Source organism: Streptomyces sp. W16, assembly GCF_033194735.1.
GTDB lineage: Bacteria > Actinomycetota > Actinomycetes > Streptomycetales > Streptomycetaceae > Streptomyces.
The window spans coordinates 1-45530 of sequence record NZ_JAWOAI010000011.1 but is presented as its reverse complement, the minus strand read 5'-3'; the positions used below and the strand labels follow the sequence as shown (position 1 = coordinate 45530).

At 70.7% G+C, this 45530-nt stretch carries 43 protein-coding genes and 1 pseudogene; 32 read left to right on the top strand and 12 right to left on the bottom strand.

Going from position 1 to position 45530, the window contains the following annotated elements; all coding sequences use genetic code 11:
- Both R6V09_RS02900 and R6V09_RS02895 read right to left on the bottom strand, forming a co-directional pair.
- A partial coding sequence (locus R6V09_RS02900) for an AMP-binding protein (RefSeq protein WP_317879735.1) occupies window positions 1-297 on the bottom strand: 297 nt, incomplete at its 3' end.
- The gene (locus R6V09_RS02895; RefSeq protein ID WP_317879734.1) at window positions 294-740 is read right to left on the bottom strand and encodes an ester cyclase; all 447 of its coding nucleotides are present in this window, start codon (window positions 738-740) and stop codon (window positions 294-296) included. The genes R6V09_RS02900 and R6V09_RS02895, both read right to left, overlap by 4 nt.
- 229 nt (window positions 741-969) lie before the next feature.
- Between R6V09_RS02895 and R6V09_RS02890 the strand changes: the two genes are divergently transcribed.
- The 6 genes from R6V09_RS02890 (at window position 970) to R6V09_RS02865 (ending at window position 8455) form a co-directional block, all read left to right on the top strand.
- Window positions 970-2331, top strand: coding sequence for a salicylate synthase (locus R6V09_RS02890; protein WP_317879733.1), 1362 nt, complete (start codon window positions 970-972; stop codon window positions 2329-2331).
- A gap of 83 nt (window positions 2332-2414) precedes the next feature.
- Entirely contained in the window at window positions 2415-3956 is a 1542-nt protein-coding gene (locus R6V09_RS02885; protein ID WP_317879732.1) for a DHA2 family efflux MFS transporter permease subunit, read from the top strand.
- Window positions 3953-4981: a ketoacyl-ACP synthase III family protein gene (locus R6V09_RS02880; RefSeq protein ID WP_317879731.1), complete on the top strand. Its 1029-nt coding sequence runs from the start codon at window positions 3953-3955 to the stop codon at window positions 4979-4981. The genes R6V09_RS02885 and R6V09_RS02880 overlap by 4 nt, the downstream gene beginning before the upstream one ends.
- A 44-nt stretch (window positions 4982-5025) precedes the next feature.
- On the top strand, window positions 5026-6654 hold the full coding sequence (locus R6V09_RS02875) for a (2,3-dihydroxybenzoyl)adenylate synthase (RefSeq protein WP_317879730.1): 1629 nt from the start codon (window positions 5026-5028) through the stop codon (window positions 6652-6654).
- Window positions 6651-6905, top strand: a complete 255-nt coding sequence (locus R6V09_RS02870; protein ID WP_317879729.1) for a phosphopantetheine-binding protein — start codon at window positions 6651-6653, stop codon at window positions 6903-6905. Before R6V09_RS02875 ends, R6V09_RS02870 begins: the two co-directional genes overlap by 4 nt.
- Window positions 6902-8455, top strand: a complete 1554-nt coding sequence (locus tag R6V09_RS02865) for an amidohydrolase family protein (protein WP_317879728.1) — start codon at window positions 6902-6904, stop codon at window positions 8453-8455. The genes R6V09_RS02870 and R6V09_RS02865 overlap by 4 nt, the downstream gene beginning before the upstream one ends.
- Before the next feature lie 2 nt (window positions 8456-8457).
- Here R6V09_RS02865 and R6V09_RS02860 read toward each other — a convergent pair whose 3' ends face one another.
- Window positions 8458-9048, bottom strand: coding sequence for a TetR/AcrR family transcriptional regulator (locus tag R6V09_RS02860; protein ID WP_317879727.1), 591 nt, complete (start codon window positions 9046-9048; stop codon window positions 8458-8460).
- 136 nt (window positions 9049-9184) lie between these two features.
- Here R6V09_RS02860 and R6V09_RS02855 point away from each other — a divergent pair, with 136 nt between their 5' ends.
- From R6V09_RS02855 to R6V09_RS02825, 7 genes are all read left to right on the top strand, one after another.
- A complete protein-coding gene (locus R6V09_RS02855) occupies window positions 9185-10684 on the top strand; it encodes an MFS transporter (protein ID WP_317879726.1) in 1500 nt (499 codons plus the stop codon).
- Window positions 10685-10911: 227 nt separating this feature from the next.
- Entirely contained in the window at window positions 10912-12138 is a 1227-nt protein-coding gene (locus R6V09_RS02850; protein ID WP_442809956.1) for a 3-deoxy-7-phosphoheptulonate synthase, read from the top strand.
- Window positions 12139-12157: 19 nt separating this feature from the next.
- The gene (locus tag R6V09_RS02845) at window positions 12158-12928 is read left to right on the top strand and encodes a 2,3-dihydro-2,3-dihydroxybenzoate dehydrogenase (RefSeq protein ID WP_317879724.1); all 771 of its coding nucleotides are present in this window, start codon (window positions 12158-12160) and stop codon (window positions 12926-12928) included.
- Window positions 12929-12971: 43 nt separating this feature from the next.
- Window positions 12972-13628, top strand: a complete 657-nt coding sequence (locus R6V09_RS02840; RefSeq protein ID WP_317879723.1) for an isochorismatase family protein — start codon at window positions 12972-12974, stop codon at window positions 13626-13628.
- Window positions 13625-15526: an anthranilate synthase family protein gene (locus R6V09_RS02835; RefSeq protein WP_317879722.1), complete on the top strand. Its 1902-nt coding sequence runs from the start codon at window positions 13625-13627 to the stop codon at window positions 15524-15526. Before R6V09_RS02840 ends, R6V09_RS02835 begins: the two co-directional genes overlap by 4 nt.
- 8 nt (window positions 15527-15534) lie before the next feature.
- Window positions 15535-15993, top strand: a complete 459-nt coding sequence (locus R6V09_RS02830) for a shikimate kinase (protein WP_317879721.1) — start codon at window positions 15535-15537, stop codon at window positions 15991-15993.
- A gap of 248 nt (window positions 15994-16241) precedes the next feature.
- Window positions 16242-17465 carry an IS701 family transposase gene (locus R6V09_RS02825; RefSeq protein WP_317879720.1) on the top strand — a complete coding sequence of 408 codons (1224 nt, stop codon included), beginning with the start codon at window positions 16242-16244 and terminating at the stop codon, window positions 17463-17465.
- Between the two features lie 13 nt (window positions 17466-17478).
- Here the strand turns inward: R6V09_RS02825 and R6V09_RS02820 are convergent, their stop codons facing one another.
- Window positions 17479-19398, bottom strand: a complete 1920-nt coding sequence (locus tag R6V09_RS02820) for a helix-turn-helix domain-containing protein (RefSeq protein WP_317879719.1) — start codon at window positions 19396-19398, stop codon at window positions 17479-17481.
- A gap of 355 nt (window positions 19399-19753) precedes the next feature.
- On the opposite strand from R6V09_RS02820, the gene R6V09_RS02815 reads away from it, so the two are divergent.
- Both R6V09_RS02815 and pabB read left to right on the top strand, forming a co-directional pair.
- Window positions 19754-20485 (top strand): methyltransferase, encoded by a 732-nt coding sequence (locus tag R6V09_RS02815; protein ID WP_317879718.1) that lies wholly within the window; start codon window positions 19754-19756, stop codon window positions 20483-20485.
- Between the two features lie 49 nt (window positions 20486-20534).
- Complete coding sequence (gene pabB, locus R6V09_RS02810) at window positions 20535-22667, top strand: aminodeoxychorismate synthase component I (protein ID WP_317879717.1); 2133 nt, start codon at window positions 20535-20537, stop codon at window positions 22665-22667.
- 29 nt (window positions 22668-22696) lie between these two features.
- On the opposite strand, the gene R6V09_RS02805 is transcribed toward pabB, so the two are convergent.
- Window positions 22697-23533 carry a shikimate dehydrogenase family protein gene (locus R6V09_RS02805; protein ID WP_317879716.1) on the bottom strand — a complete coding sequence of 279 codons (837 nt, stop codon included), beginning with the start codon at window positions 23531-23533 and terminating at the stop codon, window positions 22697-22699.
- 272 nt (window positions 23534-23805) lie between these two features.
- On the opposite strand from R6V09_RS02805, the gene R6V09_RS02800 reads away from it, so the two are divergent.
- The 9 genes from R6V09_RS02800 to R6V09_RS02760 all read left to right on the top strand — a co-directional run bounded on the left by R6V09_RS02800 (window position 23806) and on the right by R6V09_RS02760 (window position 31719).
- The gene (locus tag R6V09_RS02800) at window positions 23806-24624 is read left to right on the top strand and encodes an SDR family NAD(P)-dependent oxidoreductase (RefSeq protein WP_317879715.1); all 819 of its coding nucleotides are present in this window, start codon (window positions 23806-23808) and stop codon (window positions 24622-24624) included.
- A 5-nt stretch (window positions 24625-24629) separates the two neighbouring features.
- On the top strand, window positions 24630-25814 hold the full coding sequence (locus R6V09_RS02795; protein WP_317879714.1) for a 3-hydroxybenzoate 6-monooxygenase: 1185 nt from the start codon (window positions 24630-24632) through the stop codon (window positions 25812-25814).
- A 3-nt stretch (window positions 25815-25817) separates the two neighbouring features.
- Window positions 25818-27008, top strand: a complete 1191-nt coding sequence (gene aroC / locus R6V09_RS02790; RefSeq protein ID WP_317879713.1) for a chorismate synthase — start codon at window positions 25818-25820, stop codon at window positions 27006-27008.
- A complete protein-coding gene (locus R6V09_RS02785; RefSeq protein ID WP_442809955.1) occupies window positions 27005-27220 on the top strand; it encodes a helix-turn-helix domain-containing protein in 216 nt (71 codons plus the stop codon). Before aroC ends, R6V09_RS02785 begins: the two co-directional genes overlap by 4 nt.
- A gap of 320 nt (window positions 27221-27540) precedes the next feature.
- The gene (locus R6V09_RS02780; RefSeq protein WP_317879712.1) at window positions 27541-28506 is read left to right on the top strand and encodes an ABC transporter substrate-binding protein; all 966 of its coding nucleotides are present in this window, start codon (window positions 27541-27543) and stop codon (window positions 28504-28506) included.
- Complete coding sequence (locus tag R6V09_RS02775; RefSeq protein WP_317879711.1) at window positions 28503-29276, top strand: ABC transporter permease; 774 nt, start codon at window positions 28503-28505, stop codon at window positions 29274-29276. Before R6V09_RS02780 ends, R6V09_RS02775 begins: the two co-directional genes overlap by 4 nt.
- Window positions 29273-30049, top strand: a complete 777-nt coding sequence (locus R6V09_RS02770; protein WP_317879710.1) for an ABC transporter permease — start codon at window positions 29273-29275, stop codon at window positions 30047-30049. Before R6V09_RS02775 ends, R6V09_RS02770 begins: the two co-directional genes overlap by 4 nt.
- Before the next feature lie 24 nt (window positions 30050-30073).
- Window positions 30074-30901: an ABC transporter ATP-binding protein gene (locus R6V09_RS02765; protein WP_317879709.1), complete on the top strand. Its 828-nt coding sequence runs from the start codon at window positions 30074-30076 to the stop codon at window positions 30899-30901.
- Window positions 30902-30975: 74 nt separating this feature from the next.
- On the top strand, window positions 30976-31719 hold the full coding sequence (locus R6V09_RS02760) for a response regulator transcription factor (RefSeq protein ID WP_317879708.1): 744 nt from the start codon (window positions 30976-30978) through the stop codon (window positions 31717-31719).
- Here R6V09_RS02760 and R6V09_RS02755 read toward each other — a convergent pair.
- Window positions 31676-32839, bottom strand: a complete 1164-nt coding sequence (locus R6V09_RS02755; protein WP_317879707.1) for a sensor histidine kinase — start codon at window positions 32837-32839, stop codon at window positions 31676-31678. The two genes, R6V09_RS02760 and R6V09_RS02755, sit on opposite strands and share 44 nt — an antisense overlap.
- A 228-nt stretch (window positions 32840-33067) precedes the next feature.
- Between R6V09_RS02755 and R6V09_RS02750 the strand changes: the two genes are divergently transcribed.
- Window positions 33068-34600: a subtype B tannase gene (locus R6V09_RS02750; protein WP_317879706.1), complete on the top strand. Its 1533-nt coding sequence runs from the start codon at window positions 33068-33070 to the stop codon at window positions 34598-34600.
- Window positions 34601-34676: 76 nt separating this feature from the next.
- Here R6V09_RS02750 and R6V09_RS02745 read toward each other — a convergent pair whose 3' ends face one another.
- From R6V09_RS02745 to R6V09_RS02720, 6 genes are all read right to left on the bottom strand, one after another.
- Window positions 34677-35306 carry a hypothetical protein gene (locus tag R6V09_RS02745; protein WP_317879705.1) on the bottom strand — a complete coding sequence of 210 codons (630 nt, stop codon included), beginning with the start codon at window positions 35304-35306 and terminating at the stop codon, window positions 34677-34679.
- Window positions 35303-35878: an RNA polymerase sigma factor gene (locus R6V09_RS02740; protein ID WP_317879736.1), complete on the bottom strand. Its 576-nt coding sequence runs from the start codon at window positions 35876-35878 to the stop codon at window positions 35303-35305. Before R6V09_RS02740 ends, R6V09_RS02745 begins: the two co-directional genes overlap by 4 nt.
- Window positions 35879-36016: 138 nt before the next feature.
- Entirely contained in the window at window positions 36017-36424 is a 408-nt protein-coding gene (gene msrB / locus R6V09_RS02735) for a peptide-methionine (R)-S-oxide reductase MsrB (protein WP_317879704.1), read from the bottom strand.
- Between the two features lie 13 nt (window positions 36425-36437).
- The gene (gene murC / locus R6V09_RS02730; RefSeq protein ID WP_317879703.1) at window positions 36438-37826 is read right to left on the bottom strand and encodes a UDP-N-acetylmuramate--L-alanine ligase; all 1389 of its coding nucleotides are present in this window, start codon (window positions 37824-37826) and stop codon (window positions 36438-36440) included.
- Window positions 37827-37935: 109 nt separating this feature from the next.
- Window positions 37936-38409: an indole-3-glycerol phosphate synthase gene (locus R6V09_RS02725; RefSeq protein WP_317879702.1), complete on the bottom strand. Its 474-nt coding sequence runs from the start codon at window positions 38407-38409 to the stop codon at window positions 37936-37938.
- Between the two features lie 154 nt (window positions 38410-38563).
- Window positions 38564-39358: a pyrimidine reductase family protein gene (locus R6V09_RS02720; RefSeq protein ID WP_317879701.1), complete on the bottom strand. Its 795-nt coding sequence runs from the start codon at window positions 39356-39358 to the stop codon at window positions 38564-38566.
- A gap of 37 nt (window positions 39359-39395) precedes the next feature.
- On the opposite strand from R6V09_RS02720, the gene zapE reads away from it, so the two are divergent.
- The 7 genes and pseudogenes from zapE to R6V09_RS02685 all read left to right on the top strand — a co-directional run bounded on the left by zapE (window position 39396) and on the right by R6V09_RS02685 (window position 45366).
- The gene (gene zapE / locus R6V09_RS02715; RefSeq protein WP_317879700.1) at window positions 39396-40502 is read left to right on the top strand and encodes a cell division protein ZapE; all 1107 of its coding nucleotides are present in this window, start codon (window positions 39396-39398) and stop codon (window positions 40500-40502) included.
- 154 nt (window positions 40503-40656) lie between these two features.
- A complete protein-coding gene (locus R6V09_RS02710; RefSeq protein WP_317879699.1) occupies window positions 40657-41055 on the top strand; it encodes a hypothetical protein in 399 nt (132 codons plus the stop codon).
- A gap of 87 nt (window positions 41056-41142) precedes the next feature.
- Window positions 41143-41721 (top strand): carbonic anhydrase, encoded by a 579-nt coding sequence (locus tag R6V09_RS02705; RefSeq protein WP_317879698.1) that lies wholly within the window; start codon window positions 41143-41145, stop codon window positions 41719-41721.
- A gap of 8 nt (window positions 41722-41729) precedes the next feature.
- A complete protein-coding gene (locus R6V09_RS02700; protein WP_317879697.1) occupies window positions 41730-43187 on the top strand; it encodes a SulP family inorganic anion transporter in 1458 nt (485 codons plus the stop codon).
- Window positions 43188-43291: 104 nt separating this feature from the next.
- Window positions 43292-44092 (top strand): slipin family protein, encoded by an 801-nt coding sequence (locus R6V09_RS02695; RefSeq protein ID WP_317879696.1) that lies wholly within the window; start codon window positions 43292-43294, stop codon window positions 44090-44092.
- Between the two features lie 9 nt (window positions 44093-44101).
- Window positions 44102-44320, top strand: coding sequence for a hypothetical protein (locus R6V09_RS02690; protein ID WP_317879695.1), 219 nt, complete (start codon window positions 44102-44104; stop codon window positions 44318-44320).
- Window positions 44321-44440: 120 nt separating this feature from the next.
- Window positions 44441-45366: pseudogene (locus R6V09_RS02685) on the top strand (PPK2 family polyphosphate kinase).
- Window positions 45367-45530 lie beyond the last annotated feature (164 nt).

The following is a 45530-nucleotide window of genomic DNA, read 5'->3' as shown; positions in this document are numbered from 1 at the left end:
GAGCGGGACGTAGGCGCCGCCTGCCAGCAGGATGCCCAGCATGGCGACCACGGCCTCGGCGGAACGCTCGAAGGCCGTCGCCACCGGCGTCTCACGGCCCACACCCCGCGCGACCAGGCCCCGCGCCACCGCCACGGCCCGCTCGTGGAGTTCGCCGTACGTGATCCACCGGTCGCCGTCGACGACTGCCGTCGCGTCGGGGAACAGCCGGGCCTGCTCCCGGAAACAGTCGTCGATGCGGCGTTCGCCGTCGGACGGACGGACGGCACGGACCACGGCCCGGCTCGGGCTGCTCATGTCCCCATGGGGGGAAGGATGCCCAGCTGGGTGAGCACGTCCGACAGGTTCCAGTACAGCGTCTCGTGCCGGACGAGACCGGCGGCGGAGAACCCGTAGACGGTGGCACCGCGCACCGAGAAGGACTTCCCTTTCGCCAGTTCGATGATCTCGTCCGGCATTCCGCCAATGGGCCCCGAGATCGTCCCGGAAAGCGTCCACTGGGCGAATCCGGATTCGCTGTCCGCGAAGAGGAATTCCGGCTCCGCGTGAACGTCCGGCATGGCGGAAATCCACTCCCGCACACCGGCATCGAGTTCCTCGGTGCCCCGCCACACTGATTTGAGGGCGATGTCCTCGGAACGGGCGTCGGCGGTGTAGCAGCCGACCCACGCCTCCGTGTCACCTCGGTTGACGGCGTCGAACCAGCTCCGTATGCGCTTCTCGTTGTCCGTGCGCGGCATCCCGGTCTCCCTTGCCTGCGGGCCTGTTGTCCGCTCGGAGTCTGGATACCGGTGGCGTCCGGAACAACCGTGTCCGGGTTACTTCGTCACGCCCGGAAGGACAATCCCGTTCCCCGGCACGGAAAGTGACGAAGAGCCGGGATCCGCGTTGACCGCGTCCGGCCGGCGCCGGACGGTGAACGCCGTATCGACCGCATTTCCCGGTATCCGAGAAGGGATGGACGAGGATATGACGTCCGCGAAACCGCAGCACTATTTCGAGACGCGGGTTCCGCTGTCCGAGGAGCCTCTCGTCGCGGCTTCCCGGCTGGCCCGTTCGGGACTCCACGACGACTACGTGGTGTACGAGAACTCGGGCCGCTGGTCCTTCGCCGGCGGCGCTCTCGCCGAGCTGTCGCTCGACCGCGAGGGCGCCCGGCTGCGGCAGGTCCACGCGCCGGAGGTCCTGCTGCCCTGGGACGGACAGCCGCTGCGGCAGGTCCAGCGGCTGCTGGACGGTGTGACGATCAGGGACTGGCGCGCCTACGGATGGGCGGCCTTCGAGCTGTCGTACGCCAAGGACGGCGACCTGGAACACGTCGGTGACCAGCGGCTGTTGCATCTGATCGTGCCGCGGACCGAGGTCCGGTTCGAGGACGGCGAGGCCCTGCTGCGCTCCGCCGACCAGGACACCCTGGCGGCGGCCATGGAGATCCTCTCGGACACCTCGACGTTCGCCGGCTTCCGGCCCAGTCCGGTGGATGTGCGCACGGCGGGCGCGGAGCAGTACCGGAAGGCGGTCGGGCTCGCGGTCGACGCCATCAACGGCCGGCAGCTGCAGAAGGTGATCTTCTCCCGGGTCGTCCCGGTCGAGCAGGAGGTCGACTTCGTCGGCACATACGTCACCGGCCGCCGGGGCAACAGCCCGGCCCGCTCCTTCCTGGTGCGGCTGGGCGGTGTCGAGGCGGCGGGCTTCAGCCCGGAGATCGTGGTCCAGGTCGACGGCGAGGGCCGGGTGGTCAGCCAGCCGCTGGCCGGGACCCGGGCGCTCACCGAGGACCCGGTCCAGAACGCGCGGCTGCGCGCCGACCTGCTCTCGGACCCCAAGGAGGTCTACGAGCACGCCATCTCGGTGAAGATCGCGTGGGACGAACTGCTGGACGTCAGCGAGCCGGGCTCGGTGGACGTCGAGGAGTTCATGGTCGTCAAGGAGCGCGGAACCGTGCAGCACCTGGCGTCCCAGGTGGCGGGCCGGCTCGCCGCGGGCCGGAGCGCGTGGGACGCCTTCGGCGCGGTGTTCCCCGCGGTCACGGCCTCGGGCGTGCCCAAGGACGCCGCGTACGACAACATCCGCCACCACGAGCCCGAGGCCCGCGGTCTGTACAGCGGCGCCGTGCTGACGGTGGACCAGGGCGGCGCGATGGATGCCGCCCTGGTGCTGCGCACCGTCTACCGCAAGGACGGCAGGACGTGGCTGCGGGCGGGCGCCGGCATCGTCGGCCAGTCGCGTCCCGAGCGGGAGCTGGAGGAGACGGTCGAGAAGCTCGGCAGTGTCGCCCGCTTCCTCGTGCCGACGTCCACCGGGACGCCGACCACACCCCATGGAATATGAACAGAGCTGTTTGAGTTATGCGCTCACCTGCCTTACCTTAACTTGAACAGCACTGTTTGAGTTACAACGGATCCGAGGGAGCCATGGACCTCACCACCTCACCCACCCGCACGACGGGAGCCCCGTCCGCCCCACCGGCCGGCAAGCGATGGCTGATCCTCGCGGTCCTCTGCATCAGCCTGCTGATCGTCGGCCTGGACACCACCGTCCTCAACATCGCGCTGCCCACCCTGGTCGGCGATCTGAACGCCACGACGAGCCAGCTCCAGTGGATCGTCGACATCTACAGCCTGATGGCGGCGGCCCTCATGCTGCTCGGCGGCAGCCTCGCCGACCGGCTCGGCCGCCGTTCGACCTTCCTGGCCGGGCTGGTCCTGTTCGGCGGTGGCTCCGCCGCGGCCGCCTGGGCGGGCTCGCCGGACGCGCTGATCACGGCACGAGCGGCGATGGGCATGGGCGAGGCGCTCATCATGCCGTCCACCCTGGCCATCATCGGCAACGTCTTCGCCGACCGCGCCGAGCGCGCCAAGGCGATCGCCGCCTGGTCCGGCGTCGTCGGTCTCGGCATCGCGATCGGCCCACTGCTCGGAGGCTGGCTGCTCGGCCACTTCTGGTGGGGCTCGGTCTTCCTGATCAACCTGCCCATCGCCGCCGTCGCCGTGATCGCGGCCCTGGCCCTGGTGCCCGACTCCCGCAGCAGCGAGCGACGCCGGCTCGACCTGGCGGGCGCGCTGCTGTCCGTCCTCGGTCTGAGCTCACTGCTGTGGGCCATCATCGAGGGACCGGTCAAGGGCTGGACCAGCGGGCAGGTCGCCGGCGCCTTCGCCGCGGCGGCGGTCCTGCTGACCGCGTTCGTCGTCCGGCAACTGCGCAGCGACCACCCCATGCTGCCGCTGCGCATCTTCGCCAACCGCAGTCTGGCGATCGGCAACATCCTCGTGCTGCTGGGCCTGTTCGCCCTGCTCGGCACACTCTTCGTGCTCGTCCAGTACCTGCAGTTCGTCCTCGGCTACCCGGCCAAGGACGTGGGTCTGCGCATCGCCCCCACCGCGCTGATCATCCTCCTCGCCGCGCCCGTCGCCTCCCTGGTCGGCCAGAAGGTCGGCACGCGCATCGCCGCCTCCGTAGGTCTCGCCTTCGCGTGCACCAGCCTCGTCGTCCTGGCCACGACCAGCAGCGACGACGGCTACGGCCACGCCCTGCTCGCCATGCTCTTCCTGGGCGCCGGCGCGGGATTCATCATCGGTCCGACCAGCGACGCCATCGTCGGCTCCCTCACGGAGAACGACCTCGGCGTGGGCTCGGCCACCAACAGCTCCTCGGTGCAGCTCGGTGCGGCACTCGGCGTCGCGGTCATCGGCAGCCTGCTGTCCGGCACCTACCGCTCCGAGCTCTCCGACAAGCTGGGCAGCGCCGTACCCGGCCCGGCCGGCGAGTCCGTGGGCAGCGCGCTGCAGGTCGCCCAACAGCTGCCGGGCAGTGCGGGAACCAAGCTCGCCGAGGCCGCCAGGGAAGCGTTCGTGTCCGGCATGCACCCTGCCATGTTCACCGGCGCGGGCGTGGCGGCGGCCGGCATCCTCGTCGCCCTGGCCCTGTTCCCCCGCAAGGGCGGAGAGCCGTCATGAGGGTCGACGGGCTGTACCTGGCGGGCATCGCCACCCACGTCCCGGAGCGTTACGACACCGAACGCGCCGTCAAGGAAGGCCTGTACGACGCGCTGGACCGGGAGGACTCCGGGATCCTCTCGGTCCCGGTGGCCGGGGACACCCCGGGCCCCGATCTGGCGGTCGACGCCGCGCGGGAGGCCGTTCGCCGCTCCGGTCACGCCCCGGACGACTTCGCCGCCGTGCTGCACAGCAGCGTCCACTTCCAGGGGCCCGACGGCTGGTCCGCCCAGCACTACGTCCTCCGCCGCACCCTCGACCGGCCGATCACGGCCGTCGAGGTCCGGCAGGGCTGTCTGGGCATGCTCGCCGGACTCGAACTCGCAGCCTGCCGCCTGTCCGCCGTCCCCGACCGTACGGCCGTGCTGCTGACCACCGGCGACAACTTCGGGACGCGGCTGGCCGACCGCTGGCGGGCGTCCCGGCTGTTCCTGCTGGGCGACGCGGGCGCGGCGGCCGTCGTGTCGAGGCGTGGCGGCTTCGCCCGGCTGCTGGCCGTCGGATCGGTATCGGACCCGGGTATGGAGGAGCTGCACCGCGGCGGCGAGGTGCTCTTCCCCCCGGGCCCGTCCGTCGGACGCGGCCTCAACTTGGAGCAGCGCAGGGAGTACTGGCGTCAGCAGTGGGCGCGGGGAGTCTCCCCGCCCATGGGGCACTTCGGGGACACCATCGCCGAAACGGCCCGCCGGACCCTCGACGAGGCCGGTGTCGCCATGGACGCGATCAAGCGGGTCGCGCACCTCGGCTTCTCCCGGTTCCCCCTCCAGGACATGTTCCTCGACTCCCTGGGCATCGACGAGGCGCGCGGCACCTGGGAGTTCACCCGCACGACCGGCCACCTGGGCGCGGCCGACCCGATCGCGGGGCTCGAACACCTGTGGACCACCGGCCAGGTCGTCCCGGGCGACCACGTGATGCTGATCGGCGCCGCCCCTGGCATGGAAGCGGGCTGCGCGGTCGTCGAGATCACCGCGTCACCGGCTTGAACCTCTCCCCCGCCCGACCCCGAACCGACCGCAGGAGGCGGCTGATGCTCGACGGATGCACACCCTGGCCCGAGGAGACGGCCGAGCGTTATCGCTCGGCCGGCCTCTGGCGCGGCGAGACCCTCTCCGACCTGCTGCGCGACGGGGCCGCACGGCACGGCGCCAAGACCGCGCTCGTCCACGGCGAACGCCGCCTGACCTACGCCGATCTCGACCGCCGGGTCGACCGGATGGCGACGGGTTTCCGGCGCCACGGCATCGCGGCCGGTGACCGCGTCGTCGTCCAGCTGCCGAACGTCCCGGAGTTCGTCGTCGTCTGCTTCGCGCTGTTCCGCGCGGGCGCCAAGCCGGTCTTCGCGCTCGCCTCGCACCGGGCGAACGAGATCCGGCACCTGGTGTCCATGTCCGGCGCGGCCGGGTACGTGATACCCGGCGAGCACCAGGGCTTCGACCATGTCGCCCTGGCCGAGGAGGTCATCGCCGACTCCGCGACGCTGCGGCGCGTGTTCGTCCTGGACGGGAAGGTGCCCGGCGAGGAGCGGTTCGTACCGCTCGACGAGGTGGACGCCGAGCCGGGACCGCTGCCCGCGACCGACCCGTCGGACGTGGCGTTCTTCCTCCTCTCCGGAGGCACGACCGCCCTGCCGAAACTGATCCCGCGCACCCACGACGACTACGCGTACCAGACGAGGGCCGCCGCCGAACTGCTCGAACTCACCCCGGAGGACGTCTACTTGGCGGTCCTGCCGGTCGAGTTCAACTTCGCCTGGGGCTGCCCGGGCGTCATCGGCACCCTCCGCTCCGGCGGCACGGTCGTCCTCGCCGACAGCCCGGTGGCGGACGACTGCTTCGAGACGGTCCGACGCGAGCGCGTCACGGTCACCTCCCTGGTGCCGACGGTGGCGCAGCTCTGGCTGGAGGCCCTGGAGTGGGGGTCCTACGACCTGTCCTCCCTGCGTGTCGTCCAGATCGGCGGCGCACGCCTGCACCGGGAGACCGCCGAGCGGATCGCGCCGGCCTTCGGATGCAGGCTGCAGCAGGTCTTCGGCATGGCCGAAGGACTGCTCACCCTCACCCGCGCCACGGACTCAGCCGAGTCGACGCTGAGCACCCAGGGCCGCCCGCTGTCCCCCGCGGACGAGATACGCGTCGTCGACGAGTCCGGCGCGGACGTGCCGCCCGGGCAGACCGGCGAGCTGCTGGCCCGCGGCCCGTACACGCTGCGCGGCTACTACCGGGCGCCGGAGCACAACACACGCGCCTTCACCGCGGACGGCTTCTACCGCACCGGTGACCTCGCCCGGCTGACGGACACCGGGGAGCTGGTCATCGAAGGACGCCTCAAGGACGTCATCATCCGCGGCGGGGACAAGGTCTCGGCCGGCGAGGTCGAGGGCCATCTGCTGACACACCCCGAGGTGGACCGGGCGGCGGTCGTTCCCGTGCCGGACGAGTTCCTGGGCGAACGGATCTGCGCGTACGTCGTTCCGGCCGCGGGCGGGGCGCCGTCGCTCACCGGGCTCAGGCGGGCGCTGCACGAGCGCGGCATCGCGGACCACAAGCTGCCCGACCGGCTGGAGATCGTGGACACGTTCCCGCTCACCGGCCTCGGCAAGGTCGACAAGAAGGTGCTGGCGGCCGAGGCCGCCGCCCGAGTGAGGAGTGAGCGGTGACAGCGGAAGAAGTGACCTCGGGGGATCTGCGGAAGACGATCGCCGACATGGTGGGACTGGGTCCCGCGGAGATAGCGGAGGACGCCAACCTGGTGCATCTGGGCCTGGGTTCACTGGAGATGATGCGTCTGGTCACCCGGTGGCGCCGGGCGGGCCTGGTGGTCTCCTTCCGCGAGCTGGCCGCCGAGCCCACGCTCGCCGCGTGGCAGCGGCACCTCGACGAGGTACGGCGGCCGGAGGCGTCGGCATGACTCCGCGCAGGGATGCCGAGGGCCTGCCCGAGCGGCCGCCGGCGCTGCTAGTCCGCGGCGGCTTCGTGTACACGGCCGACGCCGGGGCCACCGTCCTGCCCACCGGCTCGGTACTGGTCGTCGGTGACCGCATCGCCGCGGTGGGTTCCGTCGCCGAGGTCGAGGCGGTGGTCGCGGGGCTCGAACCCGGCGTACGGGCCGGGCTGCGTACGGTCGACGCCGGCCGGATGATGGTGCTGCCCGGCTTCGTGAACGCCCACTGGCACGAGATGTTCGCGCTGCGCGTCCCCTTCAAGGGCGCGCTCAGGAGCCCGGACGACCGTGCCGACGAGCCCGGCTTCATGGCGCTCGGCGGGGACGTCCGGCGGATCTCGATGGTGTTCGACACCTTCCAGGGCTTCGTGGAGGGCCTCAGGGAGGACGAGGCCGAGGCCATCGCCCGGTACTCGTTGTGGACGCAGCTCAGGTCCGGTACGACGACGCTCGGCGACGTGGGTTCCGTCAACCGGCCGGAAGCCCTCGCCGCCGCCACCCTGGGCCTGGGACTTCGGTGCGCCGTCAGCACCTGGGCCGCGGACGCGGTCTGCGCGCCGGGCGAGAGCTCGTTCCGGCGCACACGGGACGCGGATGCCGAACTGGCGCGGATCGACGGCGTCCTGACACGGGCCGCGGGCGACCCGACGGGACGGCTGCGGGCACGGCCGACCGCGGCGTACGTGCCGAACATGAGCGACGAACTGGGCGCGGGCCTCGCCCGGCTGGCGGCGGCGTACGACGTGCCGTTCGCCACGCACGTCGGCGCGCTGCGCCACGAGGCCGAGGTCGTGGAGAGCTACTACGGCACCACTCCGCTGCGCCGGCTGGACCGGCTGGGGCTCCTCAACGACCGTCTGATGGCGGTGCACTGCGCCTTCGCGGACGAGGAGGAACGCCAGTCGCTGCTCACGGCCGGCGTCCACATCAGCCACTCCCCCGCCAAGTACGGGGCGACGGGCGAGTCGACGCTCACCGAGACGGGGCTCATCCCCGAGCTGCGGGAGAAGGGACTGGACGTCTCGCTGTCCACCGACGGCGTCGTGTATCCGCTCGGCGGGATGGCGGAGACCATGCGGGCCGCGTGGCAGGCGTACAACGAACGGTCCGCCGACAACACCACGCTGGTGCCCACCGAGGCCCTCGCCATGGCCACCCGGATCGCGGCCCGCGGGCTGCGCTGGGACGACGCGCTCGGCAGCCTGGAGCCCGGGAAGCAGGCGGACCTGGTGCTGGTCCCGATCGACGACTGGCGCTATGTCCTCAACTCCCGTCCCCTGGAGGCGTTCCTGACGCTGGGCGGGTCGGCGGACGTGGACACGGTGATCGTCGCCGGGCGCGTGCTGCTGGAGGCCGGTCGCTCGACCCATCTGGACGAGGCCGGACTCCAGGACGCGTACCTGGACGCGCTGCGCTCCTTCTCCGCACGCCGGCTGGGCATCCCGGACGACGTGCTGCGGCGGCTGTTCGACGACGACCCGAGGCTTCGCCGGGGGCCGGCGACCGGCCCGCGATGAGCTCAGCCGGTGGGGAGACGCATAGCCGAGAGCAGGGTCTCCACGAGGATCTCCGGTGCGGACCGGGCGGACAGCCGCTTGGCCCGCACCTCGGCCGCGGCGGTGTGCATCAGGTTGTACAACACCGCCACCAGCCACTTCACCGGCATGTCGGCGCGGAGCGTGCCCTCCTGCTGGCCGCGGAAGATCAGCTGCTCCACCGGGGCGAGCACCCGCTCGTGGTTGTCCCGCTGCCGTTCCGCCGTGAGTGCCTCGGAGGAGGCGGCGAACACCGAGGAGTGCTCGTCCAGGACGTGCCAACTGGACCTGATCAGCCGGGCGAGGGCCTCGTCGGCCGGTCCTTCGTCGAGCCGCTCCTTCTCCAGCGCCTCGGCCGCGGTGGCCACCGACAGTTCGACGACCGCCTCCAGCAGGGCTTCCCGGGTCGGGAAGTGGGCGTACAGCGTGCCCCTGCTCACGCCGGCGGCCCGGGCGACCGCGCTCAGGCTCGCCTGCGGATCGGCCCGCACGCACTCCAGGGCGGCGCTCACGATCGAGGCGATGCTGCGCTCGGCGTCGGCCCGGAGTTTCCGCTGCTTGGTGCTGGTCGGCATGGGCGCAGCGTATGCCATGGCTCCCTCTCCAGTGTGTCAGGCGCTCGGGGAATATTGAACAGACCTGTTCGAGTTTAACCCGCCAGAGACTTACGATACATCTGACAGGCATGTTCAGATTAAGGAGACGAGGGCCATGACTTCCCCTCACAGCGCTCACACCGAGCACGGGCACGGGCACGAGCAGGAGCACGGGCACGGGCATCACCACGGCGAGGCGCCCCCGCCGCACCCGCACCGCTGGTGGCTGCTGACCCTGCTGTGCCTCGCGCAGTTCATGCTGATCGCCGACGTGACGGTGATCAACGTGGCCCTGCCGACCATCGGGGCGGACCTGAAGCTGGGCGGCGGGGCGCTGACCTGGATCGTCACCGCCTACACCCTGTTCTTCGGCAGCCTGCTGCTGCTCGGCGGCCGGCTCGCCGACGCCGTCGGGAAGCTGCGGATGTTCCTGACCGGTCTGACGGTCTTCACCGCCGCCTCGATCGCGTCGGGCCTCGCCGTCAACGGCGAGATGCTCATCGCGTTCCGGTCGGCGCAGGGCGTCGGCGCGGCCCTGCTGTCGCCCGCGGCCATGTCGATCATCACGACGCTGTTCCACGGCCCGGACCGCAACAAGGCGTTGGGCGTGTGGGCCTCGATCGGCGGCGCCGGGTCCGCTGTCGGCGTCCTGCTCGGGGGCGTCTTCGTCTCGGGTCCGGGCTGGGAGTGGATCTTCTACATCAACGTCCCGGTCGGCCTGCTCGCGCTGTTCGGCGTCCCCGCCCTGCTCGGCGAGGCCCGCGCACTGACCGGAGCCACCGAACAGCGCGGCGGGACCGACGTGTTGGGGGCGCTGACGCTCACCGCGGCGCCCGCACTGCTGATCTTCGGACTGGTCCAGGCCCGCGACCACGGCTTCGGCGCGGTGTCCGTGTGGCTGCCGCTCGCCGCCGCCGCGCTGGTCGCCGGCCTGTTCTACGCCGTGGAGCGCACCGTGCGGCAGCCGCTGGTCCGCCTGGACCTGCTGGCCCGGCGCTCACTGGTCGGCGGCAGCCTGGTGATGCTGGCCGCGGCCGGCCTGCTCATCTCGACGTTCTTCCTCAGCTCGTTCTACGTCCAGCACGTGCTGGGCAACAGCGCGTTGAAGACCGGCCTGGTCTTCCTGCCCGTCGCGGTGGCCATCTCCGTCGGCGCCCACCTCGGCTCCCAGGCCGTCGGCAGGCTCGGCTGGCGTGCGGTGGGCGTCGGAGCGTTCGTCCTGGCGGCGGTCGGTGCCGTACTGCTCACGAACCTGTCCAAGGACAGCGACGTGTGGACCGACCTGGTGCCCGGCTTCGGTCTGCTGTCGTTCGGTCTCGGCGCGGCGTTCGTCTGCGCCACCACCGCCGCCATGAACGGCCTGCCGCACCAGGACATGGGGCTCGCCTCGGGCCTGGTGAGCACCTCGCACGAACTCGGCGCCTCCCTCGGGGTGGCGGTCATCTCCGCCATCGCGGGCGCCGGCCTGGAGGGCGGCCCGGGCGTCGGTGTCGGCGGCTTCGACAACGCCTTCACCGCCTGTGCGGTGATCGCGGTGGCGGCGGCCGTCGCGGGCGCGGTCCTGCTCCCGGCCGGCCGGCCCGACCCCTCACAGGGGCCGGTGTTCGCCCACTGAGGCAGCACGGAAAACGAACGCGGAAATCCTGGAGGAATCGCATAGCGCGGATTGCCGCGCCTCGCCCTGACGGTGAGGCGCGGCAATCCCTTTTCTTTCTGCGACATGACGAAGTGACACTCCAGAAATTGACCCGATTTCGCTGGCCTCCAAGAATGGGACCACATCACATATGACGACCCGAACTCACCGTACCCACCCAAGAGTTTTGGATGAGGAGGACCATGGTGACCAACGAATCCGCACTTCTGATAGCCGAGGACGAGAGTTCGGCATTGTCGTCGGAGGAGCTGAAGCGATGGAGTTCACTGCCGGCCGACCAACAGCCCGACTGGCCGGACGATTCCTTTCCGGCCGAGACCCGGGCCGTGCTCGCGAACCGCCCGGGCCTGGTGGGCCGGGAGGAGATCCGCACCCTGCGCGCACTCCTCGCCGGCGTCGCCGAGGGGAGATTCCAGGTGGTGCAGGCCGGCGACTGTGCCGAGGACCCGGCGGAGTGCGCCCCCGGCCCGGTCTCCCGGAAGATCGGTCTCCTGGACGCCGTGGCCGGGGTGATGCGGATCAACTCCGACAAGCCGGTGATCCGGGTCGGCCGGATCGCGGGACAGTTCGCCAAGCCCCGCTCCCGGCCGACCGAGACCGTCGGAGGTGCCGAACTGCCTGTGTACCGGGGGCACATGGTCAACCAGCCGGAACCCGACGCGGAGGCGCGCCGCCCCGATCCACTGCGGATGCTCGCCTGCTACGAAGCCGCGTTCGACGCCGTGTCGCTGCTGCGCGAGCGCAGCGGGGACGCGCCCGTCCCGATGGACTCGCTGGTGTGGACCAGCCATGAGGCGCTGATCCTCGACTACGAACTGCCCCTGCTGCGCCGGGCCCCGGACGGACGTCTGCTGCTCTCGTCCACCCACTGGCCATGGATCGGCGAACGCACCCGGCAACCCGACGGCGCGCACGTCCAGTTGCTCGGCTCGGTCGTCAACCCCGTCTCCTGCAAGGTGGGGCCGACCGTCACGGCCGAGGAACTCGTCGCCCTGTGCCGGGTGCTCGACCCGGACCGCGAGCCCGGCCGGCTCACCTTCGTCGCCCGGATGGGCGCGGACAAGGTCGCCGCGTACCTTCCGCCGCTCGTGGCCGCCGCCCGGGCCGCGGGCCATCCGGTGATCTGGATGTGCGACCCCATGCACGCCAACACGGTCAGCGGCCCGGACGGCGTCAAGACCCGGCTGGTCGACACCGTGGCCCGTGAGGTGGAGGCGTTTTGTCAGGTCGTCGCGGCGGCCGGCGGTGTGGTGGGCGGACTGCATCTGGAGACGACACCGCACGAGGTCGACGAGTGCGTGGCGGACCACACCGAGCTCGACCGGGTGGGCAGTCGCGCCTACACCACTTTCTGCGACCCGCGACTGAACCCGTGGCAGGCCCTTGAGGTCGCCTCGGCCTGGCGTGGCTGACCAAGGAGGTCGTCCGACGATGAAAGGCAAAACAGCCCTGGTGACCGGTGCCGCGGGCGGCATCGGCGAAGCCGTGGTGCGCGGTCTTGCCGAACGGGGTGTCGTGGTCGCGATGGTGGACCGCCATGCCGAGGGCCTGCGCGACCTGGCGGAGAAACTGCGCGCCGACGGACTGGAGGTCTCCGGCTTCCCCGCCGACGTCACCTCCAGCGAGGAGGTCGCGGCGGTCGTGGACGCCGTGGAGAACCGGCTCGGTCCGATCGAATACCTGGTCAACGCGGTCGGCGTGCTCCGGACGGGACGCGCCGAGGCACTGAACGACCAGGACTGGAGCACCACTTTCGCCGTCAACACCACCGGGGTCTTCCTCGTGTCCCGGGAGGCGGTGAACCGCATGATCCCCAGGGGCTCGGGAGCCGTGGTGACCATCGCGTCCAACGCGGCGAGCACCGCACGGGTGGAGATGTCCGCGTACGCCGCCTCGAAGGCCGCGGCGACGACGTTCACCAAGTGCCTCGGCCTGGAGGTGGCCCGCCACGGCATCCGGTGCAACGTGGTGGCTCCGGGCTCGACGGACACCCCCATGCTCACCTCCCTGTGGACCGACGACAGCGCCGCACGCGCCTCGGTCGAGGGGGTCCCGGACGCGTTCCGGGTCGGAATTCCGCTGGGAAGAATCGCGCGCCCCGCCGATGTGGCGAACGCGGTCGTCTTCCTGCTTTCCGATCTGGCCTCGCACATCACCATGCACGATCTGACCGTCGACGGCGGGGCGTCCCTCGGAGTCTGACGGAATGCACGCCGACCATCGATTTCCATGAAGGGAGGCGGCCATGGGAATTCCGGCGATCGAGCCCTATCCCATGCCCGTAGAGAGCGATCTGCCCGAGAACACGGTGTCCTGGACAGTGGATCCCGCGCGGGCGGTGCTGCTCGTCCATGACATGCAGCGGTATTTCCTCCGCCCGTTCCCGACGGGCGAGTCCCCCGTGACCGACCTGGTGGGCAACGCGGTCCTGATCCGACAGCGGTGCGCGGAGCTCGGCATCCCGGTGGTCTACACGGCGCAGCCGGGCAGCATGACCGAGGAGCAGCGAGGCCTGCTGAAGGACTTCTGGGGTCCCGGTATGACGGCCGGCCCGGCGGACCGGCGGGTCGTCGACGAGCTCGAACCGGCCGCCGGCGACACGGTCCTGACGAAGTGGCGGCCCAGCGCCTTCTTCCGCACCGGCCTGCGCGATCTGCTGTGGGGCAAGGGGCGGGACCAGATCATCATCGTCGGGGTGTACGCGCACGTCGGCATCCTGATGACGGCCGGAGAGGCGTGCGCCCACGACATCCGCACCTTCGTCGTCGCCGACGCCGTGGCCGACTTCTCCTGGCCCGATCACCGGCTGACCCTGGAGTACGCCGCGAACCGCTGCGCGATGGTCGTATCGACCAGGACGGTGCTCGACCAGCTCCCGGAACCGGCGAAGGAGCGGCCATGAGTCCGCTCCTGGACCGTGTACTCGCCGGCGGGGTAACGGAGTTCGCGTTGCTCCACCGCGCCGGCTCCGCAGGTCCCGACGAGGTGGATCTGCTCGTCGGTCCGGTGTCCGCCGTCGCCTCGCTGGCCGATCTCCCGGTGCCCGACGGCCCCGGGGCCGGCCCGCACGAGGTGCTCGCCGTCCTTCCCTACCGCCAGGTCACGGAACGCGGCTACCCCTGCCCCGACGACGGAGCGCCCCTGCTGGCCCTCACCGTCGAGGACCAGCAGGTGCTGCCGCTCCATCAGCTCCTGGCACAGCTCCCGGACGAGCCGGTGGAGGTCGTGGACGGCGCGTTCGACATCGACGACGACCGCTACGCGGACACCGTGCGCCGCGTGGTCGACGACGAGATCGGACGCGGCGAGGGCGCCAACTTCGTCATCAGGCGCTCGTACGTCGCCGAGCTCCCGGACTGGTCCGCGGCCCGTGCGCTGGCGTTCTTCCGCCGGCTGCTGTGCCACGAGACGGGCGCGTACTGGACCTTCCTGATCCACACCCGCGAGCGCACCTTCGTCGGCGCCACCCCCGAACGGCACCTCAGCCTGGCCGGCGGGCGGGCGGTGATGAACCCGGTCAGCGGCACCTACCGCTACCCGCCGACCGGACCCGTGCTGTCGGAGGTGATGGGCTTCCTCGCCGATGCCAAGGAGACCGACGAGCTCTACATGGTGGTCGACGAGGAGCTCAAGATGATGGGCCGGGTGTGCGAACGCGGCGGGCGCGTCACCGGGCCGTATCTCAAGGAGATGGCGCGGCTCGCGCACACCGAGTACCTCCTTGAGGGCGACAGCACGGCCGATGTGCGCGACATCCTGAGGGAGACCATGTTCGCGCCCACCGTCACCGGCAGCCCGCTGGAGAGTGCCGCCCGCGTCATCAGCCGGTACGAGCACGAGGGGCGCGGCTACTACAGCGGCGTCGCCGCGCTCATCGGGCGCGACGGGGCCGGCCGGCGTGCCATGGACTCGGTGATCCTCATCCGCACCGCGGACATCGACCCGGCCGGCACGATGCGGATCGGCGTCGGCGCCACCCTCGTCCGGCACTCCGACCCGGAGTCGGAGGTGGCCGAGACCCGCGCCACGGCCGCGGGTCTGCTCAGCGCGCTGGGCACGGAACCCACCGCGACCACGACCGCACCCGGGACCCGGCGGCGACCGGGCTTCGCCAACCATCCGGACGTCCTGGCCGCGCTGCGCACCCGCAACGCGACCCTCGCCGGTTTCTGGCTGGAGGACTCCGGCACCCGCGCCCAGCCGCATCCGGGGCTCGCCGGCCGGCGGATCCTGGTCGTCGACGCGGAGGACACCTTCACCTCGATGGCCCGGCACGCGCTCGCCTCACTGGGACCGGCGGTGACGGTACGGCGCTTCGACGAGCCGTACTCCGTGGACGAGCACGACCTGGTCATCGTGGGGCCGGGTCCCGGGGACCCCCGCGACACCGGTCACCCGAAGATCGCGCACCTGCGGGGGCTCGCCGAGCGGCTGCTGGGCACGGGCAAGCCGTTCTTCGCCGTCTGCCTCGGGCATCAGGTGCTGAGCACGGTCCTCGGGCTCGACCTCGTCCGCAGGGACGTGCCCAACCAGGGCACACAGGTGAAGATCGACTTCTTCGGCCGGACCGAAGTGGTCGGCTTCTACAACACGTTCACGGCGCTGTCCGGGACGGACACCCTGCCGGGGCCCGCCGGGCGCGGCCCGATACGGGTCGCGCGCGATCCGGGGAGCGGCGAGATCCACGCCCTGCGCGGCCGGGGTTTCGCGTCGGTGCAGTTCCATCCGGTGTCGGTGCTGACCCGCCACGGCACCGACATCCTCGGCGAACTGCTGTCCGGCGTACTCGCCGACAACTGACCGCGACGGTGGGTGAACTGCTCGCCGCCCGCCTGGGCGTGCCCTTCCGGGACACCGACGCCGACATCGAGCGCGCCCAGGGCCGGACGGTCACGGAGATCTTCGCCACCGACGGTGAGACGGCGTTCCGCGAGCTCGAAGCCGAGGCCGTGCGGAGCGCGTTGGCGGACCACGAGGGAGTGCTGGCGCTGGGCGGCGGGGCCGTGCTCACCGAGCGGACGCGGCAACTGCTCACGTCCCACTTCGTCGTCCTCCTCGACGTGGCACCGGACGAGGCGGCTCGCCGGATCGGAGCCGCCTCGTCACGTCCCCTCCTCTCGGGCCCCGCCGTCGAGGACCGGCTCCTGCGACTGGCCGAGGAACGTTCGGTGTTGTACCGGCGCGTGGCTGTGCTGTGCTCGCACACGACCGGGCGAGCGCCCGAGCCGGTCGCCGACAGCATCGCGAGGCTGGTCAGGGCGTCATGACCCGGCGCGCGAGCCACCGGAGACGGTGGCCCGGCCACCACTCCCCCGGTGGCCGGGCCACACCCGGGGACCGCTTGTTTTCGGTCGATCACGGCGCCCGACCCATCCGCGCCGGCCCCGGCACACCCCGCTTCCGCCCACGGTGCCGCGAGCCCCTCTCCCGCGGCCAACGCTGTGCCCGGCGCACCTGTCCGGGCCTCCGCTCCGCTGACAGCGTGGAACCACGCGAAAGACGGGGAGGAAGAGCGGTGGAAGCCACGATCTCTTTACGGAGGGCCGTCCAGCCACTCCTGGCACACGACCCGGAAGACCGTGCCGTGAGCGCGTTCTGCGCGGCGGTCCTGAACGGACTGCGGCGCAGCAACCAGCGGGACAAGGGCATGCTCTATCTGTCCGGCCTGCTCTCGGCGCGGGGCCGGAAGACGGTGCGCAACATCGCGTCGCCGGTCGGGGACCGCGCCGTCGAGCAGAGCCTGCACCATTTCGTCGCCAACTCCACCTGGGCCGACGCGGCCGTACGCGGTGCGCTGGCCCGCCGGCTGGACCGCGCTGTACGCCCGATGGCCTGGGTCGTCGAGCCGATGACCGTCGTGAAGGCCGGCACCCGCTCGGTGGGGGTGAGCAACGCCTTCGTTCCGCAGCTGGGCCGGGTGGCCAACAACCAGCAGGCGGTGGGGCTTTGGCTGGCGACCGAAGGACTGAGTTTCCCCGTCAACTGGCGGCTGGTGCTGCCGCCCGAGTGGCTGGACGACAAGGAGCGCCGGCGGCGGGCGGAGATCCCGGACGATCTCGCGGCCGTGACACCCGAGGAGTGCGCCGTCGACGCGGTCGTGGAGGCCGCGGAGGACTGGCGGTTGAACCGGCGGGCCGTCGTCCTGGACGCCAGGCACGGGCAACTGGCGCCCGTCATCGGCGAGTTCTCCTTCCGGGCGATTCCCGCGCTGCTGCGCGTGGACGGAGACACCGAACTGCTCGTCACCGAACCGTCGGTTCCCGGATACGGGGCGGGCCCGGTCACCGCGGCACGCCTGGCGGCGTCACTGAAGGGCCTGCGGCTGCCGGTGCCGTGGCACGAGGGCACGCACCGCACGGACGCGCGCGCGACGCTCGCCGTCGCCGCTCGGGTGGTCCTGCCCACCGTCCGCGGCCGGGCCGGTGCGTCCGCCCGCCCCCACCCGCTGGTTCTGCTGGCCGAATGGGATCACGCGGGACAGCCGGCGCGGCGGTTCTGGATCGCCACCTTCACCTCCGGTTCACCCGCCGCCCTGGTCCGGCTGACCCGGCTCACGCGACAGGTGCGGCGGGACTTCGCGGAGGTGGGCACCGCGGTGGGCCTGCGGGACTTCGAAGGGCGCTCGTTCCGGGGCTGGCATCACCACGTCACCCTCGCCTCGGCGGCCCACGCGATCGTGTCGCTCAGCTCGGCGGGCCTGCTGGGCGAGGCGACGAAGCCGGCCGAGGACGTCGCCTGAGGGGCCGGGCGCCTCAACTGCCCTGGTCGCCCTCGCCGCGCACGCGGCCCCGGAGCGAGTTGCGGGTGCCCAGCAACCGCAGCGCCAGCTGGATCTCCAGCGCCGGGCCGGGCTGTTGCCAGTCGGCGCCCAGCAGTTCGGAGATCCGCTCCAGCCGGCGGGAGACGGTGTTGGGGTGTACGTGGAGCGTCTCGGCCGCGTAGGTGGGCTTGCTGCCGGAGCCGAAGTAGGCCTCCAGGGTGCTCACCAGTTCCGTGGAACGCTCCGCGTCGTAGGCGATCACCGGGCCCAGGACGGTGTCGAGGAAGCCGTCGACGTCGCGGTTGTCCGCGAGCAGCATGCCGACGAAGCCCAGTTTCCGGGACGAGGAGGCCGTGCCGCTGAGGCCCATCGCGGTCAACGCGTCGAGGCAGCGCACCGCTTCCACGTACATCCCGGCCACGGACTCCGGGCCGCCGCGCGGTCCGGTCGAGCCACCCGTCACGGGATGACCGAGCACCCGTGACAGTTCGCGGGTGACCGCACGGACCGCGGTGTCGGGATCGTCGCCGGGTATGAGCAGCACCAGGCACCCGTCGCGCACGCTCTTCACCCCGCGGATCCGGGACGCGTACGCGGAGGCCCACATGACGGCCCGGCGCTGCTCGCCGCCTTCCGGCCGCAGCACCGCCAGCACATGGGGACGGTCCAGGTCCATGCCCAGCCGCTGGGCCCGCTCGCGCAACCGCCGTGTGCTGCGCAGCGGAACGGTCAGCAATTCGTCGAGCACCTCGTCGTGCCCCTGGTGCTCGGCCACCGCGGTGCCGCGGTCGACGAGCACCAGGAGGGCCGTTTCCCGGGCGGCGTGCTGCAGGATCCGCAACTCCTGCTCGGTCAGCGGCTCTTGGCGGTGGACCAGCAGGGTGCCGAGGTGTTCGAGGCCGGCGTTGACGCGTGTCACGCAGCCGGTGCCGCCGACGGGCACGACGCGGTGTTCGGCACGAGCGTCGAGCGCCGCACGGGCCAGTTCGTCCTCGTCCAGCTTCGGCAGCTCGCCCGCGTGGGCGAGGGCGAGGTCGCTCGCGTCGCGGACGAGGACCGCCGCCGAGAGGAGTTCGGCCAGCAGTTGGGTGAGGGCCTGCAGATCGCCGCCGCACACGACGAGCTCCGTCATGCCCTGGAAGATCTCCGCCAGCCGCCGATCGGCCCGCAGCTCCTCCCGAAGCCGCTCGTTCGCCTCCGTCAGCCGCACCGTGCTGTCCCTGGCCTCGTCGAGGACCCTCGCGTGCTCGATGGCCGCGGCGGCGTGGTCGGCGAGCGAGGCCATGAGGGAGACCTCGTCGGTGGTGAAGGAGCGCGCGGTGCGGTCGGCCGTGTAGAGCACGCCGATGACCTGGTCCGCGCAGCGCAGCGGTACGGCGAGGATCGCCGACAGTCCCTCCTCGCGCACGACGGTGTCGATGAGGTCGCTGTGCGGTATCCGGTCGTCGTTCAGGTAGTCGGAGGTCCACACCGGCGCACGGTTGCGGGCGCTCGCCGCGCCGATCCCCTGGGTCTCCGGTACGCGGAAACCCTCCGTCAGTGCCGAGATGGTTCCGTCGGCGGTCCGCACGTAGGTGTCGCCGCGCTCCTGGTCGTTCAGGCTGATGTAGGCCATGTCGACGTGGAGCAGGAGCCGGGCCCTGCGGACGACGGCTCGCAGGAGCGTGTCGAGTTCGTGGCGTTCGGCCAGGTCGCGAGCGGTGTCCACGAGAGCGGACAGGCCGGTCTCACGCCGCTCCCGGCGCCCGGCCAACTCGTGGATGCGCAGGGCGAGTTCCTTCGCGCGGTGGAGTCTCGCCAGCTCCTCGGGGGCCGTTCCGTCCCGTCGTGCCCGCTGGACGAGCTCCTCGAACTGCGGCGGCAGCGCCCTCTTCGCGAGCAGTTCCAGAAAAGCGAGCTCTTCGTCAGGCACTGCGGCCACCGGCGACATCACACTCCGTGCTGCGTCATGGATACGTTTCCCGGGACTTTAGAGGAGTTTGTGGGTTCCTCCGAGACTCTTCCGTGCGGAGGCGGGGTGCCCGACCGGGCAGCATCCCGGGGTGCCCGATCGGGCACTCTTTTCGGACCAGGTCCGAGTGGCCCGTTCGAGGTGCTGTGCGTCAGCCACCGGCGGAGCGAGTGGACTCGGTGAATGGTTCACCTTCCCCCACCGGGCCGTGCCTAGGCAGAGTCGTCCCCACGTCCTCGGCACGACACGAGGACGATCAGGGGGCGGCGCGGCGCAGGCCCGCCAACCTTCTTTCCAGCTCAGGGGGATGAGCCTCATGTCGTACACCCGTGACTACACACGTTCCCTGCGGCGCTGCGAGGAGGCCCGCAGCAGGCCCGACCGGCCGCAGGTGTTCTCCATGCGGGGCCGCGAGTGGGATCTGCTCGACGACGTCTTCGCGCCGGTCTTCTCCCCGGCGACCGAGGCCTGCCTCGACATGGTGGAGTTTCCCCGCGCCGGCTCGGTGCTGGAGATGGGCTCGGGCTGCGGACTGATCGCGGTCGAGGCCGCACTGGCGGGCTGCCGCGTGGTGGCGGCCGACATCAGTCCGCAGGCCGTCGAGAACACGCGGCTCAATGCCGCCCGTCACCACGTCGGCGACCGTCTCCTGGCCGTAGAGAGCGATCTGTTCTCGGCCGTTCCCGCCGACGAGCGCTTCGACCTCGTCGTCTGGAACTCCAACTACGTCCTCGCACCGGAGGACTACCAGTTCGACGGCATGCACCAGCAGGCGTACGTGGACCCCGGATACCGGGCACACCGCCGGTTCCTCGAAGAGGCGCCCGGCCGGCTCACCGCCGGCGGGTCGGTGCTGCTCAGCTTCAGCACCCGGGGCGACCTCGACACGCTCCGCAGGATGGCCGACGACTGCGACCGGACCCTCAGCGTGCTGCGTACCCGCACCGTTCGCGAGGGCACCGAGGACATCGTCTACCGGCTGGTGGAGGTGAGTGTCGCGACGACGCGTGCTCACCGCCCGGCCGGACTGCTCACCACCTGGTCCTGACCGGACCGCACAGTCCAGACCGATCGCCGACCACGCGAGGTTTCCGCCCATGCGCACCCTGCTCGTCGACAACTACGACTCCTTCACGCACAACCTCGCCCACTACCTGGCCGAGGTGAACGGCGCGTCCCCCGTCATCATCCGCAATGACGACCCCCGGTTCGGCATCGACGACCTCGATGGCTTCGACAACGTGGTGATCTCCCCCGGGCCGGGCACCCCGGAGCGGGAGGCCGACTTCGGGATCTGCCGCGAGATCATCGAGAAGGCGGTCCTGCCGGTGCTCGGCATCTGCCTGGGCCACCAGGGCATCGCCCATGCCTACGGAGCGAGCGTCGGCCGCGCCCCGGAACCCCGGCACGGCCGCCTGTCGCCCGTGCGGCACACCGGGACGGGCCTCTTCGCCGGACTGCCCTCGCCGTTCCGGGCCGTCCGCTACCACTCGCTCGCGGTGACCCGGCTGCCCGACGAGCTGGAAGCGACCGCCTGGACCCCGGACGGCCTGCTCATGGCCTTCAGGCACCGGGACCGCCCGCAGTGGGGGGTGCAGTTCCACCCCGAGTCGATCTGCACCGAACACGGGCACCAACTGCTGGAGAACTTCGCCGAGTTGACCCGGCGGCACCACGATCCGTCCCGTACCGCGCAGCCCCGGACCGCCCAGTCCCGGACGGCTCAGCCCCGGACGACCCGGTCCCGGACCGTCCCGGCATCCGGCGCCGTACGCCCGCGACGGCCCGTCCGCAGGTTGCGTGTCCTCACCGAGTCCCTTCCCACCCGCTGGCACGACGAGGTGGTCTTCCAGCGGCTGTTCGGATCCGAAAAGCACGCGTTCTGGCTCGACAGCAGCCGCGCCGACGGCGACCTGGGCCGCTTCTCCGTCATGGGGGACGCGTCCGGCCCGCTGGCCAGGGTCGCCAGGGCCGACACCTGGCGCCAGGTGGTCCAGGTGACGTCCGGGGGTACGACGGACATCGTCCGCGGCGGCTTTCTCGACTGGCTGGACCAGGACCTGGCCGGCCTGGAGGTCGACACTCCCGACCTGCCCTGCGACTTCGTCCTCGGCTGGGTCGGCTACCTCGGCTACGAACTCAAGGCCGAGTGCGGTGGGGCACGTACCCACCGCTCGCCCGACCCCGACGCGGCGATGGTCTTCGCGGACCGCGCGATCGTCTTCGACCACGCCACCGCCACGACCCATCTGCTGGCCCTGGCCGAGGACGACGAGCGGCCGGCCCGCGACTGGCTGGACGCGACGGCCCGCACCCTCACCCGGGAACTGGCCGACCGGGTTCCGCGACCGCCGGCCGAGTCCCGGCGGCCGGCCCCGATCACGCTGCGCCACGACCGCGATCGCTACCTCGAACTGATCGGGGAGTGCCAGGAGTTCATCGCGGCGGGAGAGAGCTACGAGATCTGTCTGACCAACATGGCCGAAGGGCGTGCCCCGCTGGATCCCTGGGAGAGCTACCGGTCGCTGCGCCGCTCCAGCCCGGCGCCGTTCGGAGCGCTCCTGCGGTTCGGCGCCCTGTCCGTGCTCAGCACATCACCGGAGAGGTTTCTGCGGATCGAGGCGGACGGCACCGTCGAGTCCAAGCCGATCAAGGGCACCCGGCGCCGGGGAGCGAGCGCGGAGGAGGACGCGGCGCTCCGCGAGGACCTGCGGGCCAGCGAGAAGGACCGGGCCGAGAACCTGATGATCGTCGACCTCGTCCGCAACGACCTGGCGGTCTGCGCGGAACCGGGATCGGTGCACGTCCCCCGCCTCTTCGACGTGGAGAGCTACGCCACGGTGCACCAGCTGGTCAGCACCGTACGCGGGACACTGCGCGCCGAGTGCTCCGCGGTCGACGCCGTCCGGGCCGCGTTCCCGGGCGGCTCGATGACCGGCGCTCCCAAGATCCGCACCATGGAGATCATCGACCGCCTGGAGGGCGCGGCCCGTGGCGTGTACTCCGGGGCCATCGGTTACCTGTCGCTGACCGGAGCGAGCGACCTGAGCATCGTGATCCGCACGCTCGTCGCGTCGGGAAGCCAGGTCCGCTACGGAGTCGGCGGTGCCATCATCGCCCTCTCCGACGCGGAGGAGGAGTTCGAGGAGACCGCCGTCAAGGCGGCGCCGCTGCTCAGGCTCCTGGACAGCGGTTTCCCCGGGCGAGCGCCCATGGAACACACGGCATGACGAGCAACGTGCCCTGCCGGGGCGGGAGTTCACGCCTCCGCCCCGGCCAGCGCCCTCGGCACCGCCGCGCGCAGGGCCTCGACGGTCAGGCCCGGCCGGCCGGTCAGCAGCTCCGCCTGGCGAACGGTGCGCTGCAGCAGCGGTTCGAGACCGTCGATCACGGTCCCGCCGGCGAACGCCACCGCCCGCACGAGCCGCGTCCGTCCTTCGGCGAGACGGGCCAGATCGAGTACGACGACCCCGGAGCGGGCGATGAGCGCGGAGTAGGGGGCCGCTTCGGCGGGCGGCAGGGCCGACACCAGGATGTCCGCCGTCCGCAGCACCACGGCGAGAGCTCCGGACGGATGCGTCCGCAGCCCCATGGCGAGGCTGTGCGCCACGGCGCGTTCGGCCGCGTGCTCGGCCGGCCTCGTCATCACCAGGTCGACATGGTCCGGCCCGAGGCTCCGCAGCGCGGCGAGTGCCACGCAGGCACCGTCCCCCGCTCCCAGGACCACCGCGCGGCGCACTCCGCGGACCCCCGCCCGGCGTGCAGCATCCGCGATGCCCTGCGCCCGGGTGTTCTCGCCACGCCACCTTCCGTCCGCGAACGTGACGGTGTCCACCCTGGCCAGCGCACGCGCGACCGGCGTCACGTCGTCCAACAGGGCCACCACGGCACGTTCGAGAGGCGGCAGCAGCACGAACGCCGTCCAGTGGCAGGGGTCGAGCGAGGTGACCACGGGCGCGAGCCCCTCCTCGTCGCACTCGATCGCCACGCAGGTCCCGGCGAGTTCCAGTGCCGCCTGTGCGATGCGCTGAAGCCGCAACGTCGCCGAACGGGCGACGTCCGATCCCAGCACCGCCACTCTCGGTGAAGTACGCATGCGGGCACCGTCCTTCCGCCATGGACCCTGTGCTCAACCCTTCAGCAATACATCCGGAATGGCGTTCCGTCAGGCCGTTCACGCCGACTGACGGAATCCGGACGGGACTTCGTCACCCTCCGCGCGCTCTCGGCATCGGATGACGAAGTAATAGGCCACGCGTTGACCACCCATTACGGCCTGATTCACAGTCATATGGCGAACCAGGAAATGGCGCGACAGGGAATCGAGAACGGCGGACATCTGGTGAACCGGGAGAAAGGAGACGCCTGATGACCCATCGATCCGCGCACCGACTCACCGACAGGGTGGCCCTCGTCACCGGAGGCGGGTCCGGCATCGGCAGGGCGACGGCGCCGGCCTTCGCGCGTGAGGGCGCCACCGTCGCCGTCGCGGGACCAGAGCCGGAGGACCTGGAACAGACGGTGAAGCTCATCCGGCAGGCAGGTGGCCCGGCGAGCCCCGTCACGGCCGACCTCACCCGGGGCCCGGACGTCATCCGCGTGGTCCGCACCACGGTCGAGCGGCACGGTGGCCTGCACGTCGCCTTCAACAACTCCGGTGTCACCGGCCCCGTCCGCCCCGTCGCCGACCTGTGCGAGGTCACCTGGTCGGACGTCCTCGCCACCAACCTCACCGGGGTCTGGCTGTGTGTGAAGCACGAGGTGCGGCACATGCGGGAGCACGGCGGCGGTGTCATCGTCAACACGGCCTGCAACGTCGGCGTCCACGGCCGCCTGCCCGCCTTCGGCGCCTACGCGGCCTCGAATGCGGCACTGAGCGCCCTGACCCGTACGGCGGCCCGTGAGTACATCTCCGAGGGCATCCGGATCAACGCCGTCAGCCCCGGCCGGACCGGCACGGAGAAATCCGGCCGCGCGGAGGCCACGGCCTCCCGGGCCGGGCGGGGCGCGACCCCGGAGGAGATCGCCAACACCGTGCTGCGGCTCGCCTCGGACGAGTCGGAGTCCGCCGTCGGTCACGACCTGGTGCCGGCCGGAGGCGTCTCGAACATGCCCCCCGCCGCAGCGCTCGACCCGCGGCGCGGAACGTCCCCCACGACCGACGGCTCGGCCGGCAGGAGGGTCTGATCACCATGGCGGACATCGTGATCGCGGGTGGCGGAATCGGCGGACTGGCCACGGCACTCGGCATCTCCGGGAACGGCCACCGCGTGACGGTCCTGGAGAAGTGGGACGACTTCACCGAGATGGGCGCCGGAATCCAGCTGGGCCCCAACGCCTTTCACGCCCTGGACCGGCTCGGCGCCGGTGACGCCGTACGCGAACGGGCCGTCCACATCGACGAGTTGCGCTTCATGGACGGCACGACTGGTGAAAAGGTGGCCGTCATGCCGCTCGACGGCGCGTACCGGCGCCGGTTCGGGAACCCGTACGCGGTCGTGCACCGCACCGACCTGTACGAGCCGTTGCTCAAGGCATGCCGCCGCAGTGACCTGATCGGCCTCCGGCCGCGCTCGGCGGTCACCGGGTACGAGCAGCACGGCACGCGGGTCGCCGCGGTCCTCGCCTCGGGCGAACGTGTCTGCGGCGACGCCCTCATCGGGGCGGACGGCATCCGGTCGACCGTGCGGGCGCAGCTGCTCGGCGACGGAGAGCCCCAGGTCTCCGGGCACACCATCTACCGGTCCGTGATCCCCATGGCCGAGGTGCCCGAAGAGCTGCGCTGGCACGCCGTAACACTGTGGGCGGGCCCCAAGTGGCACTTCGTGCACTATCCGATCGGCGGCGGCGGCTTCCTCAACCTGGCCGCCACCCGCGACGACGGCGCCGACCGGGCGGTGGCCGGCGTACCCGTCGAACGCGCGCACGTGCTGGGCGAGTTCGACGGCCTCGGCGCGACCGCCCGTGCCCTGCTGGAACTCGGCCGGGACTGGAAGACGTGGGTGCTGTGCGACCGGGATCCGGTCGAGCGGTGGACCGACCACCGGGTGGCCCTGATGGGCGACGCCGCCCACCCGATGCTCCAGTACGCGGCCCAGGGCGCGTGCCAGGCCCTGGAGGACGCGGTCCATCTGGGCGACCTGCTGGACTGCGACGCGGCGGACTTCCCGCAGATCCTCCAGAAGTACGCGGCCAACCGCCGGGAGCGCACGGCCAGGGCCCAGCTCGTGGCACGGGAGATGGGCCGCCGCCTCTATCACCCGGCGCGGGAGGCCGCGAAGGCCCGCAACAAGATGCTCGCGTCATTCTCCCCGGAGCAGCTGTACGACCAGGTCGCCTGGCTGCACGGGGCACGCAACTTCGCCACGGGAGGGTGAGGGATGGGACGGCTGCGCTGGCTCACCGCCGGTGAATCTCATGGCCCCGCGCTGGTCGGGACGTTGGAAGGGCTGCCCGCCGGGGTCCCGGTGACCACCGACGACCTGGCGAACGCGCTGGCCCGCCGCCGGCTCGGACACGGCCGCGGAGCACGGATGGCCTTCGAGCGGGACCGGGTCACGCTGCTGGGCGGTGTACGCCACGGCCTCACCCAGGGCGGCCCGGTGGCCATCACAGTGGCGAACACGGAATGGCCGAAGTGGCAGGAGGTCATGTCGGCCGATCCGGTCCCTCCGGAGCGACTGGAGAACCACGCCCGCAACGCCCCGCTGACCCGGCCCCGCCCCGGCCACGCGGACCTCGCCGGCATGCAGAAATACGGCTGGTCGGAGGCCCGGCCGGTCCTGGAGCGGGCATCGGCACGCGAGACCGCCGCCCGCGTCGCCCTCGGCCAGGTGGCCCGCTCCTTCCTGAGCGAGACGCTCGGCGTGACGGTCGTCTCCCATGTCGTCGAACTCGGCACGGCCAAGGCACCTTCGGGATCACTGCCCCGCCCCGAGGAGTCCGCCGCCGTCGACGCCAACCCGGTCCGCTGTCTGGACCCGGCCGCCTCCGCGGCGATGGTCGCCGAGATCGACGCCGCCCACCGTTCCGGCGACACGCTGGGCGGTGTGGTCGAGGTCGTCGTCTACGGCCTGCCGCCGGGCCTGGGCAGCCACGTCCACTGGGACCGCCGTGTCGACGCGCGGCTCGCGGCTGCCCTGATGGGCATTCAGGCGATCAAGGGAGTTGAACTGGGCGACGGTTTCGGCCTGGCCCGCGTCCCCGGCTCGCTCGCCCACGACGAGATCGTCCCGGGGGATCCTCTTCCCGGCCGTACGACCGGCCGTTCCGGAGGAGTCGAGGGCGGCATCACGACCGGCGAGATCCTGCGCGTACGGGCGGCCATGAAGCCCATCGCGACCGTCCCCCGGGCACTGGCCACGGTGGACACCGCGACGAATCTGCCTGCCAGGGCCCACCACCAGCGGTCGGACGTGTGCGCGGTGCCCGCGGCGGCCGTGGTGGCCGAGGCCATGGTCGGCCTGGTCCTCGCGGACGCCGCCGTCGAGAAGTTCGGCGGCGACTCGGTGACGGAGACCCGCCGCAACGCGCACACGTACCTACGGGAACTGGGACACCTACGTGGCTGACGGGCCGGGCGAGCCAGGTCCGGCTCACTCCGCAGGAGCCGCAGATCGCCACGCTCGCGGCCTCGGGCCTGACGAACCAGGCGATCGGTGAACGGCTGCACCTGTCCGCCCGCACGGTCGGCGGACACCTCTACAACGTGTTCCCGAGACTCGGCGTCACCGCCCGCGCCGGCCTGCGCGACGCACTCACCGCCCTCACAGCGGACGAGTAACCGCCACCGGGCGCGGTGACAGCCCCGAATTCCGACGGCCGTCGAGCCGACGAGGGCGCCCCGGCGTCTCGTCGAGTTCCCCTCAACCGTCCAGGGCCGCCTTGGCCCGGTACGGCTGTGACCGTACCCCCCGCCCGCTGTACGGCGGCTGCCGTAGAGCCCAGTGACGGTGCCCGGGGGATGTGCGGGTGGGCCGCGGACGACACCTTTGGCACGTCGGACTCGACGCCATTTCATGAAGCTTCGTCTTTCGCCCTGCCACATCCCATTGCGCGCGAACCGGCCGGAACATTTCGGTGCGGTCCGCGGGAGGACAGACCATGCAACGCCTATTCGTCGGCATCGCCGCCGCCTCAATTCTGCTCGCGGCCACCGCCTGTGGATCGTCCGGGAATTCCGGCGACTCCGCGTCGGAAAGCGGCGGTACCACCAAGGTCAAGGTCGGGGTCATTCCGATCGTCGACGTGGCCCCCATCTATCTCGGCCAGAAACAGGGGATCTACAAGAAGTACGGTCTCGACGTCTCGATGACCACGGCACAGGGCGGCTCGGCCATTGTCCCGGGCGTGGTCAGCGGCCAGTTCCAGTTCGGTTTCAGCAACACGACGTCGCTGATGATCGCTCAGAGCAACGGCGTGCAGGTGAAGGCGGTTTCCAACGGGGTGGCGACCACCGGCGTGGACGGAAAGGACTACGGCGCGCTCGTCGTCAAAAAGGGCAGCTCCCTCAAGTCGGCGAAGGACCTTGAGGGGAAGACGGTCGCAGTCAACACGCTGAAGAACATCCTCGACACCTCGGTCCGCGAGTCCGTGCGCAAGGCCGGCGGGGACCCGGCGAAGGTGAAGTTCGTGGAACTGGCCTTCGACCAGATGCCCGCCGCCCTGGAAAAGGGTCAGGTGGACGCCGCGATGGCCGTCGAGCCCGCGCTGACCACCATCCTGAACGCGGGAGGCGTGGAGATCGCGTCACCGTATGTGGACGTGGCCAAGGATCTGACCGTCGCCATGTACTTCACCTCGCAGACATACGCGGCGAAGAACCCCGATGTGGTGAAGAAGTTCCAGCAGGCCACCACCGAGGCGCTGGCCTACGCCGACAGCCACCCCGCCGAGGTCCGCGACGTCGTCACCACCTACACGCAGATCCCGGCCTCCGTCCTGTCGAAGGTGACGCTGCCGAAGTGGCCGCAGGACATCAGCCGGTCCTCGGTGCAGACCCTGGAGAAACTCGGCGAGCAGGACGGGCTGTTCAAGACCGCCCCCGACCTGGACAAGTTGCTGCCGTGAGGACTCCGAACGCACTGCTCGGCGCGGCGGGGCTCGCGACCTTCCTCGCCCTCGGCGAGGCCGTGCCGCGACTGGGTCTGGTCAGCGCGGACTACTTCTCGCCGCCGAGCAGGATCGCGGGCGCGCTGGGCGACGAACTCGGCGACGGCGCCTTCTGGTCGGCGCTCGGCGACACCCTGACCGGCTGGGTGATCGGCCTGGGGATCGCGTCGGGCGCGGGCATCCTCTGCGGCCTGCTCATCACGGTCGTACCGTTCCTGCGCCAAGTGACGTCGTCGACCATCGAGTTCCTCCGTCCCATCCCGTCCGTGGCGCTGATCCCCCTGGCGGTGCTGCTCTACGGCAGCGAACTGCGCTCGGTGCTCCTGCTGGTGGTGTACGCGTCGTTCTGGCAGGTGCTCGTCCAGGTCCTGTACGGCGTCCAGGACGTCGACCCCGTCGCCGACGAGACGGCACGGTCGTACGGTCTCGGGACCTGGGCGCGCGTCCGGCACGTGCTGTGGCCGACCGCCCTGCCCTACGTCATGACCGGGATCCGGCTCGCGGCGGCGGTGGCCCTGGTGCTCGCCATCACGGCCGAACTGGTCATCGGCGCACCGGGACTCGGCTCGCTGATCGCGGTCGCCCAGGCCTCGCAGGCCGTACCGCACATGTACGCGCTGATCGCGGTGACCGGGGTGCTCGGTCTGCTGATCAACCTGGGGGCCCGCGCGGTGGAGCGACGGGCCCTGGCCTGGCATCAGTCCGTACGCGGGGAGGCCGTACTGTGAAGGCGCTGACACGGCAGGTGCTGTTCGCGGTGGGGCTGCCCGCGGTGCTGCTGGGGCTGTGGTGGGCCGCGTCGGACGGGAGCACCGACCCGTTCTGGCCGCCACTGCGCACGATCCTGCGCATCTTCCCCTCGGTGTGGACCGGCGAACGCCTGCGCTCGGACGTGGTGCCCAGCGTGCTGCGCCTGGCCTGCGGCTACGCGCTCGCGGGCGTCGTGGGCGTCGGACTGGGCACCCTCATCGGTTCCCGTCGCGGAGTGCGGGCCTTCTGCGAACCGGTGCTGGAGTTCCTGCGGGCCGTGCCACCGCCGGTGCTGGTGCCGGTGATCATGCTGTTCGCGGGCATCGGCGACACGATGAAGATCGTGGTGATCGCGAGCGGCTGTGTCTGGCCGGTCCTGCTCAACACGGTGGAGGGCGTGCGCGCGGTCGACTCGGTGATGCTGGAGACGGCGCGTTCGTATCAGATCGGCGGTGTCGGGCGGCTGCGCCACCTGGTGCTGCCCTCGGCGAGTCCGCAGATCGTCGCCGGCCTGCGCCAGGCCCTCTCCATCGGCATCATCCTCATGGTCATCAGCGAGATGTTCGCGGCGAACAACGGCATCGGCTTCACCGTGGTGCAGTTCCAGCGCAGTTTCGCCATCCCCGACATGTGGACCGGAATCCTGCTCCTGGGCCTGCTCGGCTTCCTGCTCTCCGTCGCCTTCCACTTCGCCGAGCGCCGGGTGCTCGGCTGGTACCACGGCCTGCGCGCGTCCACCCGGCGGTCGTGAATGAACATCGTGAAAGGGCGAACCATGCTCGACGTACGTGGCCTGCGGAAGACCTACCAGGGGTCCGGCCGGCAGGTGGAGGCGGTCCGCGACCTCACCTTCACGGTGAAGGCCGGTGAACTCGTCTGTCTGGTGGGCCCGTCGGGCTGCGGCAAGACGACCCTGTTGAAGTGCATGGGCGGTCTGCTCAGCCCGACCTCGGGAGAGGTGCTCCTCGACGGCGTACCGGTGACCGGCCCGCCGCCCGGAATGGCGATCGTCTTCCAGGAGTACGGGCGCAGCCTCTTCCCCTGGATGAGGGTCGCCGACAACGTCGAACTCCCCCTGAAGGAGAAGGGGTTGCCGAAGGCGAAACGCCGGGAGCTGGTCGCCGACGCCCTGCGGTCGGTGGGATTGCCGGACGCCGCCGACGCCTATCCCTGGCAGTTGTCCGGGGGGATGCAGCAGCGCGTGGCGATCGCCCGTGCGCTGGCCTACGAGCCTCAAGTCCTGCTGATGGACGAGCCGTTCGCGGCCGTAGACGCGCAGACCCGCGCCGACCTGGAGGACCTGGTGCGGGTCCTGTGGCAGGAGCGCGGGATCACCGTCCTGTTCGTCACCCACGACATCGACGAGGCGGTCTACCTCGGCGAGCGGGTCGTCGTCCTCTCCGCCTCGCCGACGGTCGTACAGGACGAGCTGCACATCGACCTGCCCGACGAACGGGACCAGCTGCACACCCGGGTCTCCCCTCGGTTCACGGAACTGCGGACGCATGTCTACGAGCAGATCCAGGCGGCGAAGCGGGCGGCCCGGGCGGACACGTCCGCGTTGTCGGCCGCGTCGGACGGCGAGGGGAGCGCGGCCGGCTGAGCCGGGCCCACGGCCCTCCGGATCGCGGTCGCCGTAACGGAGACGCAATCTCCGTTTTGCCGTAGGGTGGCGGCATGAAGGACGCCGCGATCCGGGTCGTCATCGCCGACGATCAAGCCCTGCTGCGGGGTGGATTCCGCATTCTGATCGACTCGGCCGACGACCTGGAGGTGGTGGGAGAGGCGGAGACCGGCCGCGAGGCCATCGAGATCGTCCGCCGCACCACACCGGACATCGTGCTGATGGACATCCGCATGCCGGAGCTGGACGGTCTCGCGGCCACCCGGGAGATCGTCTCGGATCCGGAGCTGGACGGCGTCCGCATCGTCATCCTCACCACCTACGAGGTGGACGAGTACGTCCTGCAGGCCCTTCGGGCCGGGGCGTGCGGCTTCCTGGGGAAGGGAATGCGTCCCGCGGAGCTGCCCGAGGCCATCCGGATCGCGGCGCGCGGCGAGGCCCTCCTGTCGCCCAAGGCCACCCAGACCTTGATCACGAGGTACCTCTCCCTGCCCGACGGACCGCCCACGGCCCTCTCCGGCGAACTGGCCGAACTCACCGACCGGGAGCGGGAGATCGTGGCGCTGGTGGCCGAGGGACTGTCCAACCAGGCGATCGCCGAGTACCTGGTCATCTCCCGGCAGACCGTCCGCACCCATGTGCACCGGGCCATGGCCAAACTCGGCGCCCGGGACCGGGCCCAGCTCGTGGTGATCGCCTACCGGGCGGGGCTCGTCCGCCCGGCCGCTGCCGGACGCCGACCGGAGCCGGCGTTCACGGCTTCGAGGGAAGTGCGGGCAGGCGGGCGTCCACGCTGAACTCCTCGCCGCCCTCCACGATGTCGACGCGACCGCCGACGGAAGCGGCCCGCTCGCGCAGACCCACCAGGCCCCGACCGGTGCCCCATGGGGAGTGCCGCCGGTCCCCGGTCCGGGTCACCGGGTTGACCACCGAGACCCGGAGCCGGTGCGCGGCGAAGGACAGCCGGACCGTCGCGGTCCGGGGAGTCGCGTACTTGAAGGCGTTCGTCAGCGACTCCTGGATGATGCGGTAGCCGGCCATGCTGACGGCAGGACTCAGACCGAAGGTCCTGTCGTCGCGCTCCAGGTCGACCGTCAGGCCGGCGGCCCGGAAGCCGTCGAGGAGATCGTCGAGGCGGTCCAGGGTGGGCATGGGCTCCGGCAGTGCTGTCTCACCGTCGGGCTGACGCAGGACGGTCAGCATGGTGCCGAGTTCCGCGAGCGTGCTGCCGCTCGCCGTGATCACGTGCTCGATGGCCGCCTCGGCCGCCTCGGGCTTCCGGCGCAGCAGCTGGGCAGCGGCTCCGGCCTGGAAGTTGATCACCGTGATGCTGTGCGCGACGATGTCGTGCAGGTCGCGGGCGAGCCGCAGCCGCTCCTCGACCACCCGCCGTGACGCCTCCGCCTCCCGGGTCCGCTCGGCGCGCAGGGCTCGGTCCTTGATGGCCTGGATGTAGGCGCGGCGGTTCCTGGTGGCGTCGCCGACGGCGATGGCCGCACCGAGCCACGCGATCAGCATGAGGTTGGCCGGATCGAAGACGCGCACCCCCGTCACGATCAGGGTGAAGACCTGGATCATGGTTCCGGCGATCGCGCCGGTGACCAGGGCGCGGGTGCGCGGCGCGGACACGGCCTCGGAGTACAGGGCCACCAGACAACACACGATTCCCGGGCCCGGCTCCGTCATCCACAGCAGGGCGACGAGATAGCCGACGGTCGTCCCCGCGAGCGCGACCGCCGGCATGCTCCGTCGCACCGAGAGCGGCGCCGCCGACAACAGCGTGAACAGCGTGGCGGGCCACACCGAGACGCCCTCCCGGAAGAATGCCGGGACGATGAGGGCGGCCCAGAGAAGGGCGAGCAACCCGTCGACAAGGAACGGATTGCCGAGCACCCGGCCGCGTATTCCGTCCAGCACACTCACCATCCCCCGCCGTATCACGCCGTCGATGGTTCAACCTACCCCGACCCGCGTATCCCGCGAGCCACAGTACGGCGGTCACCGTACGCGCGAGAGACGGCATTCAGGGGACGCGGGAAATGGCTTTCCGAAGGAAGTGTGAATCCATCACTTCCCCCATTTGGTCACACAAACCCGCACCCCGACAAGGATGTTGATGTGAAGCGCCGAATATTCCTTTCCGGCATGGCAGCCACCGCCGCCGGAGCGACCGCCGTCCTGAACTACGGCGGATCGCAGAGCGCGGCGGCCTCGACCGGAGGCACCCTGACGTTCCCCAAGGACTCCTACACCACGGCGACCAAGACGATCACGACGGCCGACGGTGCCGAGAAGAACGTCACGTACCGGTTCTGGGAGAACATCGTCTACGTCGCGAATCCCGTGGACCCGACCTACCAGTGCCTCAACGTCCAGCAGCCGATCGAGATCGACGGGCGGGCCGTCGACGCCTCCCACGCTCCGATCTTCTTCTCCATCCCGCTCGGCGGATTCCTCTCCGGCACACCCGGCGGCACCAATCCCGGCGGCGGCTTCCCGGGTTCGAGCCCGTCCCCGAGCGACAGCTCCTCGGCCGACCCCACCGCGTCGCCCACGACCAGGCCCCCGCTGCCGCCCGGGGCGGGCGACCAGGGCGACAACTCGGCGCTGGCCCTCGCGGCCGGCTACGTCGTGGTCACCTCGGGCGCGCGCGGACGGGACAACGTCAAGGACGGCAAGTACTACGGCAAGGCTCCCGCCGCCCTCGTCGACCTGAAGGCGGCGCTGCGGTACGTCCACAAGAACAAGGGCGTGCTCCCCGGCAACCCCAGCAAGATCATCACCAACGGCGGCAGCGCCGGCGGCAACTTCTCCTCGATGATGGGCGCCTCTGTGGGCAGCCCGCTGTTCGACTCCTACCTCCGGGAACTCGGCGCGGCCGAGGCGAGCGACGCGGTGTTCGCCTCCGCCGTCTTCTGCCCCATCATCGATCTCGGCAACGCCGACAAGGCCTACGAGTGGATGTACGGCTCGGCCGAGCTGAACGGCGAGCTGGTCGACCGGACGGCCTCGAAGCAACTGACCGCGCAGTTCGCGGAGTACCAGGCCTCGCTCGGCCTCCACGGCGTGGGCCGGTTCGGCCGGGTGACAGCCGCCAACTACGACCGGTACCTCCTGGAGAACTACGTACAGCCGGCCGCGACCAGCCATCTGCGGGCGCTCTCCGAAGCCGACCGGACGGCCTACCTGACCGCCAACCCCTTCATCAACTGGTCCGGCCACAAGGCGACTTTCTCCTGGGACGGATACATCGCACACATCGCCCGGTCCCGTCCTGTGCCCGCCTTCGACGACAAGGCCCTGTCGGAGCCTGAGCCGGGCTACTTCGGCGACGAGACCCATGTCTCCCGGCACTTCACCGACTTCGGCCTGCGTTACGCGACCGGTGACAAGACCGCCACGGTCGACCGTGACATCCCGCACAAGGTCAGGCTGACCAACCCGATGACCTATCTGGAGGAGCGCAACCCGCGTCGGGCGAGGCACTGGTGGCTGCGGATCGGCACCAGCGACACCACGCACTCCCTGACCGCGATCACCAACCTCGCCCTCAAGACGCAGAACCTCGGCGACGACGTCAACCTCAAGATGTACTGGGACGGCGGCCACGGCGCCAACGAGGACCCGGGCGACCTGATCAAGTGGATGGGCGAGATCACCGACTACAGCATCGGATAGCCGCGCGGTGACACCGGGGCGGGGCACCGGAACGGTGCCCCGCCCCACGAAGCGGTGGCGCTACTTTGCGGTGGCGCTACTTTACGAATGCGTCGCTGAACTGCCTCCACTCCTTGTCCGAGACCCAGTTCGCACCGCACGAGGGAATGGACCCGTCCTTTTCGGCGGCCACGATGTAATGCTGGCCGACCGTGAAGGTCAGGTTCTCCGGGAAGTCCGGGTCATTGCTCACCAGGATGGTGCGATTGCCGCCACCGCGCAGCCAATGGTCGACGTGGAAGGTGATCAGCGGCCCCTTCACGGAAGTGACCGTCCCGTAGAAAAGCGTCGGATAACCCGCCAGCTGGTCGGGAACAGGCGCCTGGCACTTGCCCTTGCCGTTCCCGGTGGCGGCGGCGCTGAGACTCAGCTGCTTGACGGCTTGGGTCACGTGGCCGTTGCCGGAATTCGCCGTGATTCCCGCGGTGACGCCACCGCCGAGGAGCAGCGCGGCAGCCGCCGCGAGCCCGAGGAGACGCCGGCGCCCCTTTCCTGCGGTGATCTTCGCGGTGGGATTCGTGGTGTCGATGTCGTTGTTTTCCGGCGTTGCCACAGAGTCGGTTTTCATTGCAGCCTCCACAAGACGATTGATGTCCGGCAGCGGAGCTCGTGAGGTCAATGCGGGGTCCGCATCCCTCAATAGGGTCAGCAACTCGTTGTCATTCACTGACCGCTCCTTCCTTCACTCATCTTGTGTCCGGCGAGTTCGGCGTTCTTTCGCCCCGCCTGGAGTTGTTCGGCGATTTTCTTCTTCGCCCGGTGCAGCCGCACGCTCACCGCGTTGGACGTCATTCCGGTCGCCTCCGCGATCTGCCGTGGAGCCAGTTCCTCCCACGCCCACAGCCTTATCACCTCGCGATCCAATTCCCCGAGTGCGTCCAGTGCGGCATGCAGGTCGCTGTGATCGGTGACCACGGGCACAGGTGCCTGCTGCACACTCATCAACCGGTCCACCAGGCGGAGCCTGCGTCCGTGCGCCCGGCGGGCATTGGCCAGGCAGCCCCGCGCTACCCCGTAACACCAGGGGAGCACCTCGTCGCGATCGGGCAGGAACCCGTTTCTGAGCCCGGGTACATGGTCGACGCGACGCCACAGCACCAGCATGGTGTCGGACAGGACGTCCTCGACCATGTCGGGGGCCGTTCGTCGCACCAGATACCGGTGCAGGGGCGCCGTCACCACCTGCGCCAGTCCTTCGAAGCGTGCCCGTCGCAGCCGACGGGTCTCCTGTTCCGTCATGGATTCCACGCCCCGTCCGTGTCCGACACCGGCCGACTCCTTTCAGCAAGGAGGTTTTGTCCGGATCGGCCGGTGACACACGTGACCGTGCCCTTCCACCGTCGGTGACGGTGGAAGGGCACGGTCGTTTCGGAGCGCTCAGCTCTCGTCAGGCGTCAGACGCAAGGAGATGCTGTTGATGCAGTACCGCTGATCCGTAGGGGTGGCGTAGCCCTCTCCCTCGAACACGTGACCGAGATGCGACCCGCACCGGGCACACCGCACCTCGGTGCGGACCATCCCGTGCGAGCGGTCCTGGATCAGCTCGACCGCGTCGGTGTCCTTCGGGTCGAAGAAGCTCGGCCAGCCGCAGTGGGACTCGAACTTCTCGTTCGAGGTGAAGAGTTCGGCGCCGCACGCACGGCAGGAGTAGACGCCGTTCGTCTTGGTGTCGGTGTACTCACCGACGAAGGCCGGCTCCGTGCCGGCCTGCCGCAGCACCGCGTACTCGGCCGGGTTCAGCTCCGCGCGCCATTCCTCGTCCGGCTTTTCGACGTCGTACGACATGAAGCTCAGCCCCTTACTTCGCGAGACGGTCCAGGATCCGCGGGCCGAGGTCTGTCACATCGCCCGCTCCCATGGTGAGAACCAGATCACCGGGCTTCGCCATTCCCGCGACGGCCTCGGGGACGTCCGCCTTGTCGTGGACCGGGGTCACGTCGGCGCCCGCCACGCGCGCGGCCTCGATGATCAGCTCGCTGGTGACGCCCGGGATCGGGTCCTCGCGGGCCGGGTAGATGTCCAGGACCAGCGAGGCGTCCGCGAGGGCCAGGGCCTGGCCCATCTCCTTGCCGAGTTCCTGGGTGCGGGAGAAGAGGTGGGGCTGGAAGACGACCAGCAGCCGCGCGGAGGAGGCCGCCGCACGCATCGCCTCCAGGTCGGCGGTCATCTCCGTGGGGTGGTGGGCGTAGGAGTCGATCACCTGGACGCCGGCCGCCTCGCCCTTGAGCTGGAGGCGCCGCTTCACGCCGGTGTACGCGGCCAGTGCGGGCGCCAGTTCCGCCGCCGGGATGCCGAGCGCGGCGCCCGCGGCGAGGGCCGCGACCGCGTTGCTCGCGTAGTGGCGGCCGGGGACCGAGACGGTGAAGGTGAGTTCCTCGCCGCCCAGGACCACCGTCACCTCGCTCTTCAGGCCCTGCGCGACCACGGAGAGGATGCGTACGTCGGCGTCCTCCGCCTCGCCGTAGGTCACCGTCTTCACCGAGTCGGACACCCGGCGCGTCAGCTCGCGCGCGCCCTCGTGGTCCGCCGAGATGACCAGCGTGCCGCCGGGCACGATCCGGTCGGCGAAGGTCTGGAAGGAGTCGTAGATCTCTTCCATGGACGCGTAGTTGGCGTGGTGGTCGAGCTCCACGTTGAGGACGATCGCGACCTCGGGGGCGTACTTGTGGAAGCTGCGGTCGGATTCGTCGGCCTCGGCGACGAAGATCTCACCGTCGCCGTGCAGCGCGTTCGAACCCGGGGCGTCCAGGTCGCCGCCGATCGCGTACGAGGGCTTCAGGCCCAGCTCGGTCAGGGACACCGCGAGCATCGACGTGGTGGTCGTCTTGCCGTGCGTGCCGGCCACGGCGATCGGGCGCAGGCCGTCCATCAGGCGGGCCAGGGCGTCCGAGCGGTGGACGACCGGGATGCCCAGCTCGGCCGCGCGGGCCAGCTCGGGGTTGTCCTCGCGGATCGCCGACGACACGACCACGCAGGTGGCGTCGTCGGCGAGGTGCTCCGCCGCGTGTCCGATGTGCACGGTGGCGCCCAGGGCGCGCAGCGCGTCGGCGGTCGCGGAGTCCTTGGCGTCACTGCCCGCGACCTTCGCCCCGCGCTGCGCGAGGATCTTGGCGATCCCCGACATTCCGGCCCCGCCGATGCCGATGAAGTGCGGTCGGTCCATGGCGGTGGGAAGGCCGGGTGCCATGTGTGTCTCCCTGTGCGTGCTGGTTCCGTACGGATACGGCGGACGTTCGGCGGCCAGCCTATTCGGTGCCACCGACAATCACGGACACCCGCCCGCCGCTCCCCGCCCGCTACTCCTTGCTGTGCGAGAACAACTTCAGCACCGGTACGCCGACCTTGTGACGGGCCCGCGAGGCCCAGTCCCGGTGGAAGAACTCCTCCACGTAGTGAGGGTCGGTCAGCACGATGACCTCGTCGGCGCCGATCTCGTCCACCAGGGTCTTGAGGGCGTCCAGCGGGTGATCCTCGATGAGGCGCCCCTCCGCCGCGCTGCCGGCCGCGTGCAGGGCATCCAGGGACACCGACAGGGCCTGCGCGCCGAGTTCCGCCGCGTCCTTGCCCTCGGGGGTCTCCCGCTCGTGCGCCGCCTCGTCGAGTTCGCCGAGGGCGACGTCGTCGATGGCCCGCAGCAGGCGGTCCGCCTGGTCGCCGCGGGGCTGGAGCAACACGTGGAAGGAGACGGTCTCGTCACCGTGCAAGGTGGTGACGAACTCCACGTCGGCGGACGTAAGGGCCTTCTCGATCATCAGTACGCTTGTGAACACCAGGCGCCCCTTCTCCTTCGAGGACCCGCGGGCCCTCTCTCCTCCGTGGGCCTGCCAGGCCCTGCGGAAACCATCCTGCCCCGCGATCGCACGGGTACTGCCGGATTTAGTGTGCCCGTCGAAAGCCAAACGGAACGGATCATTCCGCCCGTTTTCAGGTCCGACGGTAGCGACCGAACAGGAACCCGGCCTCTTCCAGCAGGGACACCAGTTCGAAGCGCTGAGGAACCTTAACCGACGGCCCTCCGGCGATCCGCTGCGCCTCCCCCGCCACGAGCATCGGAGAGAGAGTCAGACACAGCTCGTCGAGCACACCTGCGGCCACGAACTGCCCGAGCAGCCGCGGCCCGCCCTCGGTCAGCAGCCTGGTGTGCCCCAGTTCGGCGAGCGCGTGTACGGCCCGGGCGGGATCCACGCCGGCGCCGTCACCGGCGACCACCACCCGGGCGCCCGCCTTCTCCGCCGCCGCGACCCGCTCCGGAGCCGCCGCGGCGCCCGTCAGGATCAGCGTCGGCACCAGCGGCGAGACGAAAAGCGGAAGCGAGAAGTCCAGGTCGAGGCTCGCGGTGACGACCGCGATCACCGGGGCGGGCGCCTGTCCGGCACGCGCGCGTGGCGCCGCGAACTCCGCACGCGCGCGTGCGGGCCGATAACCCTCCTGGCGTACCGTTTCCGCACCGACCACCACGACGTCGGCCAGCGCCCGCAGGGTGCCGAAGATCCGCATGTCGGCATCGCCCGAGATGGGCTGTGAACGGCCCTCGTGCTGACCGGCCCCGTCGAGCGTGGACACCATGTTGGCGCGCAGCCAGGGGCCGTCGGCGGCGGGGTAGGCGTAGGCCTCCGCGAGTTCCGGAAGCCCCCACTCCCGGTCCGTCCCACGCGCATCAGGGGCCCCGTTCGAGGCCTGGGCTGCTGTTTCGTCGGTCACAGGGAACAGGCGTCGCATGCCGTGCAGTCTGGCACGCCCCCTAGACTGGTGAACCGTGTCGTCCTCTTCCGCCGCCTCCGGGATCAGCCCGATAGCAGACGCGGCCCCGCTGTCCCTGTGCGCCCGTGAGCCGTACGTCCCCGCGGACCGGCTGGTCGCCGAGATGGTGCCGCCGCCGCGCTTCGACTCGGTGCGCTTCGCCACGTACATCCCGGACCCGAACCAGCCCAGCCAGACCGAGGCGGTCGGCGTCCTGGAGACCTTCGCCGCCGGACTCGGCGGGGCACACGCGGCCGGCACCGCCAAGCGCGGTTTCCTCGGGTTCGGCAAGGGCAGGGCGGCCAAGACCCCGGCAGGCCCTCGTGGCGTCTATCTCGACGGCGGCTACGGCGTCGGCAAGACGCACCTGCTGGCCTCCCTCTGGCACGCGACCCCGGCCGAGCCCGCGCTCAAGGCCTTCGGCACCTTCGTGGAGCTGACGAACCTGGTGGGCGCGCTCGGCTTCCAGAAGACGGTCCAGACGCTCTCCGGCCACCGCCTGCTGTGCATCGACGAGTTCGAGCTGGACGACCCGGGCGACACCGTCCTGGTGTCGACCCTGCTCGGCCGGCTGGTCGACGCGGGTGTGGCGCTCGCCGCCACCTCCAACACCCTGCCGGGCAAACTCGGCGAGGGCCGGTTCGCGTCCGTCGACTTCCTGCGCGAGATCCAGGGCCTGTCCGCGCACTTCCGCTCACTGCGCATCGACGGCGAGGACTACCGCCACCGCGGACTGCCCGAGGCCCCGAAGCCGTTCACCGACGAGCAGGTCACGAAGGCGGCCTACGCCACCGCCGACGCATCCCTGGACGATTTCCCGCACCTCCTCGCCCACCTCGCCAAGGTCCACCCCAGCCGCTACGGCGCCCTGACCGACGGCCTCAGGGCGGTCTGCCTCACCGACGTCCAGCCGATACCCGACCAGGCGACGGCCCTGCGGCTCGTCGTCCTCGCGGACCGGCTCTACGACCGTGAAGTGCCCGTCCTGGCCTCGGGGTTGCCCTTCGACCAGCTGTTCAACGAGGAGATGCTGAACGGCGGCTACCGCAAGAAGTACTTCCGCGCGATCTCCCGCCTCACCGCGCTGGCCAGGGACGCCAAGGGCCTCGTCGAAACCGCCTAGTTCACGCCAGCCCAGGCGCACTTTTCACGCTCTCTTCCATCGGAAACGCTGCGTTAACCCTGCAAACAACCTCACCGGGTTACCGTGTCACTTGACCAGCCGTTGACCTGGCCTTGGTCTGGACGAGAAACACGAACCGGCCGAAGGGGGGCGCATGTTCCGAGGTGAGACGGCCCGGACCGTCGCGACGCTCCTCACCGCCGTCCTGCTCGCCCTCCAGTTCTTCGCGCCCACCACTTCCTTCGCATCCGCGCACACAGTCCGTCATGCGGAGGCCAAAGCACAGCCCGCGCTCAAGCCCGGCGGCAAGGCCCCGCGCTCCGAGACCATCACGTTCCGCGACTGCGGCGCCTCCGGGACCCCCACCGGCCCGATGCGTCTGCGCGACCGTCTCCGCACCGTCGACTGCGGGCCCGAGACGCCCGAACGCCCCCTGTTGGCACAGGACCCGGCGGCCATGGGCACACAGGTGGCGCCCGGCGCGGCGCACCACCGCACAGCGAGATCCTCGACAGCGCACTCTCCGGCGGCACTTCAGGTCTTCCGCTGCTGAGAGCGAAGCAGGCAGTCACTACCCCCACGCACACTGTCATGCAAGCCCGACGCGCCCAGAGGGCGCGCCAGGAGGAGTACTCACGCCATGCAGCCCCTCATCGACAACGCCCGTACGTTCGGACAACGCCCTGAGGAGTTCGCCAAACTCGCCGAAGGCCAGTCCCCGCAGGTGCTGTTCATCACCTGCTCCGACTCCAGGGTCGTCCCGGCCCTGATCACGGGCGCCCGCCCCGGCCAGCTCTTCGAGCTGCGCACCGCCGGCAACATCGTCCCGCCGTACGCCTCCGAGCACCCCACGAGCGAGGCGTGCACCATCGAGTACGCCGTGGAGGTCCTCGGCGTCTCCGACATCGTGGTCTGCGGCCACTCGCACTGCGGCGCCGTCGGCGCCCTGGTGCGCGGCGACGACCTGACCGCCGTACCCGCCGTGCGCGACTGGCTCACGCGGGCGACTCCGAAGCCGGAGGGGACGGTCGACGACCCGGCCGTCTCCGAGGGCGTGCAGGGCCACGTCCTGACGCAGCTGCTGAGGCTGCGCTCGTACCCGTACATCGAGAAGAAGCTGAAGGACCGTCAACTCACCCTGCACGCCTGGTTCTACGAGGTCCACACCGGTGCGGTCCTGGTGCACGACCCGGCCGCCGACGCCTTCAAGTCCCTGTGAGCGCGCCGATGATGACCAAATTCCCCCATCTGCGGGAGGACTTCGCCGCCTCCCTCGTCGTGTTCCTGGTCGCGCTCCCGCTGTGCGTGGGCGTGGCCGTCGCCTCCGGTGTGCCGGCCGAACTCGGCCTGGTCACCGGCATCGTGGGCGGGCTCGTCACCGGATTCATGCGGGGCAGCAGCCTCCAGGTGTCCGGGCCCGCCGCCGGTCTGACCGTGCTGGTCTTCGAGGCGGTGCGGGAGTACGGACTGCCCGCCCTCGGAGTCATCGTGCTCGCGACCGGCGTGCTGCAAATCCTCATGGGCGTCCTGAAGTTGGGGCGCTACTTCCGGGCCATCTCCGTCTCGGTCGTCGAGGGCATGCTGGCCGGGATCGGACTGGTGCTGATCGCCGGGCAGTTGTACTCGGTGGCCGGGGCGAAGGCCCCCGCCTCGGGGTTGGACAAGATAGTCGAGCTGCCCGGCGCGCTCGTCGACGCCGCCGGGAACACGAAGGCGCTGGCCTCGCTCGCGCTCGGCGCCGCCACCATCGCCGTACTGGTGCTGTGGAAGCGGCTGCCCGCCAAGGTCCGTACGGTGCCGGGTCCGCTGGCCGCCGTAGGACTCGCGACGCTCGCCGCACTCGCCTTCGGGCTGCCGGTGGCGACCGTCGAGGTGCAGGGGCTGCTCGGTTCGCTCCAGCCGCCGCCGCTCGGCGCGTTCGGTGAGCTGGCGCAGGTCGGGCTGCTGGGCACGGTGGTCGCGTTCACGCTGATCGCGTCCGCGGAGTCGCTGTTCAGCGCGGCGGCCGTCGACCGGCTGCACTCCGGTCAACGCACCGAGTACGACAAGGAGTTGGTGGCGCAGGGCACGGGCAACGCGATCTGCGGCATGCTCGGCGCGCTGCCGATGACCGCGGTGATCGTGCGCAGCGCGGCAAACGTACAGGCGGGCGCACGGACGAAGGCGTCCCGGGTGCTGCACGGCGTATGGCTGCTGCTGTTCGCGGCGCTGCTGCCGAACGTCCTCGCGTACATCCCGATCCCGGCCCTGGCGGGCATCCTCGTGCACGCCGGCGCCAAGCTCATCCCCGTCCGGGAGATCGTGTCGCTGTGGCGCGAGCACCGGGGCGAGGCGCTGATCCTGGTCGTCACGGCGCTGTCGATCGTCGCGGTCAGCATGTTCGAGGGCGTGCTCATCGGCCTCGCGCTGGCCGTCGCGAAGACGGCGTGGGAGGCCTCGCACATCAAGCTGGACGTCGTCGACAAGGGCGCCGGACCCGTCCAGGCGTATCTGTCGGGCAACGCGACCTTCCTGCGGCTGCCGAAGATCCTCGACAGCCTGGAGGCACTCCCCCAGGACCGGCCGGTCGAACTCCACCTCTCCGGCCTGCACCACCTGGACCACGCCTGCCGTACGGCCCTGGAGAACTGGGCCGAGCGGCACAGCGCGGCCGGTACCGAGCCGGTGAAGGTCACGGCCGCATAGGCGGGCCGGTGTCCGCTCCGGGGTGATCGTGGCCCCGGAGCGGACACCGGGCATACCCTTGCAGGAGCAGACAAAAAGGCCTCTCGGCAAGGGGGTCGGTCAGGATGCTCCAGGAACTGCTGGTGGCGGGCGCGGCGGCCGGTTCCGCGTGCGTGGTCTATATCGCTGCGGCGGCCAGGGTCGTCAAGCAGTACGAGCGCGGGGTGGTCTTCCGCCTCGGGCGGGTGGCCGGCGAGGTGCGGGGGCCCGGCTTCACCACGGTCGTCCCGTTCGTGGACAAGCTCCGCAAGGTCAACATGCAGATCGTGACGATGCCCGTGCCCGCGCAGGAGGGCATCACCCGCGACAACGTCACCGTGCGCGTCGACGCGGTCGTCTACTTCAAGGTCGTCGACGCGGCCGACGCGATCGTCAAGGTCGAGGACTACCGCTTCGCCGTCTCGCAGATGGCCCAAACCTCGCTTCGGTCCATCATCGGCAAGAGCGACCTGGACGACCTCCTCTCCAACCGTGAAAAGCTCAACCAGGGGCTGGAGTTGATGATCGACAGCCCGTCCATCGGCTGGGGTGTGCAGATCGACCGCGTCGAGATCAAGGACGTCTCCCTCCCCGAAACCATGAAGCGCTCGATGGCCCGCCAGGCCGAGGCCGACCGCGAACGCCGGGCCCGGATCATCAACGCGGACGCCGAATTGCAGGCCTCGAAGAAGCTGGCGGAGGCCGCCGGGGTGATGTCCGAACAGCCCGCCGCGCTCCAACTCCGCCTGCTGCAAACGGTGGTGGCGGTCGCGGCCGAGAAGAACTCGACACTCGTCCTCCCCTTCCCGGTGGAGCTGCTGCGCTTCCTGGAACGGGCGCAGCCGCAACCGCCGCAGCCCCCTCCCCCGCCCGCCGTCGAGCAGTAACATGCCGCCATGCGCCCGAAGTTCGCGATCGTCGCCGTGGCCGCCCTCCTGGGTACCGTCGCCGGATGCGGGGAGGATGGAGGCGGTTCGTCCGCGCCCGCGCCCGGCACCTCGCAGCGGATCACGGTCACGAGTACGGCACCGACCGAGAGCGGCACGGTCCCGCGCGACGGCGAGGGCGTGACACCGCCACCGGCCTTCGCAGGCGCGCCGGCGAACCCGTCCTGACGAGACGCCGCACGACACGCCCCGACCGTCCGCACCCTCGCCTCTCGCCTCGGGCACGCTGACTGGCGGGCCCCGCCCCCGCGCCGCAGGATCGAGGGAGCCGACCGGAAGGGGTGCCCCATGGCCAAGAAGGGCACGAAGGGCGAGAACGGCAAGAAGTCCAAGCCGACCGCCCTCACCGACCTGCTGCGCGTCCCCGCCGGCCGACCGGTCGACCTCTCCTCCTACGACGCCGCGGCCACCCCCGGCGGCCCCGCCGACAAGGCCGCCGGTCTCAAGGACACCGTCCGGATGGGCGAACACCTGGCCGACCTGCAGGAACGCCTGTGGGCGGCGAGCACGGCCGGCGACCGGCGCCGCCTGCTTCTCGTCCTCCAGGGCATGGACACCAGCGGCAAGGGCGGCACGGTCAAGCACGTCATCGGCCTGTTCAACCCCTCCGGCTGCCGCATCAGCGCCTTCAAGGCACCCACACCGGAGGAGCGGAAGCACGACTTCCTCTGGCGCATCAGACGCGCCCTCCCCCACCCCGGCGAGATCGGCATCTTCGACCGCTCCCTCCCCCACTTCTCGACTTCGCTCGAAGCGGGGGGACCCCCATCGAGGACGTCCTCATCGCCCGCGTCCGCGAACTCGCCCCGCACCGCGAGATCAACGACCGCTACGGCCGTATCAACCGCTTCGAGAAGTCCCTGGCCGACGACGGCGTGACGGTCCTCAAGTGCTTCCTCCACATCTCCTACGACCAACAGCGCCGCCGCCTGCTGGAACGCCTCGACAACCCGGACAAGCACTGGAAGTTCAACCCCGGCGACATCGAGGAACGCGCCCTGTGGCCCGCGTACCAACAGGCCTACGAGACCGCCCTCGCCCGCTGCTCGACCCCGGAGGCCCCCTGGTACCTGGTCCCCGCCGACCGCAAGTGGTATCGCAACTGGGCGATCAGCCGCCTGCTCCTGGACCATCTGACGGCGCTGGATCCGCGGTATCCGAAGGCGGACTTCGATGTGGCGGAGTGCCGGGAGCGGCTGCTCGGCTCCGGCTGACGACCCATCCTGACGACCCGTTCCGTGTCGATGGCCAATTAGTCACTTTTATTCACCTATGTTCCTACGGTGACCATTCGAGTACGACGAGTCGCCGCCGCCTGTGCACTCGGCGCCGCGCTCACCGCCTGCGGGGCCCCTTCCGCGCCCCACGCCACCCGTCC

Coding starts and splice junctions, on each gene's coding strand:
- R6V09_RS02895 (WP_317879734.1), bottom strand. CDS start 740: ATGCCGCGCACGGACAACGAGAAGCGCATACGGAGCTGGTTCGACGCC.
- R6V09_RS02890 (WP_317879733.1), top strand. CDS start 970: ATGACGTCCGCGAAACCGCAGCACTATTTCGAGACGCGGGTTCCGCTG.
- R6V09_RS02885 (WP_317879732.1), top strand. CDS start 2,415: ATGGACCTCACCACCTCACCCACCCGCACGACGGGAGCCCCGTCCGCC.
- R6V09_RS02880 (WP_317879731.1), top strand. CDS start 3,953: ATGAGGGTCGACGGGCTGTACCTGGCGGGCATCGCCACCCACGTCCCG.
- R6V09_RS02875 (WP_317879730.1), top strand. CDS start 5,026: ATGCTCGACGGATGCACACCCTGGCCCGAGGAGACGGCCGAGCGTTAT.
- R6V09_RS02865 (WP_317879728.1), top strand. CDS start 6,902: ATGACTCCGCGCAGGGATGCCGAGGGCCTGCCCGAGCGGCCGCCGGCG.
- R6V09_RS02860 (WP_317879727.1), bottom strand. CDS start 9,048: ATGCCGACCAGCACCAAGCAGCGGAAACTCCGGGCCGACGCCGAGCGC.
- R6V09_RS02855 (WP_317879726.1), top strand. CDS start 9,185: ATGACTTCCCCTCACAGCGCTCACACCGAGCACGGGCACGGGCACGAG.
- R6V09_RS02845 (WP_317879724.1), top strand. CDS start 12,158: ATGAAAGGCAAAACAGCCCTGGTGACCGGTGCCGCGGGCGGCATCGGC.
- R6V09_RS02840 (WP_317879723.1), top strand. CDS start 12,972: ATGGGAATTCCGGCGATCGAGCCCTATCCCATGCCCGTAGAGAGCGAT.
- R6V09_RS02835 (WP_317879722.1), top strand. CDS start 13,625: ATGAGTCCGCTCCTGGACCGTGTACTCGCCGGCGGGGTAACGGAGTTC.
- R6V09_RS02815 (WP_317879718.1), top strand. CDS start 19,754: ATGTCGTACACCCGTGACTACACACGTTCCCTGCGGCGCTGCGAGGAG.
- pabB (WP_317879717.1), top strand. CDS start 20,535: ATGCGCACCCTGCTCGTCGACAACTACGACTCCTTCACGCACAACCTC.
- R6V09_RS02805 (WP_317879716.1), bottom strand. CDS start 23,533: ATGCGTACTTCACCGAGAGTGGCGGTGCTGGGATCGGACGTCGCCCGT.
- R6V09_RS02800 (WP_317879715.1), top strand. CDS start 23,806: ATGACCCATCGATCCGCGCACCGACTCACCGACAGGGTGGCCCTCGTC.
- R6V09_RS02795 (WP_317879714.1), top strand. CDS start 24,630: ATGGCGGACATCGTGATCGCGGGTGGCGGAATCGGCGGACTGGCCACG.
- aroC (WP_317879713.1), top strand. CDS start 25,818: ATGGGACGGCTGCGCTGGCTCACCGCCGGTGAATCTCATGGCCCCGCG.
- R6V09_RS02780 (WP_317879712.1), top strand. CDS start 27,541: ATGCAACGCCTATTCGTCGGCATCGCCGCCGCCTCAATTCTGCTCGCG.
- R6V09_RS02765 (WP_317879709.1), top strand. CDS start 30,074: ATGCTCGACGTACGTGGCCTGCGGAAGACCTACCAGGGGTCCGGCCGG.
- R6V09_RS02760 (WP_317879708.1), top strand. CDS start 30,976: ATGAAGGACGCCGCGATCCGGGTCGTCATCGCCGACGATCAAGCCCTG.
- R6V09_RS02750 (WP_317879706.1), top strand. CDS start 33,068: ATGGCAGCCACCGCCGCCGGAGCGACCGCCGTCCTGAACTACGGCGGA.
- R6V09_RS02740 (WP_317879736.1), bottom strand. CDS start 35,878: ATGACGGAACAGGAGACCCGTCGGCTGCGACGGGCACGCTTCGAAGGA.
- msrB (WP_317879704.1), bottom strand. CDS start 36,424: ATGTCGTACGACGTCGAAAAGCCGGACGAGGAATGGCGCGCGGAGCTG.
- murC (WP_317879703.1), bottom strand. CDS start 37,826: ATGGCACCCGGCCTTCCCACCGCCATGGACCGACCGCACTTCATCGGC.
- R6V09_RS02720 (WP_317879701.1), bottom strand. CDS start 39,358: ATGCGACGCCTGTTCCCTGTGACCGACGAAACAGCAGCCCAGGCCTCG.
- R6V09_RS02710 (WP_317879699.1), top strand. CDS start 40,657: ATGTTCCGAGGTGAGACGGCCCGGACCGTCGCGACGCTCCTCACCGCC.
- R6V09_RS02705 (WP_317879698.1), top strand. CDS start 41,143: ATGCAGCCCCTCATCGACAACGCCCGTACGTTCGGACAACGCCCTGAG.
- R6V09_RS02700 (WP_317879697.1), top strand. CDS start 41,730: ATGATGACCAAATTCCCCCATCTGCGGGAGGACTTCGCCGCCTCCCTC.
- R6V09_RS02695 (WP_317879696.1), top strand. CDS start 43,292: ATGCTCCAGGAACTGCTGGTGGCGGGCGCGGCGGCCGGTTCCGCGTGC.
- R6V09_RS02690 (WP_317879695.1), top strand. CDS start 44,102: ATGCGCCCGAAGTTCGCGATCGTCGCCGTGGCCGCCCTCCTGGGTACC.